At 71.0% G+C, this 47487-nt stretch carries 40 protein-coding genes and 3 pseudogenes; 36 read left to right on the top strand and 7 right to left on the bottom strand.

The window, feature by feature from the left end; genetic code table 11:
* Together FB454_RS27620 and FB454_RS27615 are read left to right on the top strand one after the other, a co-directional pair.
* Positions 1–85, top strand: a pseudogene (locus FB454_RS27620) (IS5/IS1182 family transposase); the annotation flags it as partial.
* 161 nt (positions 86–246) lie between these two features.
* The gene (locus FB454_RS27615; RefSeq protein ID WP_013285006.1) at positions 247–789 is read left to right on the top strand and encodes an IS1096 element passenger TnpR family protein; all 543 of its coding nucleotides are present in this window, start codon (positions 247–249) and stop codon (positions 787–789) included.
* Positions 790–1009: 220 nt separating this feature from the next.
* Here the strand turns inward: FB454_RS27615 and FB454_RS27610 are convergent, their stop codons facing one another.
* Positions 1010–2011 carry a DNA methyltransferase gene (locus tag FB454_RS27610; protein WP_145823789.1) on the bottom strand — a complete coding sequence of 334 codons (1002 nt, stop codon included), beginning with the start codon at positions 2009–2011 and terminating at the stop codon, positions 1010–1012.
* Entirely contained in the window at positions 1995–2921 is a 927-nt protein-coding gene (locus tag FB454_RS27605) for a hypothetical protein (protein ID WP_114919801.1), read from the bottom strand. The genes FB454_RS27610 and FB454_RS27605 overlap by 17 nt, the downstream gene beginning before the upstream one ends.
* A gap of 836 nt (positions 2922–3757) precedes the next feature.
* Here FB454_RS27605 and FB454_RS27600 point away from each other — a divergent pair.
* The 15 genes and pseudogenes from FB454_RS27600 (at position 3758) to FB454_RS27525 (ending at position 20295) form a co-directional block, all read left to right on the top strand.
* A complete protein-coding gene (locus FB454_RS27600) occupies positions 3758–4642 on the top strand; it encodes a hypothetical protein (protein WP_013285003.1) in 885 nt (294 codons plus the stop codon).
* Between the two features lie 633 nt (positions 4643–5275).
* Positions 5276–5668, top strand: coding sequence for a pilin (locus FB454_RS27590; protein ID WP_013285002.1), 393 nt, complete (start codon positions 5276–5278; stop codon positions 5666–5668).
* A gap of 2 nt (positions 5669–5670) precedes the next feature.
* Positions 5671–6585 (top strand): TrbL/VirB6 family protein, encoded by a 915-nt coding sequence (locus FB454_RS27585; RefSeq protein ID WP_013285001.1) that lies wholly within the window; start codon positions 5671–5673, stop codon positions 6583–6585.
* Positions 6582–7544, top strand: coding sequence for a PrgI family protein (locus FB454_RS27580; RefSeq protein ID WP_013285000.1), 963 nt, complete (start codon positions 6582–6584; stop codon positions 7542–7544). Before FB454_RS27585 ends, FB454_RS27580 begins: the two co-directional genes overlap by 4 nt.
* Positions 7541–9364 carry a VirB4 family type IV secretion system protein gene (locus tag FB454_RS27575; RefSeq protein ID WP_013284999.1) on the top strand — a complete coding sequence of 608 codons (1824 nt, stop codon included), beginning with the start codon at positions 7541–7543 and terminating at the stop codon, positions 9362–9364. The genes FB454_RS27580 and FB454_RS27575 overlap by 4 nt, the downstream gene beginning before the upstream one ends.
* Complete coding sequence (locus tag FB454_RS27570) at positions 9361–11871, top strand: helicase HerA domain-containing protein (RefSeq protein WP_145823788.1); 2511 nt, start codon at positions 9361–9363, stop codon at positions 11869–11871. Before FB454_RS27575 ends, FB454_RS27570 begins: the two co-directional genes overlap by 4 nt.
* Before the next feature lie 374 nt (positions 11872–12245).
* A complete protein-coding gene (locus tag FB454_RS27565; protein ID WP_013284997.1) occupies positions 12246–13085 on the top strand; it encodes a replication-relaxation family protein in 840 nt (279 codons plus the stop codon).
* A 478-nt stretch (positions 13086–13563) separates the two neighbouring features.
* Positions 13564–14376 carry a hypothetical protein gene (locus FB454_RS27560; RefSeq protein ID WP_013284996.1) on the top strand — a complete coding sequence of 271 codons (813 nt, stop codon included), beginning with the start codon at positions 13564–13566 and terminating at the stop codon, positions 14374–14376.
* Between the two features lie 423 nt (positions 14377–14799).
* A complete protein-coding gene (locus FB454_RS27555; protein WP_013284995.1) occupies positions 14800–15636 on the top strand; it encodes a hypothetical protein in 837 nt (278 codons plus the stop codon).
* Positions 15633–15950: a hypothetical protein gene (locus FB454_RS27550; RefSeq protein ID WP_013284994.1), complete on the top strand. Its 318-nt coding sequence runs from the start codon at positions 15633–15635 to the stop codon at positions 15948–15950. The genes FB454_RS27555 and FB454_RS27550 overlap by 4 nt, the downstream gene beginning before the upstream one ends.
* Positions 15951–16209: 259 nt before the next feature.
* A pseudogene (locus FB454_RS27545) lies at positions 16210–17360 on the top strand (FAD-dependent monooxygenase).
* Positions 17361–17392: 32 nt separating this feature from the next.
* Entirely contained in the window at positions 17393–17743 is a 351-nt protein-coding gene (locus FB454_RS27540) for a histone-like nucleoid-structuring protein Lsr2 (protein WP_013284992.1), read from the top strand.
* Between the two features lie 177 nt (positions 17744–17920).
* On the top strand, positions 17921–18919 hold the full coding sequence (locus FB454_RS27535) for a hypothetical protein (protein WP_013284991.1): 999 nt from the start codon (positions 17921–17923) through the stop codon (positions 18917–18919).
* Between the two features lie 95 nt (positions 18920–19014).
* On the top strand, positions 19015–19662 hold the full coding sequence (locus tag FB454_RS27530; RefSeq protein ID WP_013284990.1) for a GGDEF domain-containing protein: 648 nt from the start codon (positions 19015–19017) through the stop codon (positions 19660–19662).
* 123 nt (positions 19663–19785) lie between these two features.
* Positions 19786–20295: an immunity 21 family protein gene (locus FB454_RS27525; RefSeq protein WP_114919799.1), complete on the top strand. Its 510-nt coding sequence runs from the start codon at positions 19786–19788 to the stop codon at positions 20293–20295.
* A 51-nt stretch (positions 20296–20346) separates the two neighbouring features.
* On the opposite strand, the gene FB454_RS27520 is transcribed toward FB454_RS27525, so the two are convergent.
* Positions 20347–20865 carry a hypothetical protein gene (locus FB454_RS27520; protein ID WP_013284988.1) on the bottom strand — a complete coding sequence of 173 codons (519 nt, stop codon included), beginning with the start codon at positions 20863–20865 and terminating at the stop codon, positions 20347–20349.
* Between the two features lie 172 nt (positions 20866–21037).
* Positions 21038–21586, bottom strand: a complete 549-nt coding sequence (locus FB454_RS27515; protein WP_013284987.1) for an aspartyl/asparaginyl beta-hydroxylase domain-containing protein — start codon at positions 21584–21586, stop codon at positions 21038–21040.
* A gap of 657 nt (positions 21587–22243) precedes the next feature.
* On the opposite strand from FB454_RS27515, the gene FB454_RS27510 reads away from it, so the two are divergent.
* From FB454_RS27510 to FB454_RS27455, 12 genes are all read left to right on the top strand, one after another.
* Entirely contained in the window at positions 22244–22678 is a 435-nt protein-coding gene (locus FB454_RS27510) for a hypothetical protein (protein ID WP_049794816.1), read from the top strand.
* Positions 22679–22700: 22 nt separating this feature from the next.
* Positions 22701–23738 carry a hypothetical protein gene (locus tag FB454_RS27505; RefSeq protein ID WP_013284986.1) on the top strand — a complete coding sequence of 346 codons (1038 nt, stop codon included), beginning with the start codon at positions 22701–22703 and terminating at the stop codon, positions 23736–23738.
* A gap of 111 nt (positions 23739–23849) precedes the next feature.
* A complete protein-coding gene (locus tag FB454_RS27500) occupies positions 23850–24920 on the top strand; it encodes a M23 family metallopeptidase (protein WP_013284985.1) in 1071 nt (356 codons plus the stop codon).
* A 118-nt stretch (positions 24921–25038) separates the two neighbouring features.
* Positions 25039–25710 (top strand): hypothetical protein, encoded by a 672-nt coding sequence (locus FB454_RS27495; protein WP_013284984.1) that lies wholly within the window; start codon positions 25039–25041, stop codon positions 25708–25710.
* A complete protein-coding gene (locus FB454_RS27490; RefSeq protein WP_013284983.1) occupies positions 25707–26888 on the top strand; it encodes a DUF4314 domain-containing protein in 1182 nt (393 codons plus the stop codon). The genes FB454_RS27495 and FB454_RS27490 overlap by 4 nt, the downstream gene beginning before the upstream one ends.
* Before the next feature lie 56 nt (positions 26889–26944).
* Positions 26945–27427: a hypothetical protein gene (locus FB454_RS27485; protein ID WP_114919798.1), complete on the top strand. Its 483-nt coding sequence runs from the start codon at positions 26945–26947 to the stop codon at positions 27425–27427.
* A gap of 338 nt (positions 27428–27765) precedes the next feature.
* Positions 27766–28932 (top strand): AAA family ATPase, encoded by a 1167-nt coding sequence (locus FB454_RS27480; protein WP_114919797.1) that lies wholly within the window; start codon positions 27766–27768, stop codon positions 28930–28932.
* A gap of 30 nt (positions 28933–28962) precedes the next feature.
* Entirely contained in the window at positions 28963–30600 is a 1638-nt protein-coding gene (locus tag FB454_RS27475) for a VWA domain-containing protein (RefSeq protein WP_013284980.1), read from the top strand.
* A gap of 280 nt (positions 30601–30880) precedes the next feature.
* Positions 30881–31492: a hypothetical protein gene (locus tag FB454_RS27470; RefSeq protein WP_013284979.1), complete on the top strand. Its 612-nt coding sequence runs from the start codon at positions 30881–30883 to the stop codon at positions 31490–31492.
* Positions 31489–32097, top strand: a complete 609-nt coding sequence (locus FB454_RS27465; protein ID WP_013284978.1) for an HAD domain-containing protein — start codon at positions 31489–31491, stop codon at positions 32095–32097. Before FB454_RS27470 ends, FB454_RS27465 begins: the two co-directional genes overlap by 4 nt.
* A 38-nt stretch (positions 32098–32135) precedes the next feature.
* Positions 32136–32534 (top strand): hypothetical protein, encoded by a 399-nt coding sequence (locus FB454_RS27460; protein ID WP_013284977.1) that lies wholly within the window; start codon positions 32136–32138, stop codon positions 32532–32534.
* The gene (locus FB454_RS27455; protein ID WP_013284976.1) at positions 32527–32988 is read left to right on the top strand and encodes a DUF4262 domain-containing protein; all 462 of its coding nucleotides are present in this window, start codon (positions 32527–32529) and stop codon (positions 32986–32988) included. The genes FB454_RS27460 and FB454_RS27455 overlap by 8 nt, the downstream gene beginning before the upstream one ends.
* A 341-nt stretch (positions 32989–33329) precedes the next feature.
* On the opposite strand, the gene FB454_RS27450 is transcribed toward FB454_RS27455, so the two are convergent.
* The 3 genes from FB454_RS27450 to FB454_RS27440 all read right to left on the bottom strand — a co-directional run bounded on the left by FB454_RS27450 (position 33330) and on the right by FB454_RS27440 (position 38325).
* The gene (locus tag FB454_RS27450; protein WP_013284975.1) at positions 33330–34079 is read right to left on the bottom strand and encodes a hypothetical protein; all 750 of its coding nucleotides are present in this window, start codon (positions 34077–34079) and stop codon (positions 33330–33332) included.
* A 182-nt stretch (positions 34080–34261) separates the two neighbouring features.
* A complete protein-coding gene (locus tag FB454_RS27445; protein WP_013284974.1) occupies positions 34262–35275 on the bottom strand; it encodes a DUF2637 domain-containing protein in 1014 nt (337 codons plus the stop codon).
* Positions 35272–38325, bottom strand: a complete 3054-nt coding sequence (locus FB454_RS27440; RefSeq protein WP_013284973.1) for a BTAD domain-containing putative transcriptional regulator — start codon at positions 38323–38325, stop codon at positions 35272–35274. The genes FB454_RS27445 and FB454_RS27440 overlap by 4 nt, the downstream gene beginning before the upstream one ends.
* Before the next feature lie 1496 nt (positions 38326–39821).
* On the opposite strand from FB454_RS27440, the gene FB454_RS27435 reads away from it, so the two are divergent.
* The 7 genes and pseudogenes from FB454_RS27435 to FB454_RS27405 form a co-directional block, all read left to right on the top strand.
* Positions 39822–40199, top strand: a complete 378-nt coding sequence (locus FB454_RS27435; protein ID WP_013284972.1) for a hypothetical protein — start codon at positions 39822–39824, stop codon at positions 40197–40199.
* Between the two features lie 9 nt (positions 40200–40208).
* Positions 40209–43031 (top strand): caspase family protein, encoded by a 2823-nt coding sequence (locus FB454_RS27430; protein WP_145823787.1) that lies wholly within the window; start codon positions 40209–40211, stop codon positions 43029–43031.
* Between the two features lie 3 nt (positions 43032–43034).
* The gene (locus FB454_RS27425) at positions 43035–43361 is read left to right on the top strand and encodes a nucleoside triphosphate pyrophosphohydrolase family protein (protein ID WP_013284970.1); all 327 of its coding nucleotides are present in this window, start codon (positions 43035–43037) and stop codon (positions 43359–43361) included.
* Between the two features lie 73 nt (positions 43362–43434).
* Complete coding sequence (locus FB454_RS27420; protein ID WP_013284969.1) at positions 43435–43956, top strand: dCTP deaminase domain-containing protein; 522 nt, start codon at positions 43435–43437, stop codon at positions 43954–43956.
* Positions 43957–44013: 57 nt separating this feature from the next.
* Positions 44014–44847 (top strand): annotated as a pseudogene (folP, locus tag FB454_RS35540) (dihydropteroate synthase); the annotation flags it as partial.
* A gap of 991 nt (positions 44848–45838) precedes the next feature.
* The gene (locus FB454_RS27410; RefSeq protein WP_013284967.1) at positions 45839–46234 is read left to right on the top strand and encodes a glutaredoxin family protein; all 396 of its coding nucleotides are present in this window, start codon (positions 45839–45841) and stop codon (positions 46232–46234) included.
* Positions 46224–47487, top strand: a 1264-nt coding sequence (locus FB454_RS27405; RefSeq protein WP_186461665.1) for a WD40 repeat domain-containing protein, incomplete at its 3' end; no start/stop codon positions are given. The genes FB454_RS27410 and FB454_RS27405, both read left to right, overlap by 11 nt.

Here is a 47487-nt window from a genome sequence, read left to right as displayed (position 1 = left end):
GCGCTGCTGCCCACGGCGGGCGACCACGATCGTGCAGGCCATCCTCGTTCTGCACCACGTCGAAGCCAACCGCTACGCAGGATGAAAAAGGCTCATTGCTATGGACACCGCTAATGGCGGCGCGTCTGCCGGCCTTGGAGATGTCTTGTCGCTCCAATGTCAAGCTTGGGCTTCTGGCCCCCGGCGGCCTCCGAGGGAGGTGCCGCCGGTAGCGTTCTTTGCGCAGCTGGTGACGGAGGCGGTGCGGTGGCGCGGACGTGGTTGTCGATCCGGGTTGAGTTGGTGTCCGGCCGTGGCGAGGACTTCTGGCCTCGCCCAGGGCGGATCTTCGCGGCGGCGCGGACGCATACGTTTGAGCAGTTCGGCGCGGCGATCGATGACGCTTTCGGCCGATGGGACCTGGCACACCTGCGCCTGTTCACCCTTGCCGACGAGACACCGGTCTGCTCGTTCCAGGTCCGGGAAGAGGCCCCGGACGGTGCTGTCGACAGCGACAAGACCAAGCTGAGCCGGCTCACCCCAGGTGAACAGCTCGCTTACGTCTTCGACATGGGTGACGACTGGGCGCACCTGTGCACGGTCGATGAACAGCGGATCGATCCGCTGGAACAGCTCGGCTTCGTCCCGACGGAGCCGACGCCGTACTGGGGCTGGGGGAACCTGCCCGATCAGTACGGTCGACGGTGGGACGGCGACGATGACGAATCGCCGATGCCCAAGCCTCCCAAGAACCCGCTGCGTGATCTTCCTCCGATCCTGCCCTGGTGGGGACCGCGGCGCCGCGGCTAAACCCGGCGGACGTGCCTCAATCGGGAGATAGGGACCAAGCTTCAACTACGTCACGCCGGCAGATCGACACGGCGGCGGACGACATGACAAGACCCTCGTCAGCCCCCAGGGCGACAGCACGGAAACGAGTCAGCCCACCCACCGTGACGTCTCGACCACGGGCGGCGGACCGACCCGCCCAGCGCCGCACGGGGCGGCAGCACAGGAATGAGGCAGCCCGCTACCGCGCCTTGGGTTCCCCGTGAGAACACTTGGGTTCGCGGGAACTTCCGGAACTCTGGCTCTTGATGAACACGAGGACATCCTCGTGCGCGATCAGGTGCATGGGGGTGCCGGCGGCCCGCGCCTTACGGACGGCCTGGAGTTGGAAGAACGACGGCCGGGCCACGAGACCGCCGTCGCGGACGGCGGCGAGCAGCGCCACGCACCGGTCGACGGGGGTGAGACCGGCCCGGATGCCGGCGCCGATGACGGCCGACGGCAGGTCGACCAGTTCGCCGTGCTTGCGCCACGGCCGAGCGGTCACCACGACGACCCCACCGGGGCGTAGGAGAGTGTGGCAGCCGGCGAGGATCTGCGCGAACCCGTCGGCGAGCCCGGTGAGGTCGCGGTAGGCGAGGTTGCCCTTGTCGGTGCCGTCGTTGTAGGCGTTGTCGAACTTCGCCACCCCGTCGGCGCCGGGCCGCACCAGGCCGTGCACGGTCGGCCCATACGGCGGAGAGGTCACCACGAGGGCGACCTGCCCGGTCAGGGCCCCGGGTACGAGCGACAGGATGCGGGTGGCGTCGCCACGGATGACGCCGGCCCGGCCGGTCGCACCCTGAGTGTGGGCGTGCTTGATGTTGGCGTCGGCGATGTCGGACCAGCGGGACTCGTACTCCACGCCGATCGCGTCGCGGCCGGAATGGATCGCCTCGACCAGGGTAGTGCCGATCCCACACATCGGGTCCAGCACCAAGTCCCCCGGCTGGGTGTAGGCGGTGACGGCGTGCGCGGCGATCGCGGGAAGCATCCGCGCCGGGTGCTGCACCGACTCACGGACGTACCGTCCTCGGCGCTGGACCGGTCCGGTGGCCTGCGCGGTCGCCCACACCGACAGGCCCTCCGGGCCGGCAGCAGCCCGATGACCTCCGATCGGGTCGATGGTGAAGGGGGCAGTCGGTGTGCTCTGCTCGTCGGGGTCGCCGACGGTGTCTGCGCGGTGCTTAGCCACGGCCACCACCGCCCTCGCGCCCGCCCCGTCGACGCGGGGCGTCGCGCTGGCTCTGGGCCTGGCTGAAGACCATCAGGTCCGCATGGACTCGCAGGTGCGCCATCTGCCACCGCTGGTCGGTGGTGGTGAGGGTGAGTAGTTCCTCGTCGGTGACGTGGTAGACGAACGCGTCGCCGTCGGTGTCGGCGGTGACGGCGACGAGGTGCTGCAGGTAGCCCAGTCCAACGCCGGCGGCGGCCTGGACCACGCCGGAGAAGTCTTCCGGGCCGGTGGTGGTGCCGGCCGGGACGGTGACGACGAGGATCAGGCAGCCGCCCGGTTGCAGCAGTGCGGCGCAGGCGGTCAGCAGCCACGCCAGCCGGACCCGGTTGGCGGCGGCGTGCTCGTGCAGGGGCCAGCAGGCGACCACGAGACTGGTCGCCTGCTGCAGGGAGCCGCCGGGTGGCGGGTCGGCCGCCGTGTCGGTCGGTGGGTGCAGTTGCGGGTCGGTGAGATCGTCACCGAACCAGGCGCCCATCTCGGGCAGGTCGTCCTGTTCCCCCGGTTCCGCGTCGCCGGTGGTGCCGGCGGACGGGGCTACGGTGGCTGGGCCGATGATCAGGCTGGACGTGTCGGTGAACCACGCGGGGCGGTGACGGCGTGCCCCGGCAGCGCAGGCCTGGGTGAGGGCGTGGTCGCCGGTGATGTCGACGACCGCCTCGCCGGGGCGGCTGTAGGCGGCGATGAGGCGGCCGGCCAGTCGGGTGCCGATGCTGCGGCTGGCGTCGCCCGGGGTGCGGGCGGTGCGCCAGACGGTGAGCGGTACCGGCGGGTCGCCGGCGACCAGGTCGGTCGGTGTCGGGTCGACCTCGGCCAGCGGGCCGGTGTCGACGGTGGGATCGGGATGCGGATTGTGGTGCTGCGGCGTGTGCTCGCTCATGTGGTGTCGGCTCCGCGCCGCGCCGTGGTGCGCTGACACCCTCAAACCGGTGTTTGTCAGCTGTGGCGAACACCTGCCCCTCTCACGGTCATCTCACGAATCTCTGACAGCCGGTTCCCGTCCGCTTAGCTGTCCTGGGGCTCCGGGATGTTCACGCGGGCGCCGACTCCATGGGTCGGATCAATATCGGGAGGCTGCCAGAGCCGACGATCGACCCAGTTCTGTCAGCCGCCCAGTGTCACGGCCACCTCGGCCACACCAGCGGCGTACGCCAATGACACGGAGTGCTGGCCGGCATTGTCAGACCGCTGTCCGACTTCCCCGGACAGCAGCGGCGCCACCGAGGGCACCGGCTCCGAAGCTGTCATTCGGACGGCGGCTCGTCAGACCGTCACGGCCCGGCGGACGGACGCTGTCAGCCGGCACGCCGGCGCACCCCACGCCCCGTGGACGCCGACAGGCGGCGGGGCGTCCAGCCGATCGCGGTCTGTCACTGTTCGCTGTCAGGCACTGTGAGACGGGCTGGGAGGCGTCGTCGGGCCAGCGCCGCGGTGGCGCGTCCTCTCATCCGGCCGCGGCTGCGGAGCATGTCCGTCCGTCTCTGGTCGTGTCAGCGCGCAGGTCAGCGTGGCGTATCAGAACGGTGGACGTCGACGTCGATCGTCAGTGAGCGGTGGTGTCGCGAGAGGCGACTGATGGCGTCGACCCGGTGTCCATGTCGGCCAGCCTGCGTTGTCAGAGGTCCGTGAGGCCGGGGTGGCGCAATGGCGGTCAGGCGTGCCGGCTGCCGCTTCGGCCCGTCATCGACATTCGTCTCTGACATGGGAGTTCCGGACATGACCTCCTCCGCCACCGGCTGGCCCGACTCGCCTCTGGACGCCGTGGACACCGCGTTCGCCGACCTGACCTGCGACCCCGACCCGTTGTCCCTGGACCTCGATTCGCTTGTCGGGCAGCTCGGTGATGACACCGGTCTACCCAGGGGTGTCATCGCGCTGCCGGCGTTGCGGCAGTGGCTGCTAAGGCATCCCCGCGCCTACTCGGTGCGGGACGTGGTGTGGCGGGAGCTGATCCGCCGCGCCCGCCTCGACGGGCCGGCCTGGGTCATCGCCGCGGTCGCCCTGGCGATGCCAGCGCTGCGCCGCTACGCCGGCCAGCTGCATACCGGCTGGGCCGGCGACGCCCACGACCTGGACGCCGAGATCCTCACCGGTTTCCTGACCGCGCTGCGCGACCGGGTTGACCTGGCCCGCCCGGCGCCGTACGCGGCGTTGTGCATGGCCGCGTGGCGGGCCGGCCATGAACTGCGGCAGCGTGCTGGCGCCGAGGCCGTGCCGGTGGACGACCTCGAGCACGTCACCGGCCCGCGTACTCCGAAGCGGCCCTACGGGCATCCGGACCTCCTCGTACGCCGCGCCGTCGAGGTGGGCATCGTCGATGAGTGCGATGAGCAGCCCTACATCGACCTGCGGCTGGGCCGGCGGGCCATCGAACCCATCGCCGCACGGCTCGGCGTGGAGGTCGACACGCTGCGGCGGCGCGTCGAACGCATCGACGTGCGCATCGCCGAAGCGCTCGCCGCCGGGTTCCTTACCGAGGTGCTCTCATCGCGGGTGCAGGAGGACCTCGCCGCGGCGGCCGAGCGACGACAACACATTCGGGCCGCCCGCGGTGCTGGTCCGCGACCGGCCGCGGCGCGGGTGACGCTGGCAGCCGCCTGAGGTGCCATCCCCCGTAGAGCGCCCCCACGCGGGCCCGACCATCTGGTCGGGCCCGCGACCGTGTGCGGCGAGCCTGCCGTGCCGCATCGGCGACCGGTTCCCCATCCATCCCCTGGTACGGCGGCGAACCGCCGTGCCCGTGGGCGGGGGCTGTCGGGACTCCCACAGCGGCGTCCAGGGGATGTCGAGGAGGCTGCTGTGAGGTTCCGGCGCCGACGCTGTGGGCGGCTCCGTCACCAGCGTCGGAAAGGCGTGCTGGCCAGGGCCGCTAGAGGTTTGTGAGGTCGTGTCGGAGCGCTGTGGGACAGGCAGGTGTTCGCCACGGCTCACAAACGCCGGTTTGAGGGTGCGGAACTCCTCCGGCGCCAGCACGACGTGACGCGGAGGTTGGTTTCGCCCGCCGTCGGGCCGGGACATAGGGCTGACACGGGACCGGGTGCCTCGGGTGCCGCGCCACGTTGATGCGCTGACACCTCATCGATCGCCGCTGACCCGAACGGGAGGACGAGCTCCTCCCGAGGTTCACCGCGCTCCCCTGTCCGGCATGTGTCTCCCGCGCCCGGCGGCGGCTCCCCGACCGCCGCTTCGACTATTCGCGCCGGCCATGAGCCGGTGCGGGAGGTGCAGCCACCCATGTTCCCCACGTTGTGGGCACGTTCTCGTGCTCTGACCATCGCGCTGTCCACGCTTCGCCGCGTCGCCCGGGTCGCCGCGCCCGCCGCGGCTGCCCTCGGGATGCTGGCCGTGCCCGCCGTCGCCTACGGCGACGCCGGTGAGCCGGTCATCCTGGCCGTCAACGACCTGCCCACCGTCATCGCCAACCTGCAGGCCTGGGTGATGGGCATCCTGGCCGCCGTCGCCACCCTGTTCCTGGTCCTGGCCGGTGTGTACTGGGCCACCGCCGGCGGCGACCCCGTCCAGGTCGACAAGGCCAAGGGCGCGTTGAAGAACGCGCTGATCGGCTACGGCCTGGCCGTGCTCGCGCCCGTCCTGCTGAGGGTCGTTCAGGGAATCGTCGGAGGCTGACGATGGCCTGGGCGCTCAACCAGATCCTCGACTGGTTCGCCGGTCTGCTGCTGGACTGCCTGAACGGGCTCATCACCGCGATCACCCGCGCGCTGCTGATCACCCCGGACGTCACCGCGCTGCCGCAGGTGCAGGCCCTCACCGGACGGTCGGTCTGGATCGTCGACACCGTCTTCGTCCTGGCGTTCGTCACCGCTGGCGTTCTCACCATGGTCGCCGGCGGTGACGAACGCGCCCGCTACACCGTCAAGGATCTCCTGCCGCGGTGCGTGGTCGGGTTCGTCACCGCCCACTTCTCGCAGCTGATCGCCGGCACGCTGATCGAGTTCGCGAACGCGTTCACCACCGCCCTGACCGCGCAAGACTTCAACGGTGACGGGGCCCTCGACGCCGTCAAGACCCACCTGATGGCCGCACGGGAGCAGAGCGCCGGTCTGCTGTTCGTCGTCTGCCTGGCGATCATCGTTGTCCTGCTCGCCGCCACGGCCTGCAGTGTGATCGTCCGCTTCGCGGTCGCGCTGGTGCTCACCGCGGTCGCGCCGATCGCCCTCGCGTGCCACGCCCTGCCGCAAACAGAGGGTGTGGCCCGCCTGTGGTGGCGGTCGTACGTCGCCATGCTGGCGATCCCGGTGGTGCAGGCGTTCGTGCTGTTCGCCGGCCAGTGGATGCTGCTGGACACCAGCGCCATGCTGCCGCTGCTGGGCCTGCCGGTCGAACCGGGCGGAGTGCTCAACCTGTTCGTCGTGATGGTTTTGCTGTGGACCACGGTCAAGGTGCCGGGGTTGATGCGCCGCTACGCCACGAGCGGCACAGGCGGGCGTGGCGGCAACCCGGTCGGCGCGGTCGTGCGGGTCGTCGTGGTCCAGCAACTCACCCGCGGGCTGCGCGTCCCCGGCCTGGGGGCGGTGCGGCGATGAACCGCGACCGCCGCGACGAACAGGCCGTCACCGCCCGCATGCCCGCCGACGTGGACGCGCCGGACAAGGTGCTCTACGGGCTGACATTCCGGCAACTCGCGATCCTCGCCGTCGCCGCCGTCATCTTCTACGGCGCCTGGCGCGCCCTCCACGCGATCGTGCCCGCACCGGTGCTACTCGGCGCCGCTGTCGTCCTCGGCGGCCTGGTGTTCGGCCTCGCGGTCGGCCGCCGCGACGGACTGCCCATGGACATGTGGCTGACCGCCGCGGTCCGCCACTCCCGGGCACCACGCGCTCTGTCCACCACCGACACCACCGCGAAAACACCCGACTGGGTGCAGGCCCCGGCGTCGAAGGTAATGCTGCCGGCCCCGCTGAACCTGCCCGCCGACGCCATCGACGACCACGGGGAGATCAGCCTCGGCGGTGTGAAGGCGGCGATGGTCGCGGCGACCAGCGTCAACCTCGCGTTGCGTACCGCCGACGAGCAGGCCGCCCTGGTCGGCACCTTCGGCCGCTGGTTGAACTCGCTGTCGACGCCGACGCAGATCGTGGTGTCGGCGCAGCCGGTCGACCTGCACTCCGCCGCCCGCACCCTCGCCCAGGCGGCGGACGCCATGCCGCACCCGGCTCTCGCGGACGCGGCGGCCGACCACGCCCGATTCCTCGACGACCTCGCCGAACGGCGGGACCCACTGCGCCGGCAGGTCCTCATCGTCACCCGCACCACCAGCGGCGAGCGCAGCGAGCACGCCGCCCGGCGCCGCGCCGACCAGACGGTCCGGTCGCTGTCCGGGCTGGGCGTCACCACCCGCGCCCTCGACGGCCACGCGACGACCGCCGCCCTGGCCGCGGCCGCCGACCCGTACCGGCCGCCCCGCCCCGGCGGACTCGCCGCCCCCCACACCACCATCACCGGACCTCCGGTCAGGAGGCCACGCACCAGGAGGACATCGTGATCTTCGTCAGGCGCCGACGCGCCTCGCACGACGACAACCCCAGCGCCAGCCCGCCGTCCGCAGGACTGGCGGCGGCGGTGGCACCGGCTTCGGTGGAGGTCACGCCCCGGTTCCTGCGAGTCGGGGACGGCTACGCCGCCACGCTGGTGGTGACCGGGTATCCGGCCGAGGTCGGGCCGGCGTGGCTGGAGCCGCTGCTGTCCTGGCCAGGCCGCCTCGACCTCGCGTTGCACATCGACCCGATCCCCGCCCCGGTAGCGGCGTCCCGGCTGCGCAACCAACGCGCCCGGTTCGAGTCGTCCCGGCGGGCCGATGCCGAGAAAGGGAAGTTGGCCGACCCGTCCGTGGAGGCCGCCGCCGACGACGCCGCCGACCTCGCCGAACGCCTCGCCCGCGGGGCGGCGAAGCTGTTCCGCGTCGGCCTGTACCTGACTGTGCACGCCCGCACCGAGGCCGAGCTCCTCGACGCGTGCGCGCAGGTGAAGGCCGCGGCCGCGTCCACCCTGATCGAGGTGCAGCCCGCGACGTGGCGGCACCTGCCCGGCTGGACCACCACCCTGCCGCTTGCGACCGACAGCCTGCAGATGCGCCGCACCATGGACACCCAAGCCCTGGCCGCCGCGTTCCCGCTCGCGTCGGCGGACCTGCCCGCGCCGCTGCCCGGCGACCCGGCCACCACCGGCGGGGTGCTGTACGGGGTCAACCCGGACTCCCAGGGCATCGTCTGGTGGGACCGGTGGGCGCAGGAGAACCACAACAGCGTGATCCTCGCCCGCTCCGGCGCCGGCAAGTCCTACTTCGTCAAACTCGACGTGCTGCGCAACCTGTACCAGGGGGTCCACGTCGCCGTCGTCGACCCCGAGGACGAATACCTCCGGTTGGCCGACGCGGTCGGCGGCACCATCGTGCGGCTCGGCGCACCCGGCGTGAAGATCAACCCCCTGGATCTGCCGGCCGGAGACGGCCGCCCGGACGTGCTCACCCGCCGCGGCCTGTTCCTCCACACGCTGATCAGCGTCCTGTTGGGGCAGGTACCGCCGCCCGCCGAGCGCGCCGCCCTGGACCGGGCGATCCTGCAGGTGTACCGGCAGGCGGGCATCACCGCCGACCCGGCCACCCACCACCGGCCCGCTCCCCTGCTGAAGGATCTGGCCGCGACATTGCGGGCCGACGACAACGGCGCCGCCCACGAACTCGCCGCCCGGCTGGCGCCGTGGGTGGCCGGGTCGTTCTCCGACCTGTTCGACTCACCGACCACGACCCGCCCGGACGGGCACCTCGTGGTCTGGAGCCTGCGGCACCTGCCGGACGAACTGCGCACCGTCGGCACCCTGCTCGCGCTGGACGAGATCTGGCGGCAGGTCGACCTCCCCCGGCAGTACCGCACCACCTCCTCGCCGCAGGCGCGGCGGCTGGTTGTGGTGGATGAGGCGTGGCTGCTGATGCGCGACGGGGAAGGCGCCCGGTTCCTGTTCAAGATGAGCAAGGCCGGCCGCAAGCGCAACGCCGGCCTGTCGGTCATCACCCAGGACGTCGCCGACGTGCTCGGCACCGACCTCGGCCACGCCGTCGTCGCGAATGCGGCCACGCAGGTGCTGCTCAAGCAGGCCCCGCAGGCCATCGACCAGGTCGCCGACGCCTTCGGCCTGACCGCCGGAGAACGACGGATGCTGCTGTCGGCCCGGGTCGGGCACGGCCTGCTGATCTCCGGCACAAACCGGACCGCGTTCGAGTCGATCTCCTCGCAAGCCGAACATCTTCTCGCAACCACCACACCGTCCGACCTCGCCGACCTCGACGACGGGGAGGAGGACCTGTGACACCGCCCCTTGTCGCATCGCCGCCGCCGGCACCCAGTCCTTCCGGGCCGGACGCCGGTGTCATCCTCCCGCCGAACGCGCCCGCGCGCTGGGTTCTGCACACCGCCGAATGGGTGGTAGACCGGCCGTGGCTCCTGGCAGTCGCCGCCGCCCTGCTGGTCGCGTCCGTCGCCGGGCGCCACCTGCTCGACGGGTGGCGGCATCGTCGCCACGCTGACCGGGCCCGCCTGGTCACGGTCGCTCCACCACCGGAGGTCGACCCGCACAGCGCCGCCGCGCTGTGGGCGAACCTGCACGGCACGCTCACCCCGTCGCGCCCGCGCCGGCTGCTGTACGGCAGTCCGCACGTGGTGTGGCAGTACACCTGGACCGGCCGGCAGCTCCTCATCTCGATCTGGGTGCCCGGCACAGTGCCGGCCGGGGCGGTCGAGGCCGCCGTGCGGGCCGCCTGGCCCGGCGCCGCCTGCACCACCGACGACCAGGCCCCGTGGCCGATCCCACTCGACATGCCGGCCGCCGTCGGCGGCCACCTGCTCCCGACCGCCGCGGAGTGGCTACCGATCAACACCGACCACGACAACGACCCGCTGCGGGCGCTGATGTCCACCGGGTCGCAGCTCAAATCGGACGAGTACGCCTGCGTGCAGATCCTCGCCCGCCCCGCCGCCCCCCGCCGCGCCGCACGCGCCCGCCGCGCCGCCGGCCGGCTCCGCGACGGCAAAACGGCCGTACCGGCCATCGATCCCGCCGCGCCGCTGCTGTGGCTGATCGAGGCGTTTCTTCCCGGCCGCACCACCACCCGCAGCGGCGGCCAGCCGGCCGGCCGCCGGGATCCCGGTGTGGAGCGGGACGTGCGGGCGATCCTCGACAAGACCGCCCAGCCGCTGTGGACGATCGGTATCCGCTACGCCGTCGCGAAGAACAACCACCGTGGTGGGTCCCGGCCGCAGGCCAGGCTACGCGGTATCGCGGACGCGGTCGCCTCGTCGTTCGCCGTGTACGCCGGCCGCAACCGGATCGCGCACCGGGCGCGGATGGCGCAGCCGGTGGCCGTGCTGGCCACCCGGCGGCTCGGATCAGGGTTCCTGGCCTCCACCCCCGAGCTGGCCGTCCTGGCCGCGCTGCCGCGGGATCTGGCCGTGCCGGGGCTGGATCGGGCGCGGGCGAAGTCCATGCCCGCCCCGGTGGCGGTACCGACCGGCGGCCGAGCCACGAAGGTTCTGGGTGACGCCGAAGTCGGTGGCCACGCGGTGGCCCTGTCCGTGGCGGATGCGAGGTATCACCTGCATGTGGTCGGGTCGACGGGCTCCGGGAAGACGACCCTGCTGGTCAACATGGCCGTCGAGGACATCAGAGCCGGCCGGGGCACCGTGGTCATCGACCCGCACGGCGACATGGTCCTCGACATCCTCGACCGGCTCCCCGCCAGCGTCGCCGGGCGGGTGGTGCTGTTCGACCCCGACCAGCCCAACCCGCCCACCCTCAACCCGCTGTCCGGCGACGACCCTGACCTGGTCGTGGACAACCTCGTGTCGATCTTCGGGAACATCTTCGCCAAGGCGTGGGGGCCGCGGATGGACGACGTCATGCGGGTGGCCTGCCTGACCCTGCTGCGGCACGCCAACGTCACCCTCCAGCACATTCCGCCCCTGCTCAACTCCGCGCAGTTCAGAAGCGCGATGACCGTCGGCCTGGACGACCCGGCCGGCCTGTCCGGGTTCTGGCAGTGGTACGACCAGCTCAACCCGGCCCTGCGCTCCCAGGTCATCGGTCCCGTCCTCGCGAGGTTGCGGGCGTTCCTGCTGCGGGACTTCGTCAAGCGCACCATGCGCTACCCCCGGTCCAGCTTCGACATGGGCAAGGTCCTCGACGGCGGTGCGCTCCTCGTCAGAATCCCGAAAGGCCAGCTCGGCGAGGACACCAGCAAGCTGCTCGGCTCCCTCGTGCTGGCCCAGGTGTGGCAGGCCGCCACCGCCCGCGCCAGCGTGCCCGCCGACCGACGCCGGGACGCCACGCTGATCATCGACGAGTGTCAGAACTTCCTGACCCTCGCCAACAGTCTCGACTCGATGTTGGCGGAAGCGCGGAAGTACCGGCTGTCGATGGTCCTCGCGCACCAGGACCTGGCCCAGTTCCCGAAGGACCTACTGGCAGCCGCGTCGGCGAACGCCCGCAACAAGCTGTACTTCTCCGTCGCCCCGGAGGACGCCCGCGTGCTCGCCCGGCACACGCTGCCCGAGCTCGATGAGCACGACCTGACGCACCTGGACGCCTACACCGCCGCCGGGCGCCTCGTCGTCGGTGGGCGGCAGACGCCGGCGTTCACCCTCAAGACCCGGCCGCCGAAGCCGGTCGTGGGTGAGGCGACGGTGATCCGGCAGGCCGCAGCGGAGGCGGTGCCGGCGCAGGACACCAGCGCGATCGACGACCTCGTCGACCGGTTCTCGGCCCGACCTGACGACAACCGCCGGTCCCGTGGCAAGAGCGCTCCGAAGGCGAACACCTGAACGCCGCAGGACGGTTGACGCGAGATCGACAGATCTGTCGACCGAGGTCGACCGAGTCCCGGTCGCCCCTTCCGTGCGGGCTTCACCAGCCCTTCACCACCGATCATCACACCGCACTGACAGATCCGGCCGTCCGGGTCTGTCAGTGCCGCTCACCGGCCGTGTCCAGCCTCCGGTGACCATCTCACCGAACTCAGACACCCTCCCTCGGAGGGACTCCTCTTCCGCTTGGAGCATCCACCGTGTCCACCAACAACTCCGTCTCCCGCTCGGCTTCTGCCTCTTCCTCCGCCTCTTCGTCTGGGTCCCGGTCGTCGTCTCGTCTTGCTCGTCTTGACCGGCTTCGTCGGTTGACCGCCCGTGATCATCAGCTGTTGCGGTGGCTCGCCGAGCACTACGTGCTGTCCACCGACCAGATCACTACGGCGCTGTTCCCATCGCGTCGCTCGGCCCGGCTCCGACTCGCCCAGTTGCACCAGATGGAGGCGGTCAGCCGGTTCGCCGACGTCACCACCGGCAGCGGCCAGTACCTCTACACCCTCGGACCGCTCGGCACCGTGGTCCACCCCACCCAGTTCAACGACCCGAACCACGCCGGCGTCCGCGCTCCCCGGACCAGCATCGACCGCACCGAACGCATCATCGGCAGCCGCCGCCTGCCCCACCTGCTCGGCACCAACCAGCTGTTCATCGACCTGCTCGGCTACGCCCGCACCGACGAAAACGCCCGGCTGGCGCGGTGGTGGTCCGAACAGCACACCACCGCCGCCTTCGCCGCCGCGTCCTACGCCGCCGGCAGCGGCACCGGTGTCCAGCCCGACGGACACGGCATCTGGCACGCCGGAGGGCGCACCGTCGGGTTCTTCCTCGAACACGACAATGGCACCGAACCCCTCGGTACCGTGCTGCGCAAGCTGCGCGCCTACGAGCAGCTCGCCCGCTACGGGCCCCGCTACCCGGTGCTGCTGCGCGTCCCCGGCCGCCGCCGCGAGCAGCACCTCCTCGACGCCCTCGCCGGGGTGCCCACCGCCATGCCCGTGGCCACCGGCCTTCACGGCGAGCACCCCGCCGGGCCTGCCTGGACGCTGACCACCGACCCCGGGCCGCGCCGCTGGCTGCACGAACTGCCCTGCGACCACGGCCCGGACAACCCGGCCACCAACCCGCACCGCTTCCCCGACACCGACCCCAGCGGCCCCGACCCGGAGCCCTGACATTCACCTTCACCGCACGCGCAGAGCAGCCGTCCACCGTCGTGGGCGGCTGTGAGACCGACCGGATCTCACAGTCCCGCCGTCCCTCGCCCGCGTAATCGAGCGGTCGTCTGACAGTGCAGGTCGACGGCACTACTGACGATCATGACGGCGGCCGGCGCTGACAGATCCGGCCGCTACCTTCATCGGCACCACCTTCACCCATATATCGCTCCACCCGGTCCGGTCCCACCTCGGGAACCACCGCCGCACCTCACGGTGCGCTCCGCCCACCCGCCCTTGTCGGCCGGTCGGCGCCCGCGCCGCGCGGCGACCCTCAGGTCGCACAGCACCACCAGCACGAACCCGCACCATCCCGCTCCACCAGCAGCCCTCTGCTGCACCCATCCCTGTTCGTCCCGTGAGTCGACCCATGTACCCGGTGGGCCGGCCGCTTCCGCGCGCCCGACAACGCGCCCTACCGAAGGAGGAACCCCAGATGACCGCAACCAACGGTGCCGCGACTCCGCTGAGCCGCTTCGGCACCCGCGTGCCGACGGTGACGCCCCGCCCGGGCCCCAAGCTCACCCCTGCGGCCACCACCGCCAGCACCACGGCGCCCACCAGCCCGGTGGTCGCGCAGACCGCGACGATCAACACCATGATCGTCTGCCTGCCCGACGGACTGCCGTCGCAGGCCCTGACCGCCACCCAGCTCGACCGGCACTTCGGCGTGTCCGGCACCCTGCAGCCCCGCTTCTGGGCCATCCCGGACATGTGGCTGTGGCAGCGGCGCGACCTGGTCGCACCTCGCAAGGGACGTCCGGTGTACTGCGCCGGCGGACCGGTCAAGCTGCTCGACCTCGCCGCCATGCGCCACGCCGCTGGCGTCGGCGCCGGCATTCGCCATCAACTGTGGCAGCAGGTCGTGCACGGCACCCGGCCGGCCACCCCGTGGCCGACCCTGCTGGCCCGTCACCTGGCGGACCCCGCCCGCTACCCGCGCGAGCGGGCCGAGGCGGACTTCCACCAGCAACCCCGCGTCAACGCGATGCGGATGCACAACGCGGCCAGCTACGGCGCCGCCCGCCTCGGCCCAGGTGAGCTGGAGATGTTCCAGGCAGGCCCGATGGCCTACCAGCACTACAGCGCCACCACCGCCGTGTGCGGCGACGCCCTGCTCACGCCGGACGGGCACAAGCTCGCACCCGCGAGCGACGCCCTGACTCACCGGGTGACCTACCTCGAGCAGGCGATGCGGTACCTCGACACCGTCGAGACCGACCAGCGGCTGCTCGCCGTCGCCCTGTAGCACCACGGCACCGGAACCGGTCGGGCACCACCGCCCATCCCCTTCTTCCCTGGGGATCGGCGGCGACCCGACCGGCTCCACGCAACTCCACCCGCGCCGCGCCGGCTCCTGGCAGCAGACGCAAGCTCTACCGCCGCGCCCCTGAGGCTTTTCGAGCCCTGCGACGCACACCCCGCCACGACCAATGCAGCCACTGCCCCTACGCCACGTCCATTGCCACCTGAACCACGCCCGCCTGGGACCACGACCGACCCGCTTCTGCGGGCCACGCGTCGTCGTACCCGCGGGCCGGAGCAGCGTGGCGTGGACTCGCTGCCGGCCCCGTGCGGGCACCGCCCGGCGCCCCGGGCTGGGGCGCCTCGCAAGCCTGGCCAGCGAAGCGGCCGACCTTTCCCTCTTCCACACATCAGGAGGTTTCCCGCCATGTCCGATCGACTGTGGTTCCGCGTCGACGACGTCCTGCCGCTCGCCGAACACGCCGCCTCCACCGGCGCGCACCGTAGGACCCGGCAGCAGTACCGGGCCGGCGTCCCGGACCAGGCCGCGCTCATCTGGTCCCACGACATCGACGGTGACTGGTTGTCCTCCAACGGCGTCCCCCGCTGGTACGACGCCGACGGCGCCGACCACCGCGTCCGCGCCGAAACCTGGACCCACACCGCCACCGGCGCCACCGGCAACCCGATCCCTACTGACGACGGACACGGATTCCTGCCCCTGCACACCGAACACCTCGACGGCCGGCGGGACCTGCTCGACCTGCTCCGCTGCGCCCGCCGCCACGGGATGCGCTGGTTCGGGCTGCACCCGGACCCGGCGAGCGACGTCCGCTACCGCGTCTTCCGCAGCCGCGGCGACATCAGCCCGCCGCTTGCCACCTGGACTCCGGCGACGGTGACCTGCGACGTGGTCGGCGGCGGCGCCTACCGCGCCATGGTCGCCACCGGCTACACCACCCTCTCCCGCGCCGGGGTGCTGTGCCGCTTCCCTCGGTTCGCGGTGCAGCGCATGGCCGCCCACCTCGACGCCCTCTACCCCGGTGACATGCCCGGCGAGCATCCCCGGCTGCGGTTCGACGGCGACGAGGTCACCGTCGAGTGGGAGGACGACGACGGCCTGGGCAGCCGCTGGGTCGAGCACGACCGCATCGTCCCGGATGCCAACCGCTGCTACGCCATCGGCGCCTACCAGTGGCCCTGGATCCGTGTCGCGTCCGAGGCGACGACCCGCGCCACCGACCCGGAGGGCCGGTCGCGGTGATCGTTGACGAGGTGTTCCACCAGCGCGGCCACGGCACCTACGAGCTGACCCGGGTGCACCACATCGACGGGTACGTCCTGCGGGTTCGGGTCTGCCGCGATAGCTACGCCACGCAGAGCACGGCGGTCGCTGAGGTCCTCACCCCGCTGTTCACCTGGACGATCATCGCGAGCAGCCCCGGTAGTGGCTGGCACCGCACGACCCCGTCCACGCCCCCGGACGCGACACCGCTGATCACGGTCGCCGACGAGGTGCTGCAGCGGGCCCGGCGGATCCTTCCCGTGCCGCCTCCGTTCACCACGCCCGGCCGCTAACCCGCCGAGACCACACCTTCCCGCGCCGCCCTGCCGGCCCGGTCGCACCTCGCGCACCAGCGGACGCCGTCCGGCACCGCGCCTTCCGAACCTCCATCCGCCCGCCGCATCAAGGCGGCCGACCTGGGTCCGCGGTCCACCGTCGCTGACCCGCCTTCTCACTGGCACCACCTGGCCGATGCCCGGCGACCCGCGCACTCGCGCACACCCGGGCACGGCCGTGCCCGGGTTTCCCGCCCTCCAGAAGGGAACCCCTCTCATGAGATCCGCCACCAGGCCGTCCTCCGGCCGCCAGCCCAGCATCGCCGTCATTGGCGGCAGTATCACCGGCCCGGTCACCGCGCTGCTGTTGCTGCACGCCGGATTCGACGACGTCACCGTCTTCGAGGCCGCGCCGGCGTCCGCGCCGCTGGGCGGCGGCCTCATCGGCCTGGAACACCCCGCCCTCGACGTGCTCGACCGCCTCGACATCGGCCAGCACGAGTTCGTGGCCCAGACTCCGAGGCCATCGTTCAAATGACCGTCCGCGACCGCCAGCCGGCCGAGACGATCCGGCGTACCTATCCGGGGCGGAACACCACCTGGACGCTGCTGCACCAGGCGCTGATCCGCCGCCTGCCCGCCGGTGTCCTGCACACCGGTATGACGGTCACCGCCCTGGCCGAGCAGGCCGGTCGGCCGGTGCTGCGGTTCCGCGACGGCCACACCGCGGCCGCCGACCTGGTCGTGTTCGCCGACGGCCGGTCCTCCACCGGCCGCCGGCTGCTGGATCCCGAGCGGGCCCTGCGGTACGCGGGCTACGTCGCTCACCGCGGCATCGCCGACATCGCCCCCGAGCCCGGGCTGCGGGATTTCCTGCGGTTGCAGCCCTGCCCGGGCGTGCAGTTCAACCTCGCCCCGGTACCCGGCGGCTGCGACTGGACCTTCTACCTCGACTGCACCCGCGCCGAGTACGCGCAGCGGTTCGGCGCCGACCCCACCCGCCGGGTCTTTGCCCTGCCCCGGCACGTCAGCCCCGCCGCCCGCGCCCACGTCGACACCCACGCCGACCTGCTCCTCCCGGCCGACCACGCCGCCGTCGTGCACGCCACCACCACCCGGATGGCGGTACCGGTCCTCGACATCACCCCACCGCAGCGCATGGTCTGGCCCGTCGGCGCCGGTCACGCCGTTCTGCTCGGCGACGCCCTCGCCCCCGTCCGCCCGCACACCGCGCGCGGCGCCAACAACGGCATCGAACAAGCTGCCGGCCTCGCTGCCGCCCTCACTCAGCACCGCAAGTACCGAGCTGACCTCACCGCCGCCCTGCACGGCTGGCAACGCCGACACCTGCCCGCCGCCGTCGCCGCTGTGCACCGCGGGCCCGTCATCGGCCACCAGCTCGGCCTCGGCACCCACCAGCCCGCCTAGTAACCCACCCGAGAGGAAAGGAGGTGGCCCTCGTGGCCACCAAGACCACCGCGATCCTCATCGACGACCTCGACGGCTCCACCGACGACGTCGCCACCTACCAGTTCGCCTTCAACGGCGTCACCTACGAGATCGACCTGTCCGCCGGCAACTTCGACCGGATGGCCGCGGCGTTCGGCCCGTTCATCACGGCCGGACGGCGCCTGCCGAAACAGCCCCGGCCACCACGGCGGCAGGACGACACCGCGACCGGCCGCACCCAGAGCCAGGAGATCCGCACCTGGTGGTGGACCGTGAACTGGCAGGAGCTGAACCTGCCCCAGCCACGAACCGGCGGCGTCATCCCCGCCGCGGTGCGCGACGCCTACCACGCCGCCCACTGACCCCGGTCCCTACCGTGCCGTCCGGCGGGCGATCACCGGGCGGCACACCTGGACGCGCCTCGCAGAGTCCCGCATCCCGGGCAGACGACTTGATCAAAACCCGATCCGAAGCGTGCATCAGTGCACGCCTCACTCACCAACCCCTGCCGAGGGCAGGAGAAAGGGGGCCACGCGCCCATGACCAGCACCCCCACCAGCACGACCACCGACACGGCCGCACCAGCGCCACTGGCACCCAGCGTCGAGAAGGTCCTCGCCGCGCTGCACCGGCTCGGCGAGGCCACCGCCGCTGCCATCGCCACCGACGCCGGCCTCGGCTACTCCACCACCACCCCGAAACTGCGCACCCTGGCAAGCGCGGGACTGGCCGAGCCCACTCGAAGCGACACCGGACCCACCCTGTGGCGGCTGACCGACGCCGGCCGCGCGCATACCGAACAGGGCGGACACGGTGAGCCCGCAGCGGAGCCCGCTACCCGCGACACCGACACACCCGGTACCTCCGCCGGTCACGGTCCGATCGGCGGCGACAGGCAGGGCACTGGGGAGGCTGACGACAAAGACGGCGACGATCGGCCAGCCGTTGAGGTTGCCGCCGGCGGGCAGCCGAACGCCCTCCAGGAATCGGCATCGCCGGCTCCTGGTGATGCCGACGCGGTAGCCGAGGCGGCCGCTGAGGCCGAGGGCACCGACACCGAGCACGGCGACGACAACGCCCGCTCGACTGCCGAGCTCGAGGTGTCAATCGCGGCCGACAGCATCGGCCAGGCCATCGGAGCGACGTCCGCAGCGAACGATGCGGACGCCGAACCGGCCACACCGGATGGTCTGCCTGCTGGCACGGCCACCGACAGCACCACGGGTGAACCCTTCACGGAAGCACCGGCCGCACCGCCGACCACGCAAACGACGGGCGAGGCGGCACAAACCCCTACCCGGCGGGCGTCGGGCTCCCTGCGCGGCGCGATTCTCGACGTCCTCGAGGCCAACCCCGGCCGGCAGTACAAGGTCAGTGAGCTGTGCAGGCTGGTCGACCGGGCCAACGAGGGAACCGGCGCGAAGAAGGCCAGCGCGGGCGCGGTCCACAACGCCGCCGTGAAGCTCGTCGGAACCGGGCGAGCGGTCCTGGTCGCCGAGAAACCCGCCACGTTCGCCCTCGCCGACCCGACCGTCTGAACGATCCCGCCCTGCCGGTAGCCCGGGGGCGGGCGTCGAACTTCCCGGAACCACGCCCGCCTCCGGTGCTCCTTCCATAGAAAGGAGCGTCCGAAGTGTCTCCCATCCTGACCTCGATCGTCACCGCCGCCGGTGGAGTCCTCGCCGGTCTCGCCCTCGCCGCAGCGCTGCTGTGGCGCCAGCAGCAGGCGCTGGCCCGCGCCCGCTACGCCGCCGGCCACGACGACACCACCGGCCTACCGAATCGGCGGGCCCTGCTCGCCGCCCTCACCCGCGCCACACGCGCCGATGCCCCGTTCGGGCTCGTCCTGCTCGACCTCGACGGCTTCAAAGCCGTCAACGACACCTTCGGCCACGAGGCCGGCAACGAGGTCCTCACCGAGGTCGGCCGGCGGCTGGCCGCCCTGCGAGGGCCGGTGCGCCTCGCCGCGCGCCTGTCCGGCGATGAGTTCGCCCTGCTGGTCGACGGCGGCCCCGACGACGTTGCCGCCGCCGCGCGCGCCGCCTGGCGGGCGGTCGGCCGCCATTCCGTCGACCTCGGCGCGCACACGCTGACTCTGCGCGCCAGCGTCGGGCATACCAGCGCCGCCCTCGGCGTCAGCCCGCGGGCCCTGCTGCACCAGGCCGACACCGCGATGTATCAGGCCAAACAATCCGGTGCCGGAGTCCATGGCGCCACCGCCATCAACAGCCGCACCGGTCCCCCGCCGGGTTCCCGCCCGCGGGACCTGCGTCGCCGCTAACCGCTAACGGACACCGAAGGGGGTCGCCCGCCGACGACGTGCGCGAGGACAGCGTTCTGCCGCGTCTCGGCGGGCACTCGTGTATCGACGTTGCCTGGCAAGATCACGACGGGAGGTAGGTCATTGCAGTACACGTGGGTTTCGTCGGCTGGCGGGCCGCTGCTCGTCGCCCCGCAATCGGCGCTGTCACTGTGGAGCGGCGCTGATAGCACGGATGGACCCGTGGAGAGCTGGGGGGACTACGGCCGGGCGTGCGCGATCGACGGTTACGTCGGCGTGGTCGCCATCGGTCAGCGGCAGGCGCTTGTTCTGGGCGACGAGCCGGCAATGACGACGTACCTGTCCTCGGAACGGCTGTTCCTGCGGTGGGCAGCGGCGTACGAGGAAGACGATCTGGTGAGCGCTGCCCGCCGAGCGGTACGTGATGGCGTGGATTGGGACGCAGATAACAATGTCCGTTGGGTGGTGGACGGGCCAGTTGTGATGTTCGATTCGGCGTGGCCGGGGGCGGAGTTGGAGCCCGACAACCACCTCGTGATCGATCTCTGCCCGGGCGAATACCGGGTCCGTGCGACGTATCGCGCCGATGGTGACACCTGGATGGTCCTCGTTCAGCTTCAACCCGTGTCATGAACTCGCACGCTTATGCCCCTGACCACCTTGCCGTCGATTTCGGAGTCGCGCTCAGCTCAGACGGTGTCGGCGGTACTGCGGGGAGATCTCGCCGACCTCGATCCCGTTCTCGTCCAGGGCGTTGTAAATCGTCAGCCAGTCATCGGCGAATCGCAGACCCAGGGCCACGCTGCCGTCCGCCATGTCGCCCCCGACGTACTCCAGGAGCTCCACCTCCGCCAGGCGCTGCCCGTGTCGAGCAGCCAACGACGCGGGAGCATCGTCGCGCCACCGCAGGCGAAAGCCATCCGATGTCGGCCATACCGGCGCCCGGGTCACGTCGATCGTGCACCAGGTGATCGAGATGTCGTCGAACTTCTGATGGTTGATCTCCAGGCGTTCCTCATCGAAGTCGAGCACCATCGGGCAGTCGGCGAACCACGAATCGTCGTCGTCATCCCAGACCACCCAGGTGGACGTCAGCCTGCGGCCCACGAGGCCCCGTAGTCGCTGGGCGTGACGGCTGGCGATGTCGGATATTCCGTGGCGCCAGTCTGGCTGGTAGCCGGGGATCCCGAAGTTGAACGTCATCGGGGCAAGGTAGTCCTGGTCCGGGCAGCCAACGACACGGCATCTGGGTCTACCGCGTAGGGCGCTGCGCGTAGCGTGACGTCCTCAGGTGTTGCAGTGGCCTGGTATGCGGTCGAGTTCCTCGAACCGGCAGGATGAAGCAGGGCCGCGGAGCTGGGCCGGCCTGTCTCGCTCATCCGCCGCGCCGCACGAAGCCTGCCACCGAAGCCGGCAATTCGTCTTGCGGCATGTCCTCGTAGCCGGGACGGGCGAAGTCGAACAGAAGCACGATGCGGTCGCTGGAGCCGTAGTTCCACGCCTCGTGCGTGACGGTGTCGTCGAAGACGAGGCTCTCGCCCTCGCTCCATTGCCGGGTCTCGTCGCCCACGCGCAGCGCGCAGTCCTCTGGCACGACCAGCCCGAGGTGGGCGCGGTAGACGGTCGTCACCCATCCCTGGTGGGGCTTGATGTGGGTACCAGGAGCCATTCGAGAAAACCCAGCGGTCGTCAGGTGAGGGACCTTCGTCAACGCGGAGGCGGTGTGCGGGCACGCGTCGAGCGCTTCCTCGATCCGTTTCCCGAAGGCGACGAGGCCGTACACGCTCCAGCCCTGGCCGTACATCTCGCGTTGCACCCATGGCTGATAGGTCTCCCGAGGCAGAGCAAGGCACTCGTCCCGGATGACCTCCCACTGTGCCCGAAGATCGGCCAGGAAGGGAAAACGCCGCTGATCCACGAACATGAGACAGCATGATGCACCAACGAGGGGCGATGTGGGCTGCGGCACCGCCTCGTGTAGGCGGTCGTGGCAATGGCCCTTGTTCACAGCATTTACAGCTCTAGCCGCACGTTCATGCACGTTCCGGTCACCGGCCCACAGCGGCCGGTTCCCAGCGAGTAGCAAACCTGGGCCGGTGGTCGGCCGTCGCCACCGCCGGCAAGGCTTCGCGCCTCGACCGCTGCACGTCCGGCGTATCCGGTTGTGCTCCGGAACTCAACCGCCAACACCGATGACGCCCGACGACGGCATCCATCGCGCCTTCATCGACCCGCTCGGCGACAGCAACGGCCAGCCGTCTCCCGGCCGCTGCTCACCACCGTCGACCCCACCCACGTGCGCCGTGATTGCGCGCAGACCACCGGTGGCGGGCGCTGCTCGACCGGGCCCGGCTTGTCGCCCGCGTCGCGCAGGTCGAGGAAGTGGGCGGTGACCCCTCGCTGCTGTGAGGGCCGGTGACCTCTCACCCCGTCCAGCACGACTTGACCTCGATCAAGAGATGAGCGTCGATCAGCGCTGGTCGTCGTCTGTCGTCCGGACGTCAGCATTTCCCAGGGCCCTGGCGCGTGTCGGGCGGCGACCGTGCATGCCCGAGATCCGTCGACCGAAGGGCCATCCGCCATGGCACACCCCGCACACCCCGAGGACCGCAGCCGGCGTCCCAGCGACCGCACCGCGCTACCGGTGGACGTCACCGACAGGCTTCTGTGGGCGCTCGCGGTCGACGTCGCCGCCGCCCACCACCCGGGACCCGACGGTGCCTGCACGAACCTGCAGTGCCGCGGACAGCAGGGTCCTTGCTGGGCGCTGCGCACCGCCCGGCGCGCCGAACAACGCGCCCGCCGCGCCGCCACCGTCGCCCCGCGGCCTTCGCCGGGTCCGGCCGCGATCGCACGCGGGCGCGCCGCGGTTCCCGCCATGCCGCGTCGCTTGACCGGCTGGTTCACCCCGGCCCATCCGCCGACACCTGTGATGCGGCCCGCACTCGTACCGGGCGCGGTGCCGCCGGAATCCCGGCTGGACCGGCGCCCACCAGTGGCGGCGTCGGCCGCCTGAGCACGCACCCTGGAGGCAAACCGTGAACTTCCTACCGAACGACACACTCGCCGGCTACGCCCGCACCGCCGTGGACCTGCGCGCCCGCATGGTCGACTATCACCGCAGTCCGCTCGCGGCGCAGTACCTGCAGGCGTTCTTCGGCAGCCGTCTCGCCGACCACCCCAGCCCCAGTTCCGGGGGCATGGCGAAGGTCCTCACCGCGGTCCGTGCCATCACCGCCAACCCGTGGCGATTCGGCGAGCCGTACGTCATCGCCCCCGCGATGACCGCGATCATCGCCGCCGCCGCGGCGGCCCTCGACCTGACCGGCGAGGTGCTTCCCGCCGACGTCGCCCCCGACGACGGCGGGGTGCTGTTCCTTCCCGAACCGATCTACCACCGCGGCGTCAGCGGTGAGGTGTCCTCGATCGGGGCGATCACCTGGGCCCGCACCACCAACACCAGCAGCGGCCGGTCCTTCTGGGCCATCGCCGGCTGGGCCGACCACCACGACGCGCACGACCCGGCGGCGGTGCGCCGTCGTGTGCAGCTCGCTGACCGGCCCGACCTCGCCCGCCAGTTCGGCCCCTATGTGCTGACCGACTTCACCGAGATGCCCATCGGCCGGCCCGTTGACCCCCGCCCCGACCTGCCGGTCCTCGACGGGGACGACCGCGACTGGGAACCGGCGCCCGACGGCCGGTTCTGTATTGACGAGACCACGACCGCGATGCGGGCCTGCGCCGCTGTCGCCTATGCCTTCTGGCGTATCCAGGCCCAACCCCTCGCGACCGTCGCCGCCGCCCCCTTGGACCGCGCTGCGCGCCGCCGTGCTGTGCGGGCCAGCATCCGCCATGACACCCGTGTGGTCATGCTGCGCCGCACCAGCCCTCTCGCCGAACCGCCCGACGGCGAGCCCAAGTGGCACTACCGGGTGCGGTTCGTCGTCCGCGGCCACTGGCGACGCCTCATCGACCGCGACGGCCACCCCTACCGCATCTGGATCAACGCCCACATCAAAGGCCCTGACGGGGCGCCCTTGCTGCACGGCGAGAAGGTGGCCGTCCTCGCCCGCTGACTCCTGCACCTGCCCGAAGGCCGCGCGCCGCCGCTCCACAGGCCCGCGTGGCCTTCACCGTCCTCGCGACCCGCCGGCCCGCTGCCGGCCCTGCCTCGAAGGAGTCCAGTCATGACCACCCGCATGCTGTCCGGGATCGCCCTCGCGGTCACCGGCGTCCTGCTGCTGTGCTCCGGGCTGGCCACCACCTTGATCTTCGGCGGCGGGGCGGGCGCGTGCGGGCCGGCTACCAGCGTCACGCCCACCGCTTCGTCGGCCGCGCGCAGCCCTGCTTTGGGTGGGATCGGTCCGATCGGTGACTGGAACGCCGAGCAGGTTGGCAACGCCGCCACCATCACCACCGTCGGCATGGGCCTCGGCGTCCCGCCCCGCGGCTGGGTCATCGCCGTGGCCACCGCGATGCAGGAGTCCTCCCTGATCAACATCCGTGGTGGGGACCGCGACTCGGTCGGCCTGTTCCAACAGCGCCCCTCCCAGGGCTGGGGTACCCCCGAGCAACTGCACGACCCGCGGTACGCGACGACGAAGTTCTACCAGAAGTTGCAGGCCGTCGACGGCTGGCAGGCGATGCCACTGACCGAGGCCGCCCAACGGGTGCAGCGGTCGGCCTACCCGGACGCCTACGCCAGGTGGGAACCCGACGCCGCCAGGATCGTCGCCGCCCTGACCGGGGCCAGCGCCGGCCCGGCCGCCTGCGGCGTGGCGGTCAGCGCGCAGGGCTGGGCCCAGCCGGTGCAGGGGGATGTCGGCTCCGGTTTCCGCACCTCGGGCCGTCCCGGGCACGACGGCGTCGACCTGATCGTGGGCAAGGGCACCCCGATTCACGCCGCGTCCGCCGGCACCGTCTCCGTCGTGCGGTGCAACGCCGTTGACGTTCGCACTGGCCGGGACTGGGGCTGTGACCGCGACGGCGATCCCGCTCTGACCCGCGGCTGCGGCTGGTACGTCGACATCAACCACCCCGGTGGGGTGATCACCCGCTACTGCCACATGCTCACCCGCCCCTCCGTCGCCGAGGGTCAACGGGTCGCGGCCGGTGACGTTATCGGCGTCGCCGGCAGCTCGGGCCACTCGTCCGGACCGCACCTGCACTTCGAGGTGCACCTCGGTGATCACACCTCCGGCACGGCCGTCGACCCGGTCGCCTTCATGGCGTCCGTCGGCGCGCCCCTGAATCAGTAGTCCCGATCGCGGATGCCGGCGGCGGCTCCGTGATCCACCCCCAGCTCCGGCGGTCGGCCCGCCTGGGGACGACCGCCGCAACCCACCCATCCGCACATCCCTTGAGGAGGACAAGGCCGTGAGCACACCCACGCTCATCGGTGTCGCCGCGTTCCGCGGCAGCTACACCGCCCGTTTGATCCAGTTCGGTGAGAGTCCGGAGGTTCTGGTGCCGCTGCTGCGCCGGATCTGGACCGACACATTCAGCCGTAACGCCAACGCTATGGCCGCCGCGCTGCTGGCCCACGACTGGTGGTCCCTCGCCGTCAACCCCAAGCCCCGGCGCTGGGACCGGCAGCCGCCCGTGCCCGGCCTGGGCTACCCGGTCGTCGCTCAGGACGCCACCGTTCGGCGGGGCGCGCTGCGCGAGGACGTCGGCGGGGCCCTGGAGTGGCTGTATCTGCTGCACCTCGACCAGCGGCGGCTGGTGGTGTACGAGGCGACGATCCACGGCCGCTGGCTGCGGCACAGCGCGCATCACCTCGACCCGGTCGAGGACCTGTTCGTCACCGCGACCGCCGACGACGGGGGCGGTCCGGAGATGACGGTGTGCACCGTCTGCGGCGCGGTCGACGAGATCGACCACGTCGAGGTGCCGTCCATGGCCGGCTACGGCTACGACACCGTCACCAGTTGCGCCCGCTGCGGTTCCTCGGTCGCCAGCGACCCGATGTTCGGCGATCACGTCACCCGCAAGCCCTGGCCACCGCAGAAACCCACGGCGGGCGATACGGCGGGCGAGACCCGATGAGCACCGACCGCCCGCCGTCAGCGGCCACCGACGACGGCGGCCCTTCCACCGGCCCCGTCGACCGATCGGAGACCGCCATGACCAGCTACGAGGCCGGGCAGCGTGTCGCCCTGGTCCACACCGACGACCCGTACACCCTGCTGCGGCCCGGCGACACCGGCACTGTCCGCCGCCACGACCAGCGGCACAACGTCGTGGAGGTCACCTGGGACAGCGGCTCGACGCTGGCGATGTGCCTCGACGCCGGCGACCGCATCGCACCGGTCACCACCACCCCGCCGCCGCCGACCGGTGACCCGGTTGCGGAGGCCACCGGATGGGCCGCCGCGCTGCAACGGATGCGCGCCGCCGGCGCCGAGGCCGGACGCACCGCCGCCGAATGGTGGGCGCAGGACACCATCGGCGCCCGGACCGGCGGTGACAGCCGCCTGGCCGCGCGCCGGATCCTGGTCGGCATCCACGACGGCGATCCTGCCATCCTCGACGCCCTGCCCCGCTTCTCCTCGGTGGGAGAGTCGGTCGACGTCGCCGGGTGGGAGCTGTTCGCCGACGCCACCGGCGACAGCGCGGGCTGGTTCGGGCTGCGCATCCCGCAGCGCGACGAGGCGATGGCCGTCTACCGCGACGCCTACGACACCGCCGTCACCGACCGCGTCGCGGAACTGTGTCATCTCGCGGCCAGCCCCACCGGCACGGATGTGTCCCACCTGCACCCCGACCGGGTCCGGATCGGCGGTGTCGGTGTGTTCGCCGGCGACTGGGCGCGCACCACCGGGCCCGACGGCGACGACCGGGTCGAGGTCGGGTTCGTCGGAACACTGATCGATTACTGGAACGGGTGGGCGGTGTTCTCCTGCACCCGCGACGTGGCGGAGGCGATCGTCGCCGACCAGCAGCGCCACCGCGGCCGGTACCGCGACAGCCTGCGCGAGCAGGGCGTGCCGGCCGACGACCTGGACCGGCAGGTCGACGAAGCGCTGGCCGGTCTGTCCTTCGACGGCGACGTCCTCGTCGCCGACCAGCGTGCCCTGTCCGGCGACCCGGACGCCATCGATCGCATCACCGCGGACGGTGATGGCCGGTACGTGGTGATGGGCCGCAGCTGGTGCTGGGAGGCCGTCGATCCGTACGTCTGCGACCGGATCGTCGGCGACCTGCCCGACACCGACAACGCATAGGCCGGCATACCCACCGATGCCCTACCTCGACGGGTGGGCCGACAGGAAGGAAACAAGTGACCATCCGCGCCCAAGAAGAGATCGTCACCCGGGTCTGGGCGCTGCGCGCCAACCGCGGGGACATCTTCGGCTTCCGAGAGGAAATGCTCGTTGAGGCACTCGACCTGGACCACGCCCGCCAGGTCATCGCCCCTCGACACCCGGGCGAGTGGACCCAGCGGGTCGACCACGAGACCCATGCCCGGGACTACCTGCGATTCGCTATCGGGAAGATCCTCGACCACCGCGGCAACTCGGCGAGCCGGTCGGTGGACAAGCTGAGAGAACTCGCCCGGCTCCTCGGCCGCGACGACGTCGTGGCGGCGATGGAGCACGCCGGCTACCCGATGTACGGGGCGCCCAAGGTCAAGGCGTTCACCGACGGGTTCGGCTGGCCGTTCCACGATGATCTCGACGGCGACGACGGGCTGGCTCTGGCCCGGATGGCCGAGGGACAGCAGTGCGATCCGCAGGGCTGCGAACGGGGCTGCGCCGACTGACCACAACCCCGCCGCCAGCACCACCTCCCGCTGCCACGGTGCACACGTAGTCAGCCGGCGCTCCCGCACCCGCGCACCCATTCGACTTGATCGGTTGGCCTGGCGGAGGTTCCATCGTCGGCGCCGACACCGCCCGCGCGGCCTCGACACCGACCAGCACGTACCAGCGGCGATCTGACGTGTCGCCGTAACCCTTCAGCACCAGGGGTGTGGTCGCCCACCTGCCCGGCCCCGCGCGGGCCGGCGTGGTTGGCCCCGCCCGTCTCCGCTGTGCGGTACCCACCGCCCGCGCACCCGGAGGCGGGTGCGCGGGCCCGACCCCGAATCGAGGCAATCCCATGACGACACCACACCCACCGGCCGGTTCACCGCAGAACGACCCGGCCCCGGCCAGCGGCGCCGGCACTCCCGCCACCGGGGCGGGCTCCGGCCGGTCCGGCTACCTCTACCGCAAGGTCGCCCTGCACCTGGCCGACTACCCCGACCAGATTCTCAAGGTAGGTGAGATCACCCGGGCGATCGGCGCACCGTCGTCCGGGGCGGTGTTCGAGGCGCTGAAGAAGATGGCCGCCGCCGGGCACGCCACCCACCACCGCAACCCACACCGGTTCCAGATCACCCAGGCCGGCATCGACGCCGCCGGCGCCCTCCCGCCCGCCGCGCCCCGCACCCGCTCCAGCGGCAGCAGTGGTGGTGGTGGCCGGCAGTCCCGGCCCGCGCCGGTGCCGCGGCCGAACGGGACGCTTTATCACCCGCGGCGGCTCGGCAAAGGCTGGGACGTCGAGGAACTGCGCCGGCTGCGCACCCAGCAGGTGCCGGTGCTGCTGTACGGGCCGCCCGGCACCGGCAAGACCGCGATGGTCGAGGCGGCGTTCCCCGACCTGCTGACCGTCGCCGGCACCGGCGACACCGTCGTCGACGACTTCCTCGGCTCCTACAACCCGGTCCCCGGCGGCGGCTACGAGTTCGTCCACGGACCCCTCGTCACCGCGATGCGCCAGGGGCGGGTGCTGCTGGTCGACGACGCCACCCTCATCCCGCCCCGCGTCCTGGCAGTCCTGTACCCGGCCATGGACGGCCGCGGCACCGTCACCATCCCCGCGCACGGCAACGAAACCGTGCAGGCCGTCGACGGGTTCTACATCGTCGCCGGCCACAACCCGGGCGTGCACGGCGCGGTCCTCACCGAGGCCCTGGCCTCCCGGTTCACCGTCCACCTGCACGTCACCACCGACTGGGACCTCGCCCGCCAACTCGGCGTCCCCAAGCCGGTCGTGGCCGCCGCGATCGACCTCAACGCCGACCTCGCCGCCGGCACGACCGTATGGGCGCCCCAGCTACGCGAACTGCTCGGCTTCGTCACAGTCCGCGACCAACTGGGTATGAGCGCCGCCCTGGCGAACCTGGCCGGCATCGCCCCGCAGGACGCCCGCGACGACGTCACCGCCGCCCTGTCCCGGCACACCGGCACGCCCATCACCGCGCTCGCCCTCGGCAAGCGCTAACCGCCCCCTTTTCTGGAAGGAGCCCCGTTCGTGTCCCACCCGCACACCCACCTGCGCCCCGGCACACCGCCGCCGCCGGCCGGCGCCGCCGACTGGCGGGCCTGGTCGCAGGCGTGGACCCAGCACGTTCCGCTGCTGACCGGCCGTACCGACCTCACCGTCCTCGTCGCGCCCGGCGCCGCCGGGGACGCACCCGAGTGCTTCTACCCCGCCCTCAACCGGATCGAGGTCGACGCCACCTACATCGCCGACAGCCCCGACGTCACCGACCCGGCCAAGGCCCGGCACAAGCGGCTCGTGCCCACCGGCTACGGGCTGCTCGTGCACGGCGCCGCGCACGCCGTGCACAGCCGCTGGACCACCCCGCCCGGCACCCCGCCGATCCTCGCCACCGTGGCTGACCTACTCGAGGAATCCCGGGCCGAAGGACGCCAACGCGCCCGCCGCCGCGGCGACCGCCGCTGGCTGCGCCACGTCGTGACAACCCTCCTGCGCCCCGACGACGCGGCCATCGACGACGCGTGGCACGCCGGACAACTCGCCGCGCTGCTCCTGGCCCGCGTCGACGCCCGCATCGTCACCAGCAAAGACGTCCGCCCCGTTCGCGCCGCCGTCACAGGCGTCCTCGGACGCAAACGCCTGCGGCAGCTACGCGACATCTGGCGGGAGGCCCACACCTGCGACGACACCGACGCCGACACCATGATCTGCCTGGCCCGCCGGTGGTGTCAGGTCCTCGGCATCGACCCCGACCAGCAGTACGACACCCCCGTACCGGACCCGGGCTTGTTTCCCGGCCGCCTCGCCGCGGCCCTCGTCGACTACCTCGCCGTCGCCGCCGGCGTCACCCCGGCCGAGTACGCGACGGCGCTGCTCGCCCACCGGCACAGCCCACCCACCGAGTGGGACCGAACCGACCCGACCGAGCAGGAACACCGCGCGGCCCGCGACCTCGCCAACCGGCTGCGGCAGGCCCGCACCCGCCACCCCGAACCCGGCCGGCGCCCCTCGCCGATCCCACCCGGTCGGCTGCGGACCCGCCACGCCATCACCGCCGACGCGCAAACCGCCGCCGGGCAGATGCCGACCGCCGCCCCGTGGCAGCAACGCGCCCAGCTGCCTCCGGAGAAGCCCCGCCTGCACCTGGCTGTCCTGGTCGACCTGTCCGGGTCGATGGCCCGCTACACGCAGGCGATGTCGTCGGCCGCGTGGATCTTCGCCAACGCGGCACGCCGCGCGCAGGCGACGACCACCACCATCGGGTTCGGTGACCGCACCACCGTCCTAGTGCCCCCACGCACCTACCCGAGGCAGGTGCTGCACATGCGCACCGAGCTGGCAACCGCCACCTTCCCGGAAGCGGTCAAGGTCGCCGACCAGCTCCTCGACCTGCGCCACGGCCGCGCCCTGCGGATGCTCGCCGTCGTCTCCGACGGCTACCTCGACGACATCCCCGCCGGCCAGCAACTCGTCACCACCCTGCACCGCGCCGGCTGCGCCGTGCTGTGGCTCCACCCCGCCGACCCGCCCACCGACGGCGAACCGGCCGACCCGGACCAGATCTGGGGGCACACCTTCACCCACGCCACCACCCTGACCGTCACCGACCCGACCGAGGCCATCGCGGCGATCGCCGACGCCGCCGTCACCGCCCTCACCCAGGCCTGAACCCCGGCCGGCAGCCGACCAGTCCCACCCCGCGCCGCGGCGCTGCCCGGGCCGCTGCCGGGCAGCGCCGCGCACCGCGCCCCCGCGACATACCGGGCCTGGAACGCGGGGCTGCCACAGGCGGCCCCACTCGCATCTCGCGGAGGGCCCGATGCCGAACGGCATCGCTGCCGCCCCCGGCGACTTGACCATCCCTCGCCATCGAAGCGTGCATGCATCGCGCCCCGACCGATCCAGATCCCGGGGCGCGACTACGACGCTGCCCGACAAGGAGTTCCTCATGCGTTACGGCACCGACGACGAACACCCCTTCGACACCGACAACCGCGCCTGGCGGCGCCTGCACGACGTCACCAGCGAACACTTCTACGCCATCACCTGGAACCGTGACCCGGACGGACGGCCGGTCCTGCTCACCCTGCGCGACATGCGCACCGGCGACACCATCACCCTCGCCGTCCTCGACTCCCTGGAGATCCGCGACCCGCACGCGCTGATCGCCGTCCACACCAGCGGCGACCTCGACGCCCACGGCCCCACCAGCGGCGCCGACGCAGCCCACTCCCACGCCGCCACGCTCGCGCTCGACAGCACCACCCTCGCCGTGACCAGGCCCGTGCCGCTGCACGACCCCGCCGTCACGGATCTACCCGCCACCGGCTGGGTCGACCTCCCGCCCGACCTCGCCCACATTCTCCGGCCAGCGCTCGACGACGCCCGCACCGCCGTTCTCGTGCTGCTCGACCGCACCGACGGCAGGCTCGCCGCCATCGGCCCCTTCCCCACCCACGCCGCCGCCGACACGTGGCAACCCGCCGACCGGCCCGGCCGCACCGCCGACCGGCTCACCGTGCCCCTGCACCCGATCCTCAGCGAGCAGGCCCAGCCGTGACCACCACCCGACCACCCGCGCACCCCACTTCCTCCCCCGTCGTGGCCATCGACGTCGACGGCGTCCTCAACCCCGCCAACCCCGCCCACGCCGAAACACTCGGCTACCGGCCGCACCGCTACAACGGGCCCGCCCCCGACTGCCGGCACGTCACCGGCACCGTCTGGCTGAAACCCGACCACGGGCCCTGGCTGCGAGAACTCGCCGAACACGCCCAACCGGTCTGGTGCACCAGCTGGAACCACCTCGCCGCCGCATGGATCGCACCACGGCTGGGCCTGCCGACCACCTGGCCGCACGTCCCCGTCCACGCCGGCGGGGTCCGCTTCGGCCACCAGACCAAACTCAGCCCCCTGTACGCGTGGATCGCGCGGCGGCCACTCGCCGTCCTCGACGACGAGTTCGGCGGCAAGGACCCCACCACCGCCGGCCAGCGCACCGCCGACGGCGCACCCACCCTGCTTCACCCGGTCGACCCGTACGACGGGCTGCGCCGCGCCGACGTCGACACGGTGCTGACCTGGCTGGCTGAGCTCTGGCCACGCCACACCGGCACCCAAGAACTCCGTTTACCCGGACTCATCGAGCCCGCATCCAACGCCTAGGGATGCGGGCCCGTGCCGCACATGACAAGGACATGACGATGGACAACATGTTCGACGCCGCCGACGAACCGGACGTCGACCGGTCACCCCGACTCAGCGTCGGCGACCCGGAACTGCGCAAGACCCGCCGGCTCGCCCGCGAGTGCGCCACCTGCATCTTCAAGCCCGGCAACCCGATGCACCTCACCCCCGGCCGGCTCCAGCAGATGGTGCGCGAGGCGCGCGGCGACGCGGGATACATCATCTGCCACTCGACGCTGCCCTACGCCGGCAGCCCGGTCCCGCCCGCGCTCTGCCGCGGCTTCGCCGACCGCTACCGCACCTGGCAACTCCAGGTCATGGAACACCTCTGGGGCTTCGTCGACGTCGAGCCACCCCACCCAGGCACGGACCCCACCCCCAGCGCCGAATGCCTAGGAGACACCGACCATGCGTGACATCAACGACGTCCTCCGGCGTCAAGAGCGGATCATCGACACCATCGGCTGGGCCGTCACGTACGTCCTGCCCACCGACGACGGCACCGTCACCACCGCCCCATTCGCCTACACCGTCGGGCTCACCGCCCACGACTACCCCGAACTGATCACCGCCGGACTGCCACCCGAGGTCGCCCACAGTCTGCTCAACGACCTGGCTCGCCGGGTCTACGACACCGCCGAACGGTTCACCCACGGACAACGCCTCAGCGACCTCATCGCCGGCTACGACGCGATCATCATCGACGGGCCGCCGACAGACGAACTGATGCCCGGGTTGGCGATCAGCCGCTACGGCCGCGACCAGGTCCGCCTCCAGCAGATGGTGTGGCCGGACCAGCAGGGCCGATTCCCCTGGGACGACGGGTACCGCTTCGAGCCGCGGACACAGCCGCTGATCGGCCGGCTGTAGCCGGACACCCGACCTCCGTCGTCCGCGATCGGCGCCGCCGTGGTGGTCAGCCAACCGTATGAGTCGCTGCGTCCCAGCGCGTGATCGGCGAGCTCGTCGTGCACCGCTGGGCGGCCTCGTCTGTAGATACCCGTCGTTTCGGGCACCGGCGGCGCTCGGTCTCCGCCTGCGACAGAAACAGCCAGTCCAGGTACGTGGTGAGAACCGCGTAGGCGTAGGAGAGGGTGCCGTAGCCGAACCCTGGGGTGACCTGGACACCCGCTATGCCTAGCGCGCCAGCATCTACCGCGCCTGTCTGGTTCTCATCGCCGCCATCATATGGCTACGGCGATCGACAGAATCTAGCCGGACCATCTGGCGGTAATGGCCTCTTCAACACCGAAGCGCTCGCCGCAGGCCAGGCAGTCCGCTCGGCCAAACACGTAAGTCAGCTTCTCGGCGATGTCAGGATGGTCGTCGGCGATCGCGCGAGCGTGCAGGCGTTTTCCAACACCCGTCAAGTCATCAGGATCAGCGGGCAGCAGTGGCAGCCGCTTGGAGCCGGAGTCGTTCATGTACATGCTGTCCAGCGTGGTAAACGTTCCGTACTGGCCGAACGCGACGAAGATCTCTTCATCGCATTGCAGGCACGCCACCTCGTATTCCTCGTCGTTGAGCCCGTCGAGGTGTCTGCCCCAGACCTCGACACCCTCGAACGCCAGCAGCGCCTGCAACATATAGACGTAGGTGCTGGGGTCGTCATCGGGACCGGCACTTCGGAGCGCTTCCTCGGTCAGCGCTCTCAGTCGAGCGATTTCGTACGGATAAGTAACGTGCGGGTCGAGATCACCGTAGGGCTGATCCACGCTGGACACGATGTCAGCCGCCAGCGCCAGCGGCATCGTCCGCTGCGCGGGCGACCAGCGGCCCGCGATCTCCGTCAGGACTGACAACGCCGGGAAGCTTGCCGGGTACACCGTGCCCTGATGGCACAGCCGGGACCACAGTTCGCCCCAGACCGGGCTGCGCGGGTCCGGTTCAGCCCTCGCCAGCAGACCCGGAACGTCATCTGCCACGCCGTAGGCATGCCTGAGCTGGGACCAGTCCGTCATGCCGGTGATCTAAGCAAGTCCCCACCGCGCCCGCACCACCAGAACCTGCCTGACTCCCCCATGACAAGATCGACAGGATATTGCCTGGGGCTCACTGGCACGCCTTCCACAGGCCCGTCGGCACCCTCCTCATGTAGGGGACAGACATCAAGCGTCTCTACCAAGATCGAGGGCAGTCAGGGTTAAGACGCCCCGGGGACGGTCGGTTGCGGGCCGTCGTGCTGGGCGTTGGCCCGCTGCAGTTTCGCCGGCGGCCAGTACCGGCGCACGGTGCGCTCGGATCTGCCGATCCGCTCGGCGATCTGGGCGGGATGCATCGACGGGTCCCGCTGGTACCAGTACGCGACGGCCGCCGGAGTGGCCGCGGCGACCTGGGCGGCGTTTCCGTGGTCGGAGGGGATCGTTGCTGGGGTCTTCGCGTCGTGGGTTGGCGTCCCGCCGGCGCGATCGCCAGCAGGACGGGACGGCTCGGAATCGCCACGGACGTCGTCGCGGTCGGGCTGAGCCGGGCGGTCTGGTGCCCCATCGCCTTGCGTGCTCGCGGCCTTTCCTCGTGATGGAACCGGGGTAGACACGGCGCCCGGCGACGCAGAGGTGGCCATTGGTTTGGTCTCGGTGACCGTTTCGGCGAGGCGGGGCATTCGCCGCCTGGTGGTCCGGTCGGCGCCGGCCCTCAGGGCGTGGTGTCCTAGCCGCTCCTGAGGGGCCGCTGGTTGCTGCGTGGGCGTGGGCCGGCCGGTGCCGGCGCGGATCCTTCCGGTGATCTCCACGAGGCTGATGCTGGCCACGACGACAAGGCCGTCCACGGAGATCGGCAGCAGGTAGGACGCGCCGGCGTCGATCTCGCCGTAGCGGGCGGCGACACCGACCATGTGCCAGTAGCTGACCCAGCCGGCGATGCCGGCGATCGCGGCGGTGGCCAGCAGCCGCAGGGCGGCCAGGGACCTGCGGTGGCTGGGCACCCTGGAGATCAGTTCCACGGTGAGCAGCAGCGCCAGCGGCGGCCAGGCGGCGATCAGCTGGCTGATGAGGTTCGGTCGGGCGTGCAGCACGTTCGCCGCGATCGACGCGGCGACACCGAGGGTGAGCACGGCACGCACCGCCCACCGCAGCGGCCGTAGACCGACCAGCTGGTCCCGGCTGGCCGCGTTCGGATGGTCACGGTGCGAGGACGGCGAGGTGGAGATGTCGGTCATGCAGTCGCTCCGTCCTCGTCGCGGGAGTGAGGCTGCGCCTGCGGGCGGGGCCGGGGGCGCTGCTGGGCGGCGATGAGCTCGTGGGCCAGGGCGAGGGTGTCTTCGTGGGGTTCGGCGTCGATCTCTGCGAGAGCCCGCGTCAGTGCTCGGCGCAGGGAGCGGATCGCGTCTGTCTGGCCGAGGGCGGCGCGGGCGCGCATGGCGTGCTGGTAGAGCTCCTCGGTGTAGGGACTGTGGCGGATCGCCTCGTCGAGCACAGTCAACTGGTGGGCGGGATGGTCAGCGAGGGCGTCGGCGAGCGCGAGGTAGGTGTCGAGGGCCTGCTGCCGTACGGCCTCGCGGTAGGGCTCGATCCACTCGTAGTCGACGCCGTCGGCGAGGTGCCCTCGGTAGGTGTCGACGGCGCGCCGTAACGCGGCGACCCGCGCTTGCGGGTCGGTGGCGCGTTCGGCGGCGCGGATCGCCGCGCGCATCCGCCACAGGTCGACGTCGACGAGGGCGGGGTTGAGCGTGTAGCGGTTCTGAGGATGGGTGAGGTAGTCGCCAGGGCCTGTCGTGTGCCGCATGACGGCGCGGAGGTTCGACACGTAGGTGTACAGCCGGCCAGGTGCCTTGCTGGTCGGGGCATCGGGCAGCAGGTCATCCAGAATGGCGTCCACGGTCGCTTCCCCGTCATGGACCGCCAGGTACACGAGCACCTCGAGGGCCTTGGCGCGCAGCGGCGGATGGGACGCGGCGTCGGTGATGCTGGGCGGGCCGAGCACCGATACCTGCACGCGGCGGCGCTGCTGCTGCTCGCCGTTCACGTCGGAAGGCACGGTTTCCGGTCCGTCGGCGAGTGGGGTGTCGTGACCACCGGCATCGGCAACGGCGCGCGTAGCGGCGATCGGATGGGGCCGGGTGTCGATGATGCCGGTCGACCCGGCCGATGCGTGGGGATGGGCGGCGACGGGGTTGTGGCCGGTGGCCTCGACGGGGCCGGGTGACGTGCTGGCAGTCGTCGGAGTGAGCGTTTCCGCTGGTCCCGGGGTCTCGGTCAGGGTGCCTCGGCCGGCCTCGGTCGAGTTCGCGGTGGCCGGTTGTCGGTCGTCTGACGGGGGCGCGGCGTCGTTGGGTGTCGGTGGTTGGCCGGTGTGGGACTCGGCGAGGACGCCGAGCAGAGCGAGGGTGTCGGCCGAGGTGAGCACGGCCAGACGCTCCACTGGGGTGGGACGGTCGTTTCGGTCGTCGGCGGCGTCGGCGAGGGCTGTGGTGCCGTCAGCGGCGACGGCGACGGTGTCACCGTCAGGCCATGCGCCGAGCAGCACCCCGTGGATGTCCAGGCGTGTGCCTTGGGTGAGCAGCGCGGCGATGCGGGTGTCCTGCCGGGCTGCGGCGGCGTGGGTCAGCAGCAGCACCGGCGGCAGCGGCTCCCCCGCGGGATCGAGCGTCCGCAGGTCGGCCACCGTGTCAGCGCCGTGAGCGTCGACGAGGCGGCTGCGGTGCAGGATCTGCGCTTCGATGAGGTCGAGGGCCTCCTCGGCGCTGGTGGTGACTGTCAGGCGCGGGGTGTGGGGCAGGGTCGCGGTGTCCGTGTCGAGGAGGGTCGTCACGGTTGTCGCTGGCATCACCACCTGGGTCCGTTCGTGTGGGGCGTCGAGGCCGCCGGCGGCGAGCGCGGCGGTCAGGAAGCCGCGGGCAGCGGCGTCGGCGCCCGGGCCGGTGAGCCCGAGGCCTGCGGACGGCCAGGCCTCGGCCAGCGGGTGCGCCAAGGACGGCACCGCCGGACGCGGCACAGGTACCGGGTCGCCGTCGGTGTGGTCTTCACCGTCGAGGGCGGCCGCGTCCGGCCCGGTGTCCCCGTCAATGGGGTCTGGGGACAAGTGGAGGTCGTGCCGTTGGTGGCGGGTGGTGGCGGATGTGGTGATGCGTGGTGCGGCCCGGCGCAGCCGCCGGCGGAGCTGCGTGACCACGGTCGGCATCGGGGTCGTGTCGGGGCCCTCGACGTGGGTAGCGGTCGAGGGTGGGCGCGGGGTGTAGCGGCGACGCCGGTGTGCCCAGACCAGCGCGGCGGCTGCGGCGATCGCCACAGCCAGGCCGATGTCCACCCAACTGCCGCCCGGCACGTCGATGCCCCGAGACCGGTGAGGTGTGGGCAACGGATCGCGTGCCGGCGGCTGCGAGGCGCTGCGGGATGGTGGAGTCACACCGGCGGTGCCCGGCGCGTTCGCGGTGACGGCGGGGCCTGCCGGGGGTGGTTCGGTCGCGGGTGCTGTCGGGCCTGCCGTGGTGGTGGTCGTGGGTGTCGGCGTTCCGGCCGAGGAGTCAGGCTTCGTGGGTGGCGCCGGGAGGTCCGGGCGGCCGGATTCGGTACGGCGCTGCTGATCGCGGCGCCGCGGTGCCGGGTCGCTCCTCTGTGAGGCGTCGGTCGGCAGGCGGAGAACCCAGCCTGGATAGATGAGGTCGGGGTTGCGCAGGGCGCCGCCGACGTGGGGGAAGCGGGCGCCCCGGTTGAGAGCGAAGATTTCCGGCCACCGGTCGGCGTCGCCGAGGGTGCGGGCAGCGATCTCGCACAGACTGTCGCCGCGGCGCACGATGTAGGTGGACGGCGGCGCAGCCGGCTGATGGCCCGCAGCGGGGCGGTGGGAGGCGGGTGAGGCGATCGCTTGTCCAGGCGCGGCTGGTTCATCGGACGTGGTGGTCGCGGGAGTGGCGTGTGCGACAGCACCGGTAGCAGCGGTGACGGCGGTCGCGCCGAGCAGCGCCGCGGTGAGGCCCTGGACCGGACGGGGAAGGCGTAGAACAGGTGCGCGGCCCAGCCGGCGGGCCAGCGCCGCATACGCATGGGTAAGGACGGCCGTGGCCAGCAGCAGCCAGAGCGTCACGGCCGCGGCTGCGACGAGAACGGCGACGACACCGCTGCTCATCGGATCGGCTATCCACTGCCGCATGGTGGCTGGCGCCGGCAGGTGCGGCGTCCAACCGCTGTGCAGCGCCGCGACGACCGTGATGGCGGCGGTGGACAGGACGCTGGTGGTGACTGCGGCGCTGCGGGCTCCTGGGGATGTCACCTGCCCTCCTCCTGCTCGCCGCACATCCAGCAGGGCTGCTGGCGGGGATGCAGTGACGCTATGGCCCCAGCACGGTGCGACATCCCGGTCGGTCGCTGACTGCACCTCACGACGCCTTACAAGACCTCACAACGGCAGGTCAGCGAGAAACGACGGAATCGGAGTTCACCAGCTGCAGCGCCTGCGCAGCGGCTCGTCGACCTTCTCAGGCGCTGCGGCACCAGCGGGACCGCACGGCCGCGCAAAGGGGGCAGCATCGAACGCGCTCGGTGGCGGGTAGGCGTAGTCGAGGTCCCCATGTCGCCGCGAACTGCGAGGCATCCCACAACGATGCCGCCGCCACCGAGGGCGAGGCTCTGCGCCACAGCGGCGAGGCCTACGACGGTGTAACTGCCGGCCAGGAACCCTATGGAGGGAATCACAACTCGGCTCGCAAGCCCGAGCTTCGGATATGGCACATCCTTCTCATGGCAACACAAAGAAACGCGCCTATCCAGCCAGCGCGCGTCCAGATTTAGATTTTGGGCGCGGGGCCCCTATCGATGCCCCAGTCCCCTAGTCGTCCGGTCGGCGCCCCCCAGTCCCCCAAAAAATACGTCTCGCGGTCGCCCGCATTGTCGGCGAGGAAAGAAGATCAGGAACGGATCGCGAAACCGGTCGTTTGACCGGTCCAATGATCGGGATCAAATGGCGGATTAGAAACCACAGCCAAGCGCCACCTTTGATGTTTTCGTCTCTGCCGATGAGCGGCGGGACGACCTTTGGGCTGATGTGGTCGAGAGCGAAGCATCAGGCACGGCCAAATGCGATTCGCCTTTGCCGTTCGACTCCTAACCGTTGACCCTCGCAAGGCCATCATCGAAGTCGAGTTCCCCGACGCGGCAGGTCTTCGCTGGCGGCGGCGCATGGGCGAGCCGCCAGAGCGGCTGATCGCTTCACCAGTCCGACGTGCCGGGATCGGGCGGTGGATTGCTGGACGGCGAAGAATAAGACCTACGATCAGGAGCTAGAAGCCCTGACCCGCGGCACCCACTACCTGAACCGCAGCAGCTGATCAGGTCTGGGGCAGTTCCGATTTCCGATTTTCCTGATGGAGTATACGGATTTGGTGGTGCCAAATTAGTCTGCGCAATCTTAGCGGCCGCGCGTCTGTGTGAGCGAGTCAGCAATGAGAGAGCCTCGGCTTCCCGGCGTCCAGGTCAACGGCAACGACGTGCTTGCCGTGCGTGCCGCGACGGCCGCTGCCACACCGGGCCTGCACCGGTGGGCGGACCAACCCTCATTGAAGCCGTCACGTATCCATGGGCCCGCCGCCTCCTCCGACAACCCGAGCCGCTCCCGTCCGGCGGAGGAGGCCGCCCTCAACTCCGGCACCATCATACTGAAATTGATCGCAGCCAGCGCACGAATCGGCGCTTGTCGACGTTGTCGCACGTTTGCGGTCGCGGACTACGATTAGCGGCAAGATGCGCTGCGATGCTGACCCTGGAGGTGCCGTGGTTGATCAATTCAGGATGAGTTTCGCCGGAGATCCCGGTCTCGACGGCACCTTGAACGAACTGGCCAGGGACCTCAATGCGGCGGGCTGCCAGGTCGTCAAGGACACCTCCGAGGTTCCGGCGAAAGGCGTCGAGCTCGTCACCGCGATCAGCGTCAGCCTGGCCAGCTTCGCCACGGTCCGTCCCGTCATTCTCCGCATCCTGACGATGTGGGCGCAGCGGCCGCGGGATCGCGCGTTCATTCTCGAGAAGGAGCACAACGGGGTCACGACGACGGTGATGCTGCGGGCCAGTGGACTGGACAGCGCCGACTACCAGGCGACCATGGCCTCCATCGCGGCGTTGCTCGAGGCCAAAGGCACGGACGGCGCCTAGGCGGGTCCAATGCATCGTAGCACCGCCAGAATCCTGCTGGCCGGGCGGAAGCCCGACGTCGCGCGCATTGAGCAGGTGCTGCGTGACCACCTGCCCGAGCGCCGGTCGTCGGACCGACACCGTCTCGTCGACGGCGAGGTCACGGCGCCGCGGCTCGCTCAGGAGCTGTCTTGGCTCATGTCGTCCGGCACCGACGAGAGCCTGCGGCTGTTCTACTACTCCGGCCACGCCACGATCCTGCCGTCGCAGGAGGTGGCGATCGTCTGCGCCGACTCCGTTCCTGAGAACCCGTCGACCTACCTCTCGGCGTCCGTGCTGTTCCAATTCGCGGCCGGTTGCAGCGCGGCCCGGCACGTCTGGGTCCTGGACTGTTGTTTCGCCGAAGGACTGGGCGCCAGCCGGTTGCCCGAGCCGCTGCGCAGCGTTCTGCACCACGCCGTGCTGGCCAGCAGCTCGCAGCGCTACATGACACCGGCCGCCGACGACGGCGCGGTCAGCCCGTTCACCGCCCTCCTCGAGCTGGCCGTCCGAGGGCTCGCCTATCCCACCGCCAACGAGACGGTCGATCTCGGGTCGATCGTCGAGTACCTGCTCCACGAGAGCAGCCGGCTGGGCGAACCGGCCCCGCGGTACTCCTATGCCGGCTCGGGAAACCAGCTCGTCTTCGTCCCGCAGTCGCTGCCGATGTCCGTACTGCGCCACACTCGTTCACGGACGGGCGCGGTACGCACCCTCCCGCTGGTCTCGGTCGGCGAGCCCGGTCCCCTTCGGGCTGGACGCGCGGTGGAACGAACGGATCTCGACGACGAGGTACGCATGGTGGACGGGCGGACCCGGCCGATCCTCGGCGTAAGTAAGTCCATCACCGCATATCGGCCGGATGCCACCACCCCCATCCTCGTCGACAGCCCAGCGTCACCGTCCGCCTGGGACCTCGTCGAACTGGCCGACCACCGGCCCGTCCTGTTCACGGTGTCGAGTCAGGCCGACATCCCCCAGTCGATCAGGGACCTCGTCACCGTGGACGTGCCGCCCCCCGTCGACGAGCGCGATGTGCTCTCACGCCTCCGCCGGCACCGTCTGCCGGACAAGGTCGCCCGGCGGCTGGCCGGAGACCTGGCGGAGCGGGCACAGGGATCGGAGTACGAGCTCAATCGTCTTATCCGCCAGCTACGGGCCTCGAGCATCGGCGACGGCTCGTCGGCGGCCGCCGATGAGCTTCCGGGGGTCGGCCAGACCGTCGCGCAACTGGTTGCCGCGTCGCCGTACGCCCTCGGCGTGCTGCGGATCTGCGCCGACGTGCCCGGGATGCACCTGCCCCTGTCGACGCTGACGAGCTGGCTGCGCTCGCAGCACGCGGGTCCGGGGGCGGGACACGGCGCCGGGCTCCGGTCGCTGCTCGCCGAGACCGGTCTGCTAATCCTGCGCAGCGGCTCGGTGTTGCTGCCGGTCCGGTTCGCCGGTGACGTGCTGGCGCTGCTGCCGGGCCTGGGACATCCGGGATTCGCCGCCTTCGCAGCTTGGGCGCTCGGCCAGCGCGGGACCACCGCCCGGCTGACGCCACAGGCGCGCCACCAGCTGCTTCGGGCCGCGCTGCTGTTCTGCGAGCACCGAGTGGGCGACCCCGCAGCCAAGGAAGACGTCGACATGGTCTTCCAGGCCTGTGGTCTGGACCTGTTCTCCTCGGCGACGCTCGAGGACTGGTTGCCGCTCACGGAGCAGGTGGTGCACTACCTCGGCGGGGACGCCACCGCCGGTGTGCTGAGCGTCTGCGCGCACGGCTACCGGCTCGCGGACGACTACGACCGCGCCCGAAGGCTCTTCCAGCGGGCCCGGACCGGGTCACGCGACCCGCTCGAGCTGCTCGCGGCGCGAGCCGGCATCCTGGCCATGGGCAACTACGTCGACGGCGCCACCCGGACGCGGCTCGACGCGATGTCGGCCGAGGTCGCCGTGGAACTGTCCGACCTGGACAGCGCGAAGACCGCCAAAGGATCGATGCCCCTGGCCCAGCTGCTGTTTCGCCAGGGCAATCTCGAGGTTTACCGCGCCCAGTGGGACGAGGCCCGTACGGCGTTCGAGCGGGCCACGTCGTTCCTCGCCCGTTTGGGAGACATCACTTCGGCCCGCCTCCGCATCGACGTGCTCAAAGGCCTGGGAGACATCGCTGTGGCACGGGGCGAGCTGGACCGCGCCGGGGAGATCGCCACGACCATGTTCCGTGCGCTGGTCAGGGACAACCTCGTCCGGCTCGGGCGTCCCTGCGTGGCGAAGACGCTCCAGTTCGCCGGCGAGATCGCCCGGCAGCGCGCCGTTTCGAGCGGGCTCGGTCCGGTTGCGGTTAGGACGCTGCGGGAGGAGGCCGCCTACTGGTACCGCCGGGCGGCAATCGAGTACCGCGACCAGCGCCTCACGCTCGGCACCCTCATGACCGGTTTCATGCTGTCGGAACTGGACGGCATGAACGGGGACCTTGCCGAATGTTTGGAACGGCACATGGAGGGTGTGGACGCGGCCGACCGGATCGGTTCCTCATTCATGCATTTCAAGTTTCTAGTCGGCACCGTCAAGGCTGGTGCGCTACTCGGTCGGGGCGGCCGCAATACCATTCTGCAGCCGTATGCGGACGAACTGCGAGAAGAGGTCGCGCGGTCACAGGCGGCCCCCGTGCATCTATTCTGGGGGAAGGTAGCACTCTGTCTTCTCGATAAGGCAAAGTCCGACGGTCTGCGCAATCTCGAACCGCATGCCGCCAATCTCCGCCTGCCTCAACAACTCCGTAACGATCTGCGGTCCGGGGTGCCCGGGCCATGGTTGTTCGGGTATTACTGAGGCATGGATCTGGCAGAATATCAGCGGCTGTCGGCAGCGACCGCGGTATATCCCCGTATCGGAAGCAACTACCACTACCCGGTTCTCGGCCTAGCGAGCGAGGCCGGGGAGGTCGCGGACGTCGTCAAGAGAATCGAACGCGACGACGACGGAGCCGTGACCGACCGGACGAGAGACGCAATCGCCGGAGAGCTCGGTGATGTCCTTTGGTACGTCGCGCAGGTCGCCTCCGAATTCGGTCTCGACCTTTCCGAGATTGCCCGCGGAAACCTCGAAAAACTCCAGGGGCGACACGACCGCGGCACCATCCGGGGAACCGGCGCGCGATGAGCCACACCGGATTTGCCAGCCGCTCTTGTGGCTCATCGTTGACTTCCGGATGGAGCTATGGTAGGTAGGAGCCGTGCACCGCTACGAAGGTTTAGTCCTGAATGATCGGGAAATCCGCCGGTTGACGCATTCCCGCACACCGGCTCTGCTGCAGTCATTCCTGGATTTCGAGGCTCAATTACAGCCGGCCGGTTTCGACGTGACCCTCAAGCAGGTCACCCGGCTCTCGGGCCGCAGCCGGTTGGGCCTCGGCGACGACGTCGTGGTCGCGCCGGGGAAGCCGGTGCCAGCGCCCAACGGCGTCTACGAGCTGCCGCCCGGCCGGTACCTGTTCGACCTCAACGAGATCACCGTGTTCCCGCTCGACGTGGCGGGCCTGGTGGTGCCACGGTCCACCCTCACCCGATGCGGCGCGACCCTGTCGAGCGCACTGTGGGACCCGGGGTTCCACGGTCGCGGCCGGGTCGCCGTCTCGGTCGGTGGCGTCGACGTGCTGGAGATCGCCCAGGACGTGGCGTTCGCGCAGCTCGTCTTCTTCAACCTAGAGGCGGCTGAAGAGGGATTCGCCTACAACGTGCCGCTGGCGTCGGTCTAGGTGACAACCCATGGTGGACTGTTGATCACGCAGGGCGACTGTTAAAGTCATTGACGTATGAGGTCGACGTTGCTCCAGCCGCGGCACGGAGTTCCGTTCGTCCTGGGCTTGCTGAATATGACACCAGGCTCCTTCTCCGATGGCGGCTTCTACCTTCGCCACGAAGGCGCCATCGTCCACGCCGAAGCCATCTGGCAGCAGGGCGCGGAAGTCATCGACGTCGGCGGCGAGTCCACCCGGCCCGGCGCCGGACGGACCGACGCGGACACCGAGACGCAGCGCGTCCGGCCGGTGCTCCGGACCCTGACCGAGCTCGGGATACCCACCAGCATCGACACAACGCGAGCCACCGTCGTGGCGGCCGCCCTGGACGTGGGCGCTGCGCTGGTCAGCGACGTTTCGGTTGGGCTCGCGGATAGGAACATGGCGAGCGTGGTCCTCGACTCGGGGTGCCCCTGGGTGCTGACTCATCGGCGCGGGCACTCCCGGTGGATGTCGCAGCTGGCCGAGGACGGCGATGCGGTCATCGAGGTCCGCGCCGAGCTGCGGCCGCGGGTCAACGCGGCCGTCTCTGCGGGCGTGGCTCCCGACAAGCTCATCGTCGACCCGGGCATCGGGTTCGCTAAGACCACCGAACACATCTGGCGTCTGAGTGCGTGCATCGGTGCCGTGCTCGACCTAGGCTTACCGGTCCTTTTCGGATCGAGTCGGAAGTCATACCTGGGGACGCTGCTCGCCGGAGCCGGCGGTATCCCACGACCGGCCGACGAGCGCAACGCCGCGACGTTGGCCACGACGGTGTTGGCGGTCCTGCAGGGCGTGTGGGGGAGGTACGGGCCCATAACGTGCTCGCCGACCGTCGACGCGCTCGCAGTGCTTCGAGCCCACGGAGGCGCATCGATGATGAACCCGCACGACTCGGCACCTGGCCGGACCGGGATGAGGCAGCGCGTCGTCCGCCCGGAGCGTCAGGAGTTCTTGATCGCACGGCTGGACCGGTCACTCGAGAGCAAGGATGCTTACACTCGGGTGAACTGTGGCGGCTTCGGCCGCGTGCGCCGGTTCAACACGTTCGCGATCCATCTGCGGGCGCGCGAGTCACGGCTGCCGGTCCGCGCCCACTTCCGGGGCCTGCCCCGCGTGCTGCCCTACCACACGCAGGTGTTCCAGCTCGCCGGATGCAACTGGAACTGCTGGTACTGCTTTGTAGACGACGAGCTGCTCGTCGGGGACGCGTCGCGGGGGGCGTTCCTCACCGCGACGCAGATCATCGACCTGTACATGGCCGAGCCGGATCCGCCACCCGTGCTCGACCTGTCCGGGGGCCAGCCCGACCTGGTCCCAGAGTGGTGCCTGTGGATCATGCGAGAGCTCGAGCGCCGCGGGCTGCGTGGATCCGTGTTTGTCTGGGTCGACGACAACCTGAGCGGTCGGTTCATGCGGCAATACCTGTCGAGGCCCGACATCGCCTACATGGCCTCGTTCCCGAACCACTCGCGGGTGGGCTGCTTCAAGGGCTTCAACGAGTCGTCGTTCGTCTTCAACACCAAGGCCGCACCGGGCGGCTTTAGCCGGCAGTTCGACGTGTTCAAGGACCTAATCACGGATGGATTCGACATGTACGCGTACGCGACGTTCACCTCGCCCGACATGACCGGTGTCGACCGGGCGATGGGCGAATTCGTCGACCGGTTGCAGGAGGTCCATCCCAACCTGCCGCTGCGGACCATACCGCTGGAGGTCCGGCGGTACTCGGCGGTCGGCGGCCGGGGCGTCGGGCCCATTGAGCCGCTCCTGGCGCGGCAGGACATCGCCGCCCAGGCCTGGGAACGGGAGCTGACCAGCCGCTACACCAGTGCCGAGCTGGCCACTCCGTACGAAGATGTCGATCTCACCTGACGCCACCGTGCCCGGCATCGGAGCTTCAGAGCCGAACGCGCCTTCGGTCGACTGGGATGGCATCACGCTGATGCTCTACGGCAGCATCGACGCCCCGCAGGGTCCCCGTTCGGCCCTTTCGGTGCTGTTGCTGCAGTGCATCGGGGCCGACTATCGGACCGTTGACGTCGGGGCGGATGCAGCGGCCCGGTCGGTAGCGGTACAGCGGTCCGGCGTGACGACCTTTCCGCAGCTCTACATCGACGGCGAGTACATCGGCGGCGGTGAGGTGATTGGAGAGCTCATGCGAAGCGGCTTCCTGGCCCGGCGGGCCGAAGCGGTCGATCTTCCGGCAGTCGATGTTCCGGCGGCGGATGTCCCGGCGGTGGATGTTGCCTGACGGTGAACCGCCGCGTCTACGTCCGCTCCTCGCCCGCCACGGACTTCCGCGCCGCCGCCCGGCCGTCACCTGGAACGCGCATCGCAGCGCCGTCACCGCACTCGAGCATCACGCAACGGGCGGCGTGTTCCTCTCCGGAAGCTTCGACGGCGAGATTCGGTTGTGGGAGCCTCCGGATCGGGTCCTTTCCAGCGTCCACGCGCACACCGGCGCGGTGATGTCGCTGGCCGCGGTCTCCGGCGTGCTCGCCTCGGGCGGCTTCGATGGCAACATACGGCTGTGGGACATCGCTGACGTGCGGCGTCCGACCCTGCGCCGCGAGCTTCTGGGCCACACCGGCTGGGTCGTCGGCCTCAGGTTCGACGAGGCCGGCAGGGTCCTGGCCAGCGCGTCGCACGATGGCACCGTCCGGCTGTGGCGGGTCGCGACCGGCGAGCTGACGCAAACCCTGGCCGGTGACGGCTCGCCGCTAACCACGATGTGCATGGACCGCCGCACGGGCACCCTTTACGCGGGCTCCGCCCGCGGCCTGATCCACGTGCTCGACCTGCGTTCCCCGGCCCGGCTGTCGGCGCTCGTGCGGTTGGCCGAGCCCCTCTCGGCGCTCGCCGCGCTCCCGGACGAGGGAGCGATCCTGGCGGCCACGACGCATCACAGGCTCTTCAAGATCAGTGATCGAGGACAGGTGGTCACGGCGTCTACGAGCCGTCCGCCGAGCTGGCCAACTGCGATCTCGATCGATGCCGGACGGCAACGGGTCGTGGTGAGCGCCGTCGATCGGACGCTGCGGTTGTGGCGGCTCGACACCCTGGTCCCGTGCGGATTCCTGGTCGGCGAGGGCGCCTCGCTGGGCGCCGTCGCGACGACCGCGGACGGGGTCGTCTACTCGGGCGACGACGGCGGGGGCATAGGTCGGCTCGAGGTCGGCAAGGACGAGGTCGCGGCCGACGGCCATGAGGGCTCCATCTGGTCGGTCGCGATCGACTCCGCCGCCCGCGTGGTGCTCACGGCGTCGTCGGACGGCACGGTGGGGGTGTGGGACGTCGACGGCGGCCGTCTCCTGCGGACGTTGGTCGGTCATCGGGGTTGGGTGAATGCGGTGGCGTTGTCCGGTGATGGTCGTGTGGCCGTGTCGGGTTCGTCGGACGGCACGGTGCGGGTGTGGGACGTCGACGGCGGCCGTCTCCTGCGGACGTTGGTCGGTCATCGGGGTTGGGTGAATGCGGTGGCGTTGTCCGGTGATGGTCGTGTGG

The organism is Micromonospora sp. CNZ297 (genome assembly GCF_007827625.1).
The sequence above is the reverse complement of the archived record's forward strand: the minus strand, read 5'-3'. Positions and strand labels throughout refer to the sequence as shown.

Coding starts and splice junctions, on each gene's coding strand:
- FB454_RS27605 (WP_114919801.1), bottom strand. CDS start 2,921: ATGAGCGAGCACACGCCGCAGCACCACAATCCGCATCCCGATCCCACC.
- FB454_RS27600 (WP_013285003.1), top strand. CDS start 3,758: ATGACCTCCTCCGCCACCGGCTGGCCCGACTCGCCTCTGGACGCCGTG.
- FB454_RS27590 (WP_013285002.1), top strand. CDS start 5,276: ATGTTCCCCACGTTGTGGGCACGTTCTCGTGCTCTGACCATCGCGCTG.
- FB454_RS27585 (WP_013285001.1), top strand. CDS start 5,671: ATGGCCTGGGCGCTCAACCAGATCCTCGACTGGTTCGCCGGTCTGCTG.
- FB454_RS27580 (WP_013285000.1), top strand. CDS start 6,582: ATGAACCGCGACCGCCGCGACGAACAGGCCGTCACCGCCCGCATGCCC.
- FB454_RS27560 (WP_013284996.1), top strand. CDS start 13,564: ATGACCGCAACCAACGGTGCCGCGACTCCGCTGAGCCGCTTCGGCACC.
- FB454_RS27555 (WP_013284995.1), top strand. CDS start 14,800: ATGTCCGATCGACTGTGGTTCCGCGTCGACGACGTCCTGCCGCTCGCC.
- FB454_RS27535 (WP_013284991.1), top strand. CDS start 17,921: ATGACCAGCACCCCCACCAGCACGACCACCGACACGGCCGCACCAGCG.
- FB454_RS27520 (WP_013284988.1), bottom strand. CDS start 20,865: ATGACGTTCAACTTCGGGATCCCCGGCTACCAGCCAGACTGGCGCCAC.
- FB454_RS27515 (WP_013284987.1), bottom strand. CDS start 21,586: ATGTTCGTGGATCAGCGGCGTTTTCCCTTCCTGGCCGATCTTCGGGCA.
- FB454_RS27510 (WP_049794816.1), top strand. CDS start 22,244: ATGGCACACCCCGCACACCCCGAGGACCGCAGCCGGCGTCCCAGCGAC.
- FB454_RS27500 (WP_013284985.1), top strand. CDS start 23,850: ATGACCACCCGCATGCTGTCCGGGATCGCCCTCGCGGTCACCGGCGTC.
- FB454_RS27490 (WP_013284983.1), top strand. CDS start 25,707: ATGAGCACCGACCGCCCGCCGTCAGCGGCCACCGACGACGGCGGCCCT.
- FB454_RS27480 (WP_114919797.1), top strand. CDS start 27,766: ATGACGACACCACACCCACCGGCCGGTTCACCGCAGAACGACCCGGCC.
- FB454_RS27470 (WP_013284979.1), top strand. CDS start 30,881: ATGCGTTACGGCACCGACGACGAACACCCCTTCGACACCGACAACCGC.
- FB454_RS27460 (WP_013284977.1), top strand. CDS start 32,136: ATGGACAACATGTTCGACGCCGCCGACGAACCGGACGTCGACCGGTCA.
- FB454_RS27455 (WP_013284976.1), top strand. CDS start 32,527: ATGCGTGACATCAACGACGTCCTCCGGCGTCAAGAGCGGATCATCGAC.
- FB454_RS27450 (WP_013284975.1), bottom strand. CDS start 34,079: ATGACGGACTGGTCCCAGCTCAGGCATGCCTACGGCGTGGCAGATGAC.
- FB454_RS27445 (WP_013284974.1), bottom strand. CDS start 35,275: ATGACCGACATCTCCACCTCGCCGTCCTCGCACCGTGACCATCCGAAC.
- FB454_RS27430 (WP_145823787.1), top strand. CDS start 40,209: ATGCATCGTAGCACCGCCAGAATCCTGCTGGCCGGGCGGAAGCCCGAC.
- FB454_RS27425 (WP_013284970.1), top strand. CDS start 43,035: ATGGATCTGGCAGAATATCAGCGGCTGTCGGCAGCGACCGCGGTATAT.
- FB454_RS27410 (WP_013284967.1), top strand. CDS start 45,839: ATGTCGATCTCACCTGACGCCACCGTGCCCGGCATCGGAGCTTCAGAG.